A 41,425-nucleotide genomic window follows, 5' to 3' on the forward strand; every position below is an offset into this window, starting at 1 on the left:
GATCGCACCGGGCCGGCGGCGCCGTGCCGGGGTCAGGTTCTGTCCCGGTCCTCCGGGAGCGCCGTCTCGTCCTCCACGACGTGCATCGCGGCCTCCTCCGCGCCGGCCGCTCCCGCGTCGATGCCGACGTCCTCGGCGACGGACTCCTTGGTGGTGTCCGGGTGGGCGCCCTCGTCCGGGGCGACCAGGCGTCCGGCGCGGCCGGTGCCCGCCTCCGGGTCGACCGGCTCGCCCTCGCCGCCGGGGAGGTCGCCCACCGCGTCCCCGGCGGGCGCGGACGCGTCCGGCACCTCCTGGGCCAGCCGCTGGTCGAGGCTCTCCCCGTCGTGCTGCTCTGCGGCCGTGGTGCCGTACTTGGTCACGCCGAGCGGCTTCTCCGGCGGGGAGTAGCCCTCGTCGAGGGTGTCGTCGTAGGTCCGTTCGTCGAGGGCGTCCTGCATGTCGAGCGGCGCGGCGTCCTCCTGCTCCTCGTTGCTCCCGGTGGGCTGGTAGGCGTCGTCCCCCATCGGCTCGGTGCCCATGGTTTCCTCCCTGTCGCGCTGCGTCGGCTCGTTCGCCTCGGGTGTCAGATCCGCGTTTCCCGTGACGCGACCTCTAACCCCAGTGCGTTCGGCGACAGGAAGGATCAGAGGGGCGCGTTCGGGCCGTCCGGGCGGGAGTGGCGCCGGCCGACCACGTCGAGGCTCAGCCGCCGGATCTCGGTCTCGTCGAGCCGTTCGTAGCCGTCCTCGGTGATGACCGACACGACCGGGAAGATGCGGCGGGAGAGATCGGGGCCGCCGGTCGCCGAGTCGTCCTCGGCGGCGTCGTAGAGGGCCTCCAGGGCGGCCAGGGCGGCCTCGTCGCGGGACATGCCGGGCCGGTGGAGCTTCTTGAGGGCGCCTCTGGCGTACGGGGATCCGGAGCCCTCCGTGTGGAAGCCGTGCTTCTCGTAGCGGCCGCCGGCGGCGTCGTAGGAGAAGATCCGGCCCCGTCCTCCCCCGGGCGCGGTGGTGTCGTAGCCGGCGAGCAGCGGGACGACGGCGAGGCCCCGCATCGCCTGGGCGAGGTTCTGGCGGATCATGGTGGCGAGCCGGGTCGCCTTGGCGCCGAGGGTCATCGGGATGCCCTCGATCTTCTCGAAGTGGGCGAGTTCGACCTGGTAGAGCCGCACCATGTCGAGGGCGATCCCCACGGAGCCGGCGATCGCGACGGCGGTGTGGTCGTCGGCGGGCAGCACCTTCTCCAGATCGCGCTGGGCGATCAGGTTGCCCATGGTGGCCCTGCGGTCACCGGCGATCAGTACGCCGTCGCCGTAGGTGAGGGCGAGGATCGTGGTGCCGTGCGGGACCTCCGCGGCACGGACGCCCTCGGGGAAGGTGCGCGTGCCCAGCAGTTCGGGGCGGTGGGCCGCCAGGAACTCGGTGAAGGACGAGCTTCCCGCAGTGAAGAACTCATCCCCCAGCCGCCCTTCGTGGTCGCTCTCCGCCATACCGTTTCCCCCTCGTCGCTCCTTCGCGCACCGACAACCGACTCCTACCTGGACCGGGTGCGCGGAAAACCCGTCGCCGTCAGCCGGAGCCGGGCGCCGGGGCGATACGGGCTTCGAGGCCGCCGATCCGGTGGACGGGCCAGGAGCGGGCGTAGCCGGGCGGTGTGCCGCCGGGCCCGGTGAGGGCGGCGACCGGGACGCGGTCCGCGGTGCGCAGGATCTCGGCGGCCGTGGTGTTCTCGTTGTTACCGGCGGTCGCGCCGGAGGAGCAGCCGGTGTAGTAGCCGATGGGGATCGCCTCGTGGCCGGTGATCAGACAGGGCGGGCGGACACCGAGCCGGTGCAGGTCGTCGGCGGTGCGGGCCCAGTCCCGGCGGCTGTCGACGTTGCGGTCCACGGTGTGCACGAGGACGGTCAGCTGCACCGTGAGATGACCGGCCAGGCCGAGTGCGACCAGGGTTCCGGCCGCGGGCCGCCACTTTCCGCGCGGTGCCGTGACCAGGTACCACAGCGCGTCGGCGACCGGGATCGCGAGCAGGGCGTAGGCGGGCTGGAGGAAGCGGGGCGCCGCGTACTCGATCATGAACAGGTAGGGCAGGGCGACGGTCGTGGCGCAGGCCAGCGGCACCACGGTGCGCAGGGTGCGGCGGGCCCGCACGGCGACGATCAGTCCGAGGACGGCGAGCAGCGGCAGGACGAACCACCACAGGGTGATCACCGGGTGGGGCATCTGGCCCGTGCACGGACGGCACAGGGCGCGCCCGCCCAGGCTGCGCAGCTGGTCGTCGACGGCGAGGTTCAGGCCGAGTCCGCCCTGGATGCGGGAGGCCTCGGCGAGCCGCTCCCGCAGGCCGCCGAACGCGGTGTACGCCTCGACCACCCAGGGGACCGCTCCCGCCAGCAGACCGCCGACGAGGGCGAGCAGGGACCGCCCGTGCCGGCCGGCCAGGGCGAGGACGAGGAGCGGGAGCGTCGCCCAGACGGCGTCGGTGGGCCGCATCCAGGCCATGAGCGCGGCCCCCGCCGCCACTCCCCACAGGGGGCCGCCGGACGAGGGGTCCGCGCGGTGGCGCAGGAGGCAGCCGGCGGCGGTCAGCGCGCCGACGGCGACCCAGTAGTTGGGCATGGCCTGGGGACCGTAGAAGAGCGTGATCCACAGGGAGGCGAAGAAGGCGCCCGCGGTGACCAGGACCCGGGTGGGGAACAGACCGCGCCAGGCGCGCAGGGCCAGGAAGAGGGCGAGGCCGGAGAGCAGAGCGAGGTGGACGCGCAACAGGGCTGTGGACTCGGACCAGGACGCGACGGGCGCCACCAGCAGGGACACCCCGCGGGAGCGGGGGGCGCTGAAGAAGGCGGCCGGGTGGTGGGAGGTGACCTGGCTGGTGTAGACGATCTCGTCCCAGCCGAGGCCCAGCACGGGGCGGACCAGGGCGAGTTGGGCGAGGACGAAGACAGCGGCGAGCACCGCGAGCGGGCGGGTGCCGCCGCGCGGTGACGGGCCCGGTCCGGCCCGCTGCTCGCGCTTCCGTATGCCGGCGAGAAGGGCACCGGTGCCGTCGGTCATCGTCCGTCCCTCATTCCCGCGCGTCATCGGGTCCCGGGTTCCACGGGCCCTGCGCTCTGAAGGACGGGTACCAGGAGACCGGCGTTCCGGAGATCACCGACAAACTAACCCGCGTGCGACGGGCCCGCAGGACGGGATACGGCCGTCCGCCCCGGGGCCCGCCGCCGGTCAGCGCGGGTGCGGACCCCGGTGCGGGGGCTGCTCGGGCGCCGGGCGGGGCCGGGGCGGCGGGACGGGACGCTCGGCGGGGGCGCCCTCGCGCACGGTCAGCTCGGTGCCGTGGTGACGGATGGTCAGCGGCGCTCCGGAGCGGAGCGTGTACGTCGCCCGGTCCCCGGTGACCTCCACGCGCAGGCACCGGCCGAGGAACCGCAGGGTGAAGGCCAGGCGGCGCAGCCTCGACGGCAGCCGGGGGGTGAAGCGGAGGCTGCCGTCGTCCCAGCGCATGCCGCCGAACCCGGCGACCAGGGCCGTCCAGGTGCCGGCCAGGGAGGCGATGTGCAGTCCGTCGCGGGTGTTGTGCTCCAGGTCCGCGAGGTCCATGAGGGCGGCCTCGGCGGTGTAGGCGTGGGCCAGGTCCAGGTGGCCGGTGCGGGCGGCGAGGACGGCCTGGACGCAGGCCGACAGCGAGGAGTCCCGTACGGTCAGCGGCTCGTAGTAGGCGAAGTTGCGGGCGATCTGCTCCTCGCCGAAGACCTCCTCGAAGTAGCCGGCACAGGTGTGCATCGCCAGCACCAGGTCCGCCTGCTTGATCACCTGTTTGCGGTAGAGGTCGAAGTAGGGGAAGTGCAGCATCAGCGGGTACTGGTCGGCGCGGGTGCCGGCGAAGTCCCAGCGCTGGTAGCGGGTGAAGCCCGCGTGCTGTTCGTGCACGCCGAGTTCGTCGTTGTAGGGGAGGTTCACGGCTTCGGCGGCGTCCCGCCAGCCGGCGCTCTCCTCCTCGTCGACGCCGAGGTCCGCCGCCCGGTCCGGGTGCCGTTTGCAGGCGTCGGCGGCGGCCAGCAGGTTCGCCCGGGCCATGAGGTTGGTGTACGTGTTGTCGTCGGCGACGGCACTGTACTCGTCCGGCCCGGTGACCCCGTCGATGTGGAAGACGCCCCGGTCGTCGTGGTGGCCGAGGGAGCGCCAGAGGCGGGCGGTCTCCACCAGGAGCTCCACGCCGGTGTCGCGTTCGAAGCGCTCGTCGCCGGTGGCCTGGACGTAGCGCACCACGGCGTCGGCGATGTCGGCGTTGACGTGGAAGGCGGCGGTACCGGCCGGCCAGTACGCGGAGCCCTCCGATCCCTCGATGGTGCGCCAGGGGAACGCGGCCCCGCGCAGGCCTAGTTGGGTGGCGCGCTCGCGGGCGACGGGCAGGGTGGTCTGCCGCCAGCGCAGCGCCTCGGCGGCGGCGTCCGGCACGGTGCAGATCAGCAGGGGCAGCACGAACACCTCGGTGTCCCAGAAGGCGTGGCCGTCGTAGCCGGAGCCGGTCAGCCCCTTGGCGGGTATCGCGCGCCGCTCGGCGCGGGCCCCGGCCTGCAGGACGTGGAAGAGGGCGAAGCGTACGGCCTGCTGGATCTCCTCGTCGCCGTCGACCTCGACGTCGGCGCGGGCCCAGAAGTCGTCGAGGTAGGCCCGCTGTTCGTCGAGGAGTCCCTGCCAGCCGCTGTGCGCGGCGGCGGCCAGCGCCGCCTCCACCTGGTCGCTCATCGCGGGCCGGGAACGGGCGCCGGACCAGCCGTGGGCGACGAGTTTCTCCACCCGCAGCCGCTGTCCCGGCTCCAGGACGGAGGTGACGGTCAGCCGGGCCATGTCCACGTTGCTCTCGCAGCCGGTGGTGGTGCGTTCGGGGCCGTCGACGACGTGGTCGGCGGCCACGGCGACCCTGATACCGCTGCGCCGGGTGCGGTGCACCAGGCGCAGCCGGTGGTCCTCGGCGAAGTCCTCCTCGGGTTCCAGCGGGGACTTCAGGGCGCGGGCGGCGCGCGGGTCGCCGTCCGGTCCGGGCAGGCTCTCGTTGGTGACGAGTTCGGACTGCAGCACCACGCGGGTGCGGCTGTCGACGGGCTCGACCTCGTAGGCGACGGCGGCGACGGCCCGCTGGGTGAGGGAGACCAGCCGGGTGGAGCGCACCCGGACCGTGGACCCGGCCGGGGAGGTCCACTCGCAGACCCGCTCGAGGACGCCCCGGCGCAGGTCCAGGGTCCGTTCGTGGCTGACGAGGCGCCCGTAGCGCAGGTCGAACGGCTCGTCGTCGACCAGCAGCCGGATCACCTTGCCGTTGGTGACGTCGATGACCGTCTGGCCCGACTCCGGGTAGCCGTAGCCGGCCTCGGCGTAGGGCAGGGGGTGAAGTTCGTGGACGCCGTTGAGGTAGGAGCCGGGCAGGCCGTGCGGTTCACCCTCGTCGAGGTTGCCGCGCCAGCCGACGTGGCCGTTGGACAGTGCGAACACGGACTCGCTCTGCGCCAGGACGTCGAGGTCCAGGCTGCGTTCGCGCACGGTCCACGGTTCGACGGCGTACGCCCGCTGTGTGATCACTTGTCGTCTCCGAGTTCGGCGAGGTCCGTCACGACCCGGTCGGCGCCGTGCGCGTACAGCGCGTCGGTCTGGCCCACCCGGTCCACGCCGACGACGTATCCGAAGTGCCCGGCGCGGCCCGCGTCCATGCCGGCCAGCGCGTCCTCGAACACGGCGGCCCGGGACGGCTCGACACCGAGGTCCCGGGCGGCGGCGAGGAAGGTGTCGGGTTGCGGCTTCCCCGGCAGGCCGCGCTCGGCGGCGACCACGCCGTCGATCCGGACGTCGAAGAGGTCCTCGGCACCGATCGACCGCAGTACGTCACGGCAGTTGGCGCTGGAGGAGACGATCGCGGTGCGCAGTCCGCGGGCGCGGACCGCGGCGAGGTAGCGCAGCGTGCCGTCGTAGGCCTCCACGCCGTCGGCGCGGATCCTCTCCAGCAGCAGTTCGTTCTTGCGGTTGCCGAGGCCGTGCACGGTGCGGGCGTCGGGCGGGTCGTCGCGTTCGCCCTCGGGCAGTTCGATGTCGCGGGAGGCGAGGAAGGTGCGGACGCCGTCGGCGCGCGGGCGGCCGTCGACGTACTCGTCGTAGTCGGTGTCGGTGAAGGGCCGGAGGGCGTCGCCGTCCCGTTCGCGGAGGAAGGCGTCGAACATCTCCCTCCAGGCGGCCTTGTGGACGACGGCCGTCCTGGTGACGACGCCGTCGAGGTCGAAGAGGCAGGCGAGGATGTCATCGGGCAGACCCAGATCCGTCATACGGGACACCGTTCCCCGTACGGCGCCGAACAGTGAGTGGCGCGGGCCACATGGCGGCAGGACGCCCGCTTCCCAAGTGACACACTCTCCCGTGTGGCGCTGACCTTCGACGACCTCCTCCGCCGTGCCCGTGCCCTTCCGCAGGGCGGCCGGCGCGCGATCCTCGGCATCGCCGGCAGTCCGGGCGCGGGCAAGTCCACGCTCGCGGAGCGGCTGGTGCGGGAGCTGAACGGCACCGGGGAGCCATGGGTCGCGCAGGTGCCGATGGACGGCTTCCATCTCGCCGACGCCGAACTCGACCGTCTCGGCCGCCGCGGCCGCAAGGGCGCCCCGGACACCTTCGACGCGGCCGGATACGCGGCACTGCTGCGGCGGCTGCGCGAGGAGACGTACGACGACGTCGTGTACGCCCCCGGCTTCGAGCGGACACTGGAGCAGCCGCTCGCGGGCGCGCTGCCGGTACCGCCGGCGGCCCGGCTGGTGGTGACGGAGGGCAACTACCTGCTGCTGGACACCGGCGCCTGGGCGCGGGTCCGGCCGCTCCTCGACGAGGTGTGGTTCTGCGTCCTGGACGAGGAGGAGCGGCTGCGGCGGCTGATCGCCCGGCACGAGGAGTTCGGCAAGAGCCACGAGGAGGCGGTGGCGTGGGTCGGGCGCAGCGACCGGCGCAACGCCGAGCTGGTCGCGTCGACGCGGGACAGGGCCGACCTGGTGGTCCGGCCACCGGAACCGGCTGGACGGGGTGCGGCCCGGTGACGCAGGCTCTCGTCTCATGATCAGAGAAGCCACCGTGCACGACGTCCCCGAGATCCGCGCGATGATCCGCGAACTCGCCGCCTACGAGAAGGCCGCCGAGCAGGCCCGCGCCACCGACGAGCAGCTCCGCGCGGCCCTGTTCGGCGAGCACCCCGCCGCGTCCGTCCTGATCGCCGAGGACGACGACACCGGCGGTGTCGCGGGGTTCGCGCTGTGGTTCCCGCGCTTCTCGACCTGGACCGGTACGCGCGGGATGCACCTGGAGGACCTCTACGTCCGCCCGGACACCCGCGGTGCCGGACACGGCAAGGCGTTGCTGGCCGCCCTCGCGGCGATCTGCCGGGAGGACGGTTTCGAACGCTTCGAGTGGGTGGTGCTCGACTGGAACGAACCGGCGATCGCCTTCTACGAGTCGCTCGGCGCGGAGCTGCTGGAGGAGTGGACGGTGTGCCGGCTGACCGGTGCCCCGCTGGAGGAACTCGCCGCGCGGGCGGTTCCCCCCGTGGGCGGGGGGCCGGTGCGACAGTAGGGGCCCGTGAGGGGCCTTGCGGCGGGTGATCGCCGTCAAGGTGGCGGTCGCCGATCCGCACCTCGATGCGGGATTCGACGGCGCCCGGGGCGAGTCGGGGCGGCATCTGCTGTACGGGTGGGGCAACGGCCCCTGGCGGCTGATGTTCCGGGCGCGCCTGCCGGTGATCGTCCTGACGCTGCTGTCCGGGCTCGTCGTGTTCGCCTTCGCCCGTGAACCGGCCGGTGCGGCGGGCGCCCCGGCCGCGCTCGCGCTGTACCACCTCTCCCCCGACGTGATCGCCCGCGGTTCGCCGGCCACGCTCGATGTGCCGGCCACCGGGTCCGTCCTGACCCGGGTGTGGCTGCCGTGGCGGGCACGCCGACGGCCGCGGCTCCGTCTGCCGCTCGCGGGCGTGGCGTTCGGGGCGGCGACGAGGAAGAGCGTGCTGCCCGCGCCGCCGGTGACGGGCCGTACTCCGACGAGGCGTTCGGCGGCCCGTCGAAGACCCGGTTCCGGCCGCACGACTCGAACGTCGACCGGGGCCAGGACCTCGGCCGGCTCGCCGACCGGCTGCGCGAGCGGTACCGCGGGGAGCGGATCCGGCTGGTCCACAAGGGCGGTGGGGCGCCCTCGCACTACGGCATCCGTGCCGCCGATCCGCTCCGGGTGCCGCCCGCCGAGGCGCACGGGGTGCCGGTGTCGGACTTCGCGGCGGCCAAGGCGACCGGCCGGCCGGGTCGATCGACAGCAGCCGCCCGGCCGACGACGTCGGCCACTCGATCACGGTCCACCGGCGCCGACCCGCACCGTCAGCCGGGCGTCGCCTGCCCCGCGCGCAGGAAGGCGTCGGCGCTCACGTGCGGCATCACGCTGCTCGCCACGCGGAAGCGGCCGTTGGGGACCTCGGCGGACCGGCGGACGTGCACGGCGAGCGGGCCCGCCCATTCGTAGCCGTGGCGCGCGGCGTGCCGGGCCAGCCGGTCGGTGAGCGCCTGCCCCACGCGGCTGCCGCGACGGGTCAGTTCCTCGTGCACGGGTTCGGCCAGTTCCACGTCGTAGGCGTTGGGGACCATCACCCGGCCCGCCCGGCACACCACGGCGTGGCTGTCGCACTCGCGCCGCAGGGCGTCGACGAGTTCGACCGGCTCCCGGCCGAACAGCCGCGCCCACAGCGCTTCCCATCGGTTCTCCAGGGCGTCTTCCAGCGCGCTCAGGGCGCTCATGCTTTCACCTGCTGTTGTAGTCGAGGGCGGGGAACGGTGGGTGTGGTCTAGCGTTCCTGGAAGTCGTCGGGCTTGATCTCGGCCTCCTCCAGCGCCTCGCGCATCGTGCGGCCGGTACCGCCCCGGGTGCGCGCCTCGTTGTCGTCCTGCCGCTCGACGATGTCGTCGGTGTCCCGGGTCTTCGGCCGGTTCTCCTCGGGGACGGTCATGTCCGGTGGCTCCTGGTGTGTCATGGGGTTTCTGCCTCGCTGTGCCGTCGGGTTCCCCCGGGAGGCGCGGATATCCCCGGTGGAGCGGTCCGGTGTGCTCCGGTGAGCAGCCTGGTCGTCACGGCGGGTGGGCTATGTTGAACCCTCGTGGGAGACGAAGGAGGCGCACCGGTGCGATCGCCGCAGCAGGCACGCGCACAGGCATCCGCGATCACCTCGGGGAAGGCGGGCCAGGACCCGGAGGTGTCCCCGACGGCCCAGCTCCGCACGCTGTTCGACCGGCCCCGGCTCTCCCCCGGCCAGCGGCGCATCGCCCAGTACCTGATCGAGCACATCGCCGAGGCGGCGTTCCTGTCGATCACGGATCTCGCGGACCGGGCCGGGGTGAGCCAGCCCTCGGTGACCCGGTTCGCCTCGGCGGTCGGCTTCAGCGGTTACCCCGCGCTGCGGGAGAGGCTCCAGTCGATCACGCTCGGCACCCGCTCCGGCGGTCCCGCCGAGGAGATCCGGGGCAACGAGCTGCAGGCGGCGGTGGACGCCGAGATCGAGAACCTGGAGAACCTGCGGCGGGACTTCGCCGACGCCGACCGGTTCATCGAGGTCGGCCGCCGGCTGTCCGCGTCCACTCCGCTCACCGTGCTCGGGCTGCGCATCTCCGTCTCCCTGGCCGAGTACTTCGCCTACGCCGCCCGCCGTGTCCACCCGGACGTCCGGCTCGTGACGCTGGGCGGCAGCGTCGCCTACGACGCGCTGCTGCAGTCTCGGGAAGCGGGCGGCAGCTGGGTGCTGGCGTTCTCCATGCCGCGGCACGCCCAGGAGACCCTGACCGCGGTGCGGGTCGCCCGCAGCGCCGGGCTGAAGGTCGCGCTGATCACCGATCTGGCGCTGGGCCCGATCGTGGACGAGGCCGACGTCACCTTCGCCACCGGCACCGGATCCCGGCTGGTGTTCGACTCCTACGCCGCTCCGGTCGTGATGTGCGCGGCGCTGCTGCAGGCCATGACGGACGCGGATCCGGAACGGACGCAGGCCCGGCTCGACGAGTACGAGCACGTCGCCGACGAGCACCAGTTCTTCCTCAGGGACTGACCCCGCCGGAGGTCACCTCATGGGAAACTCCCGTATCGAAGCACGCATGAATGTTTTCATACGTCTTGCAAACCAGATGGCATATATAAATACTGCTCACGGATCACGGCCCGGCCGCTCAGCACCGGGCGCCTGCACGGACACCCGAAGCCGCCGGCACCTACCCGCTCCGGCGGCCGGGGTGTCGGCCGGGCATCCCCTGCCCGGCCACTCGCGGCGGCCCCGGTCATCCCCTGGGTCGGGGCCGCCCCACTCCGTCGTCCATCCACGCGACGCCGTACACCCGGAAGCGATGACCATGCCCTTGACGACCACGCGACTCGGTCCCGACTGGCCCTGCCAGGTCAAGACCCCCGGCAGCTACGACTGGGAACGCTCGGCGGCCAAGTGGCTGCGTGAGCTGGTGCCCGCGCGCTACGCGAGCTACCCGGCGTTCGTCCGGCACCCCGTCCTGCTGGCCCGGCACGCCCAGATCCAGGTCGAGCACGAGATCCGGGTGGCCCGCACCGCCCTGCAGACCGCCCGGTCCGACCTGCCCCGGGCCGGACTGCGCGAAGGGGTCATCGAGCACACGATCAAGCTCTACGCGGCCGAGGTCACGCAGCTCCAGCACATCGCCCGCAGCGTACGGGCGGTCACCCAGGCCCTGGCCGAGTCCGGCCGCTGACCACGGCCCCCACCCGGTGCGCACGCCACAACCCCCAGGTCAGGACCGTCCGCGGATTCCGGACGAACAAGCCGGTCAACGAACCGGAAGACGTGTGCGATGCTCATGGCGTGATGAGGGAGCCCATTGTCCCGGCAGGGCCCGGAGCCGCGCCGGACCTGGTGGAACTGGCCAAGGTCGTCGCCCGGCAGCGTGCCGAGATGGACCGGCTGCGCGAGCAGGCCGCGACATCGGCCGTCGTGGAGCGGGCCAAGGGGGTCGTGATGGCGCTGAGCGGATGCTCCGCCGACGCCGCCGGGGAGACCCTGCTCCAGCGGGCCAAGGCGGCCCGCCGCACCCTGCTGGAGGAGTGCTGGATCACCCTGGGGGAACTGGCACCCGCCCGGTCCGGTGAGCCGTCCGCACGGCCGGCCGAGGAGACCGGGGACGCCACGGCCGGCCTCCCCGAGTCCGACCCTCCGGGAACACCCTCGGCCCCCGACGACGTCGCCGCCGCCCTGAGCCGCCTCGCCCGGGTCCTCGTGCGCACCGGCACCCCTCAGGAGCTGGCCCGGTGCCTGCTGGAACACCTCGGGCCGGACCTGGCCGCGGACTCGGTCATGATCTACGGCCGTCGTACCGGCGGCGGTCTCGAACTGCTCGGGCACGCCGGGATCGACGAACGGCTGGCCACCCGGTGGCGTCAGGTGCCCCCCTTCAGCGGGGTCGCCGCGCTGAACGCCCTCGAATCCGGCGAACCCCTCTGGCTGGAGGACTTCGCCGGGGACAGCACGCGGTACCTGCTGATCGGCGACCCGCCCGGGCGGTGGCGCTCGCGCGTCTGGCTGCCGCTGCCCGGCGGGGAGGGCCCCGAGATCTGCGTCGGTGTGCTGCGCGAGCGCTCCGGCCCCTTCACCCCGCGCGACCGCGCCCATCTGCGCGGAGTGGTCCGGCTCTGCGCCGGCCGGCTGCGTACGTTCACCGCCCCGTCCGAACCCGCGGCCGACCCGCTCCCGGACTCCGTACGGGCGCTGTTCGCGGCGCTGCCGGTCCCGGCGATGCTGCTGACCCCGCTGCGCGGTCCGTCCGGCGGGGCCGAGGACTTCCGGGTGGACGCCCTGACGGCGCAGGCGGCCGACGTCCTGGGCGGCACCGGGGGCGATCCGGCCGGGCGGCGGCTGCGGGAGGTGCGGCCCGACCTGGTCGACACACCGGTGTGGCGGGGCTGCCTGGACGCCCTGGCCGGCGGGGGGACGTACGAGAGCGAGCCGTTCGCCCACCAGGAGGCCGTGAACGGCGCCACCGAGCTGGCCACATACTCCGTACGGGTGACTCCGCTGGAGGGCGCGCTGGTCGTCACCTGGGTCCGGCACGCCTCCTCCGACCGGCAGGAGCAGCGGCTCGCCGACCTGCAGCGGCTGGGCAAACTCGGCTGGGCCAACTGGAACCTGACCACGTCCGAGGCGTCCTGGTCGTCGCAGGTCTTCGTGCTCCTCGGCCGGGACCCCGCGGACGGGCCCGTCCGGCTCGTCGACCTCCCCGCGCTCGCGGTGCCCGAGGACCGGTCCGCGCTGGGCCACGCCGTCGACGCCCTGATCCACGAGGGGCTGCCGCTGGACACCCCGTTCCGGGTCCGCGGCACGCGCGGTGTCCGGCATCTGCGGCTCGCCGCCGAGGCGGTGGCCGACCTGCACGGCACGCCCGTCGAGGTGCACGGCTTCGTGCAGGACCTGACCGCGCGGCGGCGGGCCGAGCTCGCCCTGGTGGAGACCGAGCGGGCCATCGTCACCCAGCACGACGTGCTCCAGGCCGAGCGGTCCCTGGTCGCCCGGCTGCAGAACGCCCTGCTGCCGCTGCCCGAGCGGGTGGTCGACCTGGCCGGACTGCGCGTCGAGGTCGCCTACCTTCCCGCCCAGGCCGGCATACACGTCGGCGGCGACTGGTTCAGCGCCATCGAACTGCCCGACGGCGACGCCCTGTTCGTCGTCGGCGATGTCGCCGGGCACGGGATCGGCGCCGTGGCCACCATGGCCCAGCTGCGGTTCACCGCCAAGGGCATGGTCATCACCGGCTCCTCGCTGACCGGCGCGCTCGCCCGGCTCAACACCCTGCTGCTGCACTCCCGCGACAGCCACGGCACCGCGACCATGGTGCTCGCCCGCTACCGGCCGGCGGAGCGGCGCCTGGTCTGGGCGCAGGCGGGACACACCCCGCCCCTGCTGCTGCGCGACGGCGAGGTGACGTATCTGCGCCGGCCCAGCGGCATACTGCTCGGCGGCACCACCACGCCCCACTTCGAGGAGGCCGAGTGCCGTCTCGAACCGGGCGACCGGGTGCTGCTGTACACCGACGGTCTGGTGGAGCGGCCCCCGGAGAACATCGACGTGGGCCTCGGGCGTCTCGCCGAGGCCGTGGCGGCCCACCCCGGTGACGAGGCCGGGTCCCTGGGCACGCTGCTGGAGGCGATGCTGGAGGACGAACGCCGCGACGACGTGTGCGTGCTGGACATCCGGGTGCCGAAGGAGCGGTAGCCACCGGGTCAGCCGGTGCGGGACTCCAGCGCGAGGCGGGTGTCGTCGCCGTAGACGCCGGTCTCGTCGCCCCGGACGCCGTACCAGAGCTGGAAGCGGGCGACGGCGGCGGAGAGGGTGGCGTCGTAGCGGCCGTCGGTGGCGCCGGACCGGTAGACGTCCGGGACGCGCAGCAGCCGCTCCTGGAGTTCGGTCACCTCGGGGCCCGAGTCGCCCTCGCTGAGGAACCCCCGCTCGGCGGGGGCGGGCGGGGCCGGGGTGACGGGGGCGGTCGTGGACGGACGCGGGGCGGGTGCCGCGCGGTCGCCGGCGCCGCGTTCCATGAGCAGGAGCGCGCCGCCGAAGCCCGCCACCGCGGCGGCGGCCACGGCGAGCGCCGGTGCGGTGCGGCGGATCCCGGAGGTGTGCCGGGCCGCGGGTACGGGCGGGAGTTCCCGCGTCCGGTCCTCGGACCCGTGCGGCGGCCGGGGCGGCGGCACCGACTCGTACCCGCCCCGCCCCTCCTCCTCGAACTCCCGGAACAGCTCCGCGAGTGCGTCGGTGCGGCGCGGGCGCAGGACGCGGACGGGTTCGAGGGGCGGCCCGTCGTGCGGCCGCCCCGGTCCGGACGGTGTCGTCACGTCGCTCTCCTTCCGTGCCGCGCGGGGAGTCGGCCCGCTTGCGCACAGAGGTACGTGACGGAGGCCCTCGGGGTTCAGGCGTCGCGGAGGAAGCGGCGCAGGGACGCCGTCATGGCGGACACGAACGCCTCCCGGCCGGTGTCGTCGAGGGCGTCGAGGGACAGGTAGGGGTTGAGGTCCTCCAGTTCGACCAGCAGCAGTTCGCCGCCCGGCGCGCGGCAGGCGTCGACGCGCTGGATGCCGTGGTCGAGGGTGTTCCAGTCGATGAAGCCCCGGGCGAAGTCCAGGTCGTCCCGGCCTGGTTCGTACGGCTCCAGCTCCCAGCGGCGCTCGGGGCGCGGGGCGTAGAGGGCGTACTGGAAGTCGTGGTCGACGAAGTAGAAGGAGACCTCGTGGGCGAAGTCGACGTACGGCTGCACCAGGACGTCCCCGTCGACGAGTCCGCGCACCTCGTCCGCGGGGACGACGCGCAGCCCTATGGAGTCGGCGCCGAGCCTGGGCTTGACCACGTACCGCTCCGTGCCGGGCAGCCGGTGCAGGTCCTCCGGCCGGTCGACGGTGGGGATCACCGGACGGCCGGCGGCGGTCAGGTCGAGCAGGTACTGCTTGCCGGCCATGTCGCCCCTGCCGGTGAGCGGGTTGTAGACCGGTGTGCCGGTCGCGGCGGCGCGCTCGCGGAAGGCGTCGTAGGCGTCCCGGTAGGCCAGTACGGGACCGCTGTTGCGGACCACGACGGCGTCGAAGCCGTCCATCAGGGCGGCGGCGTCCCGCGGATGGCACAGGGCGAGGTCGATGTGCTCGCGCAGCCGGGAGGTGAGGAAGACGTCCTCGTCGCAGTAGCGGCGCCCGCGGGCCGGGTAGGCCAGGTCGGTGACGTACAGGACGCGGGGGCGGGCGGGCGGCATACGTGCTCCTCGGGGACGGCGGTGGCTCGATCATAGGAACGACCTGCGGGAAGGGGACACGGCGGTACTGAGTTCCGTGTGTGGCGTGCACCGAGTGCCACCAGTGGCTTCCCGGTGCTACGTTCCGTGCATGAGCTCCAGCAGTGCGGCTCCCGGCCGCGGGGACAGGGCCGAGAAGCCGCCGATGCGGGACGCCCTGGTCGCGGCGGCGTTCCGGCTGTTCCTGGAGCGGGGCTACGAACAGACCACGGTCGACGATATCGTGGCGCTCGCCGGAGTGGGCCGGCGGTCCTTCTTCCGCTACTTCCCGTCCAAGGAGGACGTGGTCTTCCCCGACCACGAACGCTGCCTCGCCGACATGACGGCCTTCCTGGCGGCGGGCTCCGACGACGATCCGGTGCGCAGGGTCTGCGACGCGGCCCGGCTGGTGCTGCTGATGTACGCCGAGAACCCCGCGTTCTCCGTGCAGCGCTACCGCCTCACCAAGAGCGTGCCCGGACTGCGGGCGTACGAGTCGTCCGTGGTCTGGCGGTACGAGCGGGCGCTGGCCGGATTTCTGCGGGACCGTTTCGCCGGTCTGCCCGACGGCGTCCTCCGCGCCGATGTGATCGCCGCGGCGGTGGTCGCGGCGCACAACAACGCGCTGCGCTCCTGGCTGCGTTCGGACGGGAAGGGGGACGCGGAGGCCGCGGTGGACCACGCGCTGGGGCATGTGCGGGCCACGTTCGGCGCCGGGCCCGTCGCCGCGGCGGGCGAGGGGCCCGGGGACGTGGTGGTGGTCGTCTCGCGGCGCGGGGTACCGCTGTGGAGGGTGGTGCAGGAGCTGGAGACCGCGCTCGGGCGCGGGTGACCCTGCACGGATGTCCACCCCATTTTGGGGGTACGGAGTGCCTTTACGAGTGGCACTGAGTGCCATACTCTGTGGCTGTGCACGGTGGCAGGGCGCACCGGCACGCGCGTGCCGGGTGACCGCACGCGGGATTCCGGCCGAGTGCAGGGAGTTGACCAGCGTGTACCACCACTCAGGAAGCGTCGCTCAGCAGGCAGCCGGCTCCGCGACGGGTGTCCTCGATCCCCGGGGCGAGGACCATGCGGAGGCCATGCTCTTCCAGCGCTGCACCTGGTGCGGCACCGCCATGTACCACCGGCTGCTCTGCCCGGTCTGCCAGGGCAGTGACCTGCGCACGGAGCGCAGTGAGGGCGTCGGGACGGTCCGCCATTCCACGGTGCTGCACCGCAACACCCCGGCGGCCCGCAATGTGTCCCTGATCGAGATGGCCGAGGGGTTCGTGGTGCGCGGCCGGGTCATGGGGCCGCCCATCGGCATCCACGGCGGCGACCGGGTGCGGCTGTCGACGGCCAAGGACCCGGTGCGCAGCGAGCCGGTCTTCCAGCTGGTGGACGAGCCGTTCCGGGCCTGGACCTGACGGTCCGCCGGCCCGCGTCTCAGAGGGTGATGCGGATGCCGACCGTACCGCTCGGGCCCCGGCGAAGGCGGCTGCCCAGCAGGGTCAGCCGGCCGATGAGGCCGTACTTGCGGCCGATCAGCTTCCGGTAGCGGGCGGTGGTGACCGGATCGCAGATCTCCGCGGTGGCGGGCACCTGGTCACCGGTCGGGTTGCCGCGTACGTCGCAGGGGCCGACGAGGACGTCGGCGCGGGCGCGGATCCGCTTCACCTTCCACGAGTCGGCGACGGTCCACACCCCGAGCGCGTCACCGTCCCGCACCACCCACACCGGCGTGGCGACGGGCGTGCCGTTCTTCCGGTAGCTGGTGACCAACAGGTACTTCCCCGCCCCGAGCAGGTCCCGCAACGCGTCGTCCATGCGGGGAAGTCTAAGCAGGTCCGGCGAAGTCCGCTGCGGTTCGGCAGCGTTCTGGAGGTACGCGGGACCGTACCGACGTGCGGCCACCGCCGCGCGGGCGCGACCGGCCACGACGGCGCCGCGGACGATCGAGGGCACATCGCCGTACCGCCGGCGGAGCGCTCAGGCCCCCGGGCGCCGCGCGACGAAGACGAACTCCCGGCCCGGGCGGTCGGGGGCGTCCCGTACCTCCTCCACCACGTAGCCGTGCCCTTCGAGGTCCGCCTCGACCTCCTCCCGCTCGCGGAAACGCAGCGTCGAGTCCGAGGTCAGTACCGCCCCGTCCGCGGCGAACACGTAGGTGGTGCGGAACGTCACCAGCGGGCCGTCCACCTCGGTCACCCGGTGCCAGCTCTCGACCGTGCCGACACCGGGTACGTCCGCCCTGCCGTACGACTCCTCCCGGGTCCACCGCTCCCAGGCCCGCCGGGCCGGATCGCGGGTCTCGAACACCAGGCGTCCCCCGGGTCGCAGTGCCGCGTGGGCTCCGCGCAGGGTGCCGTGCCAGGCGCCGGGGTCGGCGACGGCCTGGGCGACGTTCGCCGTCATGGTCGCCAGATCGACCCGCAGCGGCGGCAGCGCCGTCGCGTCGCCCTCGATCCAGCGGACCCGTGCGCCGCCCGGCTTGCCCCGCGCCACGTCGAGGGACGCCCCGGCGGGTTCGACCCCGACGACCTCGATCCCCCGGCCGGCCAGGAGCAGCGCGAACACCCCTGTTCCGCAGCCGATGTCCAGCACCCGCCGGGCACCGAACTCCTCCGCCATGCCGAGGTACGCGTCGAGATCGCTCCGGTCGGGGTCGAGCGGGTCGTAGACCGCGGCGAGCCGCGGGTGGCCGTAGCACTCGTCAGCCACGGGCACCGCCCGCGCGCTCCACGGCGTCCGCCATCCGCCGCACCGCCTCTCCGAGCACCTCGGGCGAGGCGGCGAGGTTCAGCCGGGCGTGGCCGGCTCCTCCGGTGCCGAAGGGCAGGCCCGAGTTGAGCGCCACGCGGCCGTGCCGGAGGAAGGTGCCGGCGGGGTCGTCGCCGAGACCGAGGGCGCGGCAGTCCAGCCAGGCGAGGTAGGTGGCGTCGCCCGGCCGGTAGCGGACCGCCGGCAGCCGCTCGGCCAGGAGGTCCGCGAGCAGCCGGCGGTTGGTGTCGAGGCCGGCGAGCAGGGCGTCCAGCCACGCGGTGCCGTCGCGCAGGGCGGCGGTGTGGGCGAGGACGCCGACGTGGCTCGGGCCGTGGCCGACCTCCTCGGGCATCCGCGCCAGGTCGCCCGCGGCCTCGGGCCCCGCGACGGCGAGGGCCGCCTTGAGCCCGGCCAGGTTCCACGCCTTCGACGCCGACATCAGCGACAGGCCGCGCTCGCCGCCCGGCACGCTCAGGTACGGCACGAACCGCGTGTCGCCGACGGCCAGCGGGGCGTGGATCTCGTCGGCGACGACGCGTACGCCGTACCGCTCGGCGAGGGCGGCGACGGCGGACAGTTCGTCGGCGGTGTGCACGGTGCCGGTGGGGTTGTGCGGGCTGCACAGCAGGTGGGCGGCCCGCCGCCGGCCGGCCGTCACCCGCCGGAAGGTGTCCTCCAGGACGTCGAGGTCGATCCGCGCGTCGGCGCCGAGCGGGGCCTCGGCCACCTCCCGGTCCAGGTGCCGGACGAAGTCGTGGAAGGGCGGGTACACCGGCGAGTTCACCACCACCGCGTCCCCGTACCCGGTGACCAGTTTCAGCATCTCGACCACGCCCAGCATGACGTCGGGCACGATCGCGGTGCGCTCCACGGCGAGCCCGCCCCAGTCCCACCGCTTGTCCGCGAAGGCGGCCAGCGCCTGGGCGTAGGCGGTGCCCGCGGGGTAGCCGGTGTCGCCGAGCTCCATCGCCTCGGTGACGGCGCGGACGACCGGTCCGGCCAGGGGCACGTCCATCTCGGCCACCCACAGGGGCAGCACGTCCTCCGGGTAGGTCCGCCATTTCATGCTGGTGCGGCGGCGCAGGCGGTCCAGGTCGAGGGCGTGCAGCGGATTCGGTTCACCGGACGTCTCGTGCGGAACCCTGGTCATGAACACACGATAAGGGCCGTGGTGTGAACGGACATCGGGACGACGGCCCGCGCCCGGTCTGAACGCGCCGGGTTCCGGACCCGTATGGGAAGAGGGCCTCCGACTCAGGGAGGCCCTCGCGGTGCGCGCGCACCGCGCTGCCGAGGTTCGGGAGCCACGCATGAGGCACGCACGACGACGGGTCGTCCGGCGAGTGACACGGCTGGCGGCCGTCGGCGGACTCCTCCTGGGGGCCACGATGGTCACCCACGCCGTCGCCAGCGAGCCCCGCGCGCCCGACGCGGTCCCGTTCGCCACCGCCGAGGAGACGGCGGCCGGGCCGGGCGCCGGCCTGGTGTCGAAGCTCGGCACGTCCCGTACGGCGGGCAGCTGGATCGCCGCCGACGGCAGGACGGTGGTCGCGGTCACCGACGAGGAGGCGGCGGCCGAGGTGCGTGAGGCCGGCGCCGAGCCGAGGATGGTGCGGCACAGCATGGACGACTTCAGGTCCGCGACCGGGACACTGCGTTCGGCGCCGCGCGTGCCCGGGACGGCGTGGGCCATGGACTACCGGACCAACGAGGTGGTGGTCCGGGGCGACAGCACGGTGTCGGCGGAGGACTGGTCCGAGCTGACCGAAGTGGCGGAGGGCATCGGCGGTTTCGTCCGCATGGAGCGGAGCGAGGGCACCTTCACCACCCGGCTCAACGGGGCGCTGCCCATCCTGTCGACGGCCGGCCGCTGTTCGGCGGGCTTCAACGTGACCGACGGGGAGCGGGACTTCATCCTCACGGCCGGGCACTGCGGGCCCGACGGGTCGGTGTGGTTCGCCGACAACCAGGGCAGGCAGGAGGTCGGGACGACGGTCGGCAACAGCTTCCCCGGGGACGACTACTCGCTGATCGAGTACGCCGGCGGCCGGGCCGGCGAGGGCGCCGGTGTGGTGGCGGTCGGCGACGGCAAGGGCGTACGGATCACGGGGGTGGCGGATCCGACGGTGGGCCAGCGGGTGTTCCGCAGCGGCAGCACCAGCGGGCTGCGGGACGGTGAGGTGACCGCGCTCAACGCGACGGTGAACTATCCCGAGGGCACGGTCAGCGGTCTCATCGAGTCGGATGTGTGCGCCGAACCCGGGGACAGTGGTGGTCCGATGTTCTCCGAGGGCGTCGCGCTCGGTGTCACGTCGGGCGGCAGCGGTGACTGCCGGACGGGCGGTACGACGTACTTCCAGCCGGTGACGAAGGCGCTGGCGCGGCTCGGCGTACGGCTCATCGTGGCGCCCGGGGCCGACGGGGGTGCGGCGACGCCCTCCCCCGCCCCGTCGGACGCGCGGGGCGCGGCGGCTCCGGATGCCGCCTCGCCGGGGTCGTCGACCCCGGTGCGGGGCATCCTCCCGGATCCGTCGACCCTGTTGTCCCGGCTGGCCGACCCCCGCAACGTCGGCCCAGGGCTGCTGGTGATCGCGGGCAGCCTGGTCGCCCTGGTGGCGTCGCGCTGGATACGGGCGGAGCAGGACCGCAAGGAGTACCGGCGCCACTACTCGGCGTCGTGGGGCTGAGCGGACGGCGGGCGCGGACCTTCAGCCGATGGTGAGCAGCACGGTCGCCGGGGCGGCCCCGGCAGCCCGGCGGCCTGCCGTCGGGAGACGTGTTCGCGCAGGACGGCGGCGGTCCGGCCCGCGACGACCGGCCGCAGCCCGCTCACGGGGCCGGCCTGGCCGAGGGCGACGTACTGCACGGCGACACCGGCGCCGGACAGGGCGCCCCAGAGGAGGTCGGAGCCGACGAGGGCGTCGGCGGGAAGGAGGAGGGCGGCCCCTGCGGCGAGCAGGAGGCCGCCGAGCCGGCCGAGGAAGGTGACGGCGGCATGAGGCACGCGGCGGGACAGCAGTCCGCCGGCGAAGTCGACGATGCCGTGGCAGAGGGCCGAGGTCGGTGCGAGAAGGGCACCCGTTCGCTCACGGGTGCCCTGTCGACGGGATCACGATCCGAGGGGATCGGCCGGCAGCCGGTCAGGCGGCCCTGGCCGGCTGCGGGAGGGCCGAGGCCCACTCCTGGACCAGGCGCTGGTACTCCTCGCGCTGTTCGACGCTCAGTGTCCCGCCCGACCGGAGCCACAGGGCCCGGATCTCCTCGTTGACCTCGGCAGCCGATCGCTCGGAGGAGGGTTCAACAGTGGTGGACATGCCGTGAAGCATACGGCGCCGGACGTGAAGGCGCTGTGAGTAATCGCACGCACATCGGGCATTTCGGGCAGTGTTACTGATCACGTCCATCTGCCAAGGAACGTGGGCGAGTTCACATCCGGGCCCCGGGGAAGCTCCCGGACGCGAGGCGCCCGGCGGACCGGGCGCCCGTGGCGATCAGGTGCCCGGCTTGCGGCCGTACACGTAGACGTCGTCGCCGTTCTTCAGCAGCGACCAGTACTTCTTGGCGGCGGTCTTCGTCATGTTGACGCAGCCGTGGGAGCCCGGCGGGTTCCACATGCTGACGCCGACCGAGTGGAAGGCCTGGCCGCCGTCGAAGAACTGGCTGTAGGGCATCGGCACGTCGTAGATGGTCGAGACGTGGTCGATGTTGCGCCAGTAGATCTTCTTCAGGCCGGTGCGGGTCTCGTACCCGTTGCGTCCCGTGCGGACCGGGACGGGGCCGTAGACGAGCTTCTTGCCGTCCTGGATCCAGCTGAGCTGGAGCGTGAGGTCCACGCAGGCGATACGACCCTTGTTGGTGGGGCACTTGCCCGACTTGTTCGGGTTCTTCCCGACGGCCTTCTGCTTGTTCATCAGGTCCATCACGCCCCAGGTCACGGGACCGGCGTACCCGATGTTCGGCGTGATGCCGTGCTTGGTCTGGAAGGAGCGGATGGCCTTGCAGTCGGCGGAGGACTGCTTTCCGTCGACCGGGCGGCCGAGGAACTTCTCCACCTTCTTCTGGTACGGGCCCGCCGAGGTGGTGCAGCTCGCGGCCTGTGCCGGTGTCGCGCCCAGCGCGAGTGTGAGCGGAGCCACCAGCGAGGTGACCCCGAGGATGACGGCACTCCGTCTACTTATATCCCCCATGGTCCGTTTTGCCTTTCCGCAGAAGTGGGCGCATGGCCTGCGCACTCTGCCAGGTAGACGACCCAACTGGAAAATCGGTTGTGCGGACGAACCGGGGTGCGACCGAACGGTGACATCCGGTCAACAGGGCCGAGAATGATCGACTATCGCGGTGGGATCCCGCCCAGCGCCTGCCGGAATCCCGCGTTGACCGCCGTGATGCCGCCGTCGACGGCGAGGGTGGTGCCGGTGATCCACGCCGCGTCGCGGGAGGCGAGGAAGGCGACGGCCGCCGCGATGTCCTCGGGCTCGCCGACCCGGCCCAGCGGGTAGAGGCGCCGGGCCGCTTCGAGGTCGTCGTCCCGGCCCGCCCAGGCGCGGGTGCGGACGGTCCCCGGTGCGACGAGGTTGACCCGGACCCCGCGGGGCGCCGCGTGCCCGGCGAGGGTGCGGGTGAGGGAGATCAGGCCCGCCTTGGCCGCGCTGTAGGCGTGGTTGCCGAAGTCCTGGAGGCCGTTGACGGAGCCGACGCTCACGATCGCGCCCCGGCCGGAGGCGGCGAGGTGCGGGAGTGCGGCGCGGCAGCAGCGGTACGCGCCGGTGAGGGTGACGTCGAGGTCCGTGGCCCACTCGTCGTCCGGCTCGTCCTCGAAGCGGGGCGCGTCCGGGGTGCAGTGGGCGGCGTTGTTCACCAGGACGTCGAGCGAGCCGAAGGCGCTCACGGCGTGCGCCACGGCCGCCTCGACCGTGGCGCGGTCGGTCACGTCACAGGCGAAGGACTCGGCCGTGAGCCCCCGCTCCCGCAGCTCCGACGCCGTCCGCTCCGCCGCGTCGGGGTCCGCGTCGGCCACCAGGACCCGCGCTCCCTCCTCGGCGAAGCGCAGGGCGGTGGCCGCGCCGATGCCGCGTGCCGCCCCGGTGATGAGAACCCCGTACCCCGCGAAGCGCCTCGTGTCCGTCGTCATGGTGTGACGGTAGCCGCCGGGGCGATCACCGCGGCAGGGGTCGGAGGCGATCAGCGGTAGCCGGTGACGTCCGCCGGCTTGCCCGCGTCCTGCACCTCGACGAGGTAGCGCCAGGCGTCCGGGCGGCTGCCGTCGAGGTCGGTGAAGCCGTACTCCCGGGCGAGGCCGCCGCTGGAGAGGGAGGTGCCGTTGAAGCGGGCCACGTCCGGGTCGGTGGCGAGGGCGGTGACGGCCCGTCCGACGTAGCGCGGGGTCTCGGAGACGGCGAAGTGGGGGACGTCGTCGAGGGCGTCGCGCCAGTTGTCCTCCCGTACGCCGAAGTGGTCGAGCATGATCTCCGAGCGGAGCCAGCCCGGGGTGAGGGCGACGGCCGTGGCGCCGCGCGGGCCGAGTTCGTGGCCGAGGGCGAACGCCATGCGCAGGACGGAGGACTTGGCGAGGTCGTAGAAGAAGGAGACGCGGTAGTGGTCGCGGTTGTAGTCGGCGGTGCCGTCGGTGACCTCGACGACCAGTCCGCCGGGGTGGCGCAGCAGCAGCGGCAGCGCGTGGTGGCTGGTGATCGCGTGGGTCTCGACGGCGAGGCGGAGCAGGCGCAGGCCCTTGTCCAGGTCGTGCTCCCACACGGGTGCGTCCCAGTCGAAGAGGGTCTCGCCGCCCCAGATGTCGTTGACGAGGACGTCCAGCCGGCCCTGTTCGCCGGCGATCCGGTCGACGAGTGCCTTCACCTGCCCCGGTTCGAGGTGGTCGGCCGGCACCGCGATGCCCCGGCCGCCCGCCTCGGTGACCAGGTCGGCGGTGTCCTCGATGGTCTCGGGGCGGTCGTACTCGGAGCGGCGTTCGCGGGTGGTGCGGCCCGTGACATACACGGTGGCGCCCGCCGCCCCCAGTTCCACGGCGATGCCCCGTCCTGCGCCCCGGGTCGCCCCGGCCACCAGCGCGACCTTACCCTTCAACTGCTCCGACATGTACGGCCTCCCGTCAGCGGCTCTCTGCTGTCGCTTCGAGCGTGACGGGTAAGCCGGACATCTTCTGTCACCTTTTCGCGCCGGTCACCCGGGCGGGCCCTTCAGTGGCCGCGCGCGATCCATTCCTCCAGGTGCGGGGCCTCCGCACCGATGGTGGTCGGGTCGCCGTGGCCGGTGAGGACCTTGGTCTCGGGCGGGAGGGTCAGCAGCCGGTCCCGGATCGAGTCGATGATCGTCGGGAAGTGGGAGAAGGAGCGGCCGGTGGCGCCCGGACCGCCCTGGAAGAGGGTGTCGCCGGTGAACACGGCCCCCAGCCCCGGGTCGTACAGGCAGACCGCGCCGGGCGCGTGCCCCGGGGTGTGCAGCACGGTGAGGTCGGCGCCGGCGGCCTCGATCACCTGGCCGTCGACGAGCCAGGAGTCGGGGTCGCGGTCGGGGTGGGTCTGCTGCCACAGGTGCAGGTCGTCGGGGTGCAGCCAGATGGTGGCGCCGGTGCGCTCGGCGAGGGCGGGCGCGGCGTCGATGTGGTCGTTGTGGGCGTGGGTGCACACGATGGCGGTGAGGCGGCGGTCCCCCACCGCCTCGGCGATGGCGTCGGCGTCGTGGGCGGCGTCGATGACGATCGCCTCGTGGTCGTCGCCGACGATCCACACGTTGTTGTCGACGTCCCAGGTGCCGCCGTCGAGGCTGAACTGCCCGGAGGTGACGAGTCGTTCGACGCGGGCGGCCATCACAGCACCACCACCGAACGCAGCACGTCGCCCCGGTGCATCCGCTCGAACGCCTTCTCCACCTCGTCCAGCCGGACGGTCTCGGTGACGAACGCGCCCAGGTCCAGGCGGCCCTGGAGATGCAGGTCGATCAGCATCGGGAAGTCACGGGAGGGCAGGCAGTCGCCGTACCAGGAGGACTTCAGGGAGCCACCGCGGCCGAAGACGTCGAGGAGCGGCAGTTCGAGCTTCATCTCCGGGGTGGGCACGCCGACCAGGACGACCGTGCCGGCCAGGTCACGGGCGTAGAAGGCCTGCCGGTAGGTCTCGGGGCGGCCGACGGCCTCGATGACGACGTCGGCGCCGAAGCCGCCGGTGAGTTCGCGGATCGCCTCGACGGGATCGGTCTCGCGGGAGTTGACGGTGTGGGTGGCGCCCATGGAGCGCGCGGTCTCGAGCTTGCGGTCGTCGATGTCGACGGCGATGATCTTCGCCGCTCCGGCGAGCCGGGACCCGGCGACCGCCGCGTCACCGACGCCGCCGCAGCCGATGACGGCTACGGAGTCGCCCCGGCCGACGTTCCCGGTGTTGATCGCGGCGCCGATGCCGGCCATCACGCCGCAGCCGAGCAGCCCGGCGACCTGCGCGGAGACGGCGGGGTCGACCTTGGTGCACTGTCCGGCGGCGACCAGGGTCTTCTCGGCGAAGGCACCGATGCCCAGGGCCGGGGAGAGCTCGGTGCCGTCGGTGAGGGTCATCCTCTGCTTCGCGTTGTGGGTGTCGAAGCAGTACCAGGGGCGTCCGCGCAGACAGGCGCGGCACTTCCCGCACACCGCACGCCAGTTGAGGATCACGAAGTCACCGGGCTCGACGTCGGTGACGCCGTCGCCGACCGACTCGACCACGCCCGCGGCCTCGTGGCCGAGCAGGAAGGGGAAGTCGTCGCTGATCCCGCCCTGCTTGTAGTGCAGATCGGTGTGGCACACCCCGCAGGCCTGGACCCGGACGACCGCCTCACCGGGGCCGGGGTCGGGCACGACGATCGTCTCGATCCGCACCGGCTCGTCCTTGCCGGGTGCGATCACGCCGCGTACTTCCTGCGCCATGCTGCTGACTCCTTCATCTGCCGTGTCCGTACCCCCGACCCTACGCGGGAATGATCGCTTCCGCCGCCCGCCGTGCGGTGGGTGCGCCCCCGCGACGTAGCCTGAACCTCCGACCGACGCCGAGGGGGGCGACGTGAGCATCGCGGCAGAGGAATCCGGCCCGCCCGCCTGGCGGCTGCTCCTCGGATACGTACGACCGCACCGGTGGGCCCTGCTGGGCGGCGCCGTGCTGTCCCTGATGACCGGGGCGACGGGGCTGATGCTGCCGCTGGTGGCCCGGGACCTGATCGACGACCTCTCGGACGACCGGGCGATCACCGGCGCGCTGCTGCTGATGTCGGCGCTCGTGGTCGCCAACGCCGTGCTGGGGGCGCTGGGTTCGTATGTGCTGCGGCGCACCGCCGAGTCGGTGGTGCTCGGGGCGCGGCGCTCGCTGTCGTCGTATCTGCTGCGGCTGAGGATCACCGCCGTGGACCGCAGTGAGCCGGGCGATCTGATGGCCCGCATCACCTCCGACACCACCCTGCTGCGCGAGGTGACCACGGACTCGCTGGTCGGTCTCGGCACGGGCGGGCTGACGCTGATCGCGACCGTGGTGCTGATGGGTTTCGTGGACCCGGTGCTGCTGGGCGTCACACTGGGGGTGATCGCGCTCGCGGGCACGGTGCTGGGGGTGATCGTGCCGCACATCAACCGGGCCTCCCGGCAGGCGCAGGACGCCGTCGGTGTGATGGGTGCCTCGCTGGAGCGGGTGCTCGGCGCGCTGCGCACGGTCAAGGCGTCCGGTGCCGAGCCGCGGGAGGAGCGCGCGCTGCACGAGGCCGCGCAGGAGTCGTGGCGGCAGAGCGTGCGCGCCGCCAAGTGGTCGGCCGCGGCGGGCAACACGGCCGGCCTCGCGATGCAGATCGCGTTCATCACGGTGCTCGCGGTGGGCGGCGCGCGGGTGGCGACCGACGCCATCGACATCGGGACGCTGGTGGCGTTCCTGCTGTTCGTGTTCTATCTGATGTCGCCGATCCAGCAGGTCGTCGGCGCGCTCACGCAGTACCAGACGGGCAGCGCCGCCCTCGCCCGGATCCAGGAGGCGCTGCGGCTGCCCGCGGAACCGGCCGCCGGACCCGCGCGGTTGCCCGACACCGGAACGGCGCCCGCCGCGCTGGCCTTCGAGGACGTCCGCTTCCGGTACGCCGACGACCTGCCGTACGTCCACCACGGGGTGACGTTCACCGTGCCCGCCCAGGGCATGACCGCGTTCGTCGGTCCGTCCGGCGCGGGCAAGACCACCGTCTTCTCCCTCATCGAGCGGTTCTACGACCCCGGCTCCGGCGTGATCACGCTCGACGGCCGTGCTCTGGCCGACTGGGAGCTGCCGCGGCTGCGGGCCGCGATCGGGTACGTCGAGCAGGACGCGCCGGTGCTGTCGGGCTCCCTGCGGGACAACCTGCTGCTGGGCAACCCCGAGGCGGACGACGGCACCCTGACGCGGGTGCTGAAGACGACCCGGCTCGACGGTCTGGTGTCCCGGCTGCCGGACGGGCTGGACACCCTCGTCGGGCACCGCGGCACCAAGCTGTCGGGCGGGGAGCGCCAGCGGGTCGCCATAGCCCGCGCCCTGCTGCGCCGCCCCCGGCTGCTGCTGCTCGACGAGGCCACCTCGCAGCTCGACGCGGTGAACGAGGCGGCGCTGCGCGACACCGTCGCCGACGTGGCGCGTACGACGACGGTCCTGGTCGTCGCACACCGGCTGTCCACGGTCACGATGGCCGACCGGATCGTGGTGATGGACGCGGGCCGGGTACGGGCCGTCGGCACGCACCGGGAACTGGTGACCGCCGATCCGCTGTACGCGGAGCTGGCGGCCACGCAGTTCCTGGCGACGGCCGAGTGAGCGGCGCGGGACGGCAGGGGCCTGGCTTGCCGTGCCCGGCGGGCCGGAGGACGCTCGTAGGAGAGGCCGTCCCGGCCCGCCGGAGGTCCGGACCGCGGCCCCACGAAGGAGGTGGGTCGTCATGACGACCGCGTCACAACCCGTCTTCGGCACCGACACGCTGCGCCGGGGCATCGAGGCGGAGACGTCGGCGAACCTGGTGTCGCTCTACGCGGACGACGCGGAACTGCGCGTCGTGGACCGCAACACCCAGCCCAGCCACCCCAAGGTCCTGCACGGCCGGGACGAGATCGCCACCGTGCTGGACGACGTCTACAGCCGCGACATGACACACACGCTGGAGGCGTGCGTCGTCCAGGGCGATCACGCCGCCTACTGCGAGAGCTGCCAGTACCCGGACGGGGTGCGGGTGCTGTCGGAGTCGATGCTCACGCTGCGGGACGGCAAGATCACCGGACAGGTGATGATCCAGGCCTGGGACGAGTAGGAACGCCGGTACGGAGGTGATCAGCGCATCCGCGCGCTGTACCGCATGACATCGCCCGCCCGCACACCGTACTCGGGCCGGCCGGTGGTGAACGTCCGCTCCAGGCCGAGGACGGCGCCCGTGGCCGGGTCCGGGCTCTTCGGCTGTTGGCGGTTCCACCGCGCTTTCCTGCGTGAATCGGGCGTGTCTTTGTGGGGGGGGCGGTCGTCAGGTCGATCGGATGCGGGGGTGTGCCGGGTCCGGGGCTGAGGCGGGGGCAGTGGTGAGCAGGTGGGTCGGCGGCTTCTGTGTCAGCGGGTGTCCTTCCTGGCCTCCTTGTGCCAGAAGCCGACCGAGCACCTGGTGGCTTCCCGGCGGGACGAGGACTCGCTGGATGTGCCGGCCGCCGCTCCCGCCGAGGGGGTGCACGTCTCGGACCGGGTACGCCGGGCGGCCGAGGAGTACGCGGCGCGCACCCTGCGCCTTGCGCTGCACCGGCGCACCTCGGTGGCCGCGGTCCCGGCGACCCGGCCGGGCGGTCCTGGCAGACGCAGCGGGGCGGAGTGGCCGCGGTGCGGGTCCTGCCGCCGGCCGGGGTGAGCGGTGCGGAGATCAGCAACCGGACCCGGCGGGTGAGCGCGTGTCCGGGCAGGCACGGAAGCCGCCCGCCGGGTCGTGCGAGCTGGAGGACCCGCCCGAGGCCGCCGCGCGGGTACTCCTGGCCGCGATGGACCGCCGGCAGGTACCCGGGCGGTCGACGGCACCCAATTTTGTCGTGTACGCGGTCTTGTCGCGGGCGGCTCCCTTCCTTACTTTTCAGTAAGTTGCTTTTCAGAGCACGTGATTCCGGATTCTGGAGAGAGCCGTCATGCCGGTCCGCAGAACCAGGTACCTGTGCGCCATCGCCGCCGCGCTCGTCCTCGCCGCCACGGCGCCCACCGCCGCGACCGCCGATTCCTCCCCCGCCCTGCGGGAGGTGCTGTTCGTCGGCAACAACTGGGACGGCACCGCCGATGTCATCGAGTCCACCGGTGACTTCGCACGGATCGGCCGGATCGACGTCATCCCGGACAAGGACGAGCGGATGGCCGAGATCAACGCCGACCCGATCCGCTGGATCTACTTCATGGCGATCCGGAGCGGCGTCGGCGAGGGCCACGACCAGTTCGTCGACGACATGTACTCCACCCCGGACGGCACCTCGGTGGTGGTCTCCCGGCCGAGCTTCGCCGACGTGGTCTCCCTCGACCTCGCCACCGGGCGGGTCAACTGGCGCTTCCCGGTGTCGGGTTACCGCTCCGACCACATGGCGGTCTCCCCCGACGGCAAGCGCGTCGCCGTCTCGGCCTCGACCTCCAACACGGTGCACGTCCTGGACATCGGGACCGGTGAGCAGCTCGGCTCGTTCAAGACCGGCGACAAGCCGCACGAGAACGTCTTCAGCAACGACGGCAAGTACATCTGGAACATGTCCATCGGTGAGGTGAACACCGCGCTCGACGCGACCTGGCTGGACTGGACGAAGGGCGACCGCCGGATCACGGTCGTCGACGCGACCACCTTCAAGCAGGTGAAAGTGCTCGACATGCGTGAGCGGCTCGACGCCATCGGTCTGAAGGACCACTCGGACGCGGTGCGCCCGGCCGCGTTCTCCCCGGACGAGTCGAAGCTGTACTTCCAGGTGTCGTTCTTCAACGGCTTCTTCGAGTACGACGTCGCCACCGACCGCATCACCCGCACCAAGACCCTGCCGAAGAACCCGGCCACCAGCGACGACCGCACCACCTGGGTCAACGACTCACGCCACCACGGCATCACCATGAAACCCGACGGCACCAAGCTGTGCGTGGCGGGCACCATGGACGACTACGCGACCGTCGTCGACCGCGCGACCCTCCAGCAGGGGCCGCTCGTCACCGCGTCCAAGCCGTACTGGGCGACCGTCAGCGGTGACGGCAGGTCCTGCGTGGTCTCCGAGAGCGGCGCCGACCGGGTCACCGCCATCGACTTCGCGACCGGCGAGAAGACCGTGTCCGTACCCGTCGGCGACCACCCGCAGCGGGTGCGCCTCGGCCATGTGGAGGCCGGCTGGTCCGGCGCGTAGTGCGCGAAGGCGCTCTCCGGCCCGCCCTCGCCCCGGGTCAGCCCCGGCAGCCGCCGCTCCAGCTCGTGCACCCGGCCCGCCGGCACCGTGCCGTCCAGCACGCCGAGCACGCGTTCCACCTCGGCGACGAGGTCCGGGTGGCCGGGCGTCTCCAGGAGGCCGACCGTGATGTCGTCGAGCGGGAACGGGACGACGGCGGACTTGACGGTGATGCCCCGCCAGATCGCCGGGGCGGTGAAGTCCATCCGGTGGTCGTGGTACCAGAGCAGCGCGGCACGCTGGTCGAGCGGATCCGTGTACTCCCGTGTCGCCCTGCTCGTCACCGCGCGCGGGTCGTGCGCCCTGTGCGCCCCGCCGTGGCGGCGGGAGGCGGGGGCGGGCCAGCCGTCCGGGAGGACGAGGCCGGTGGGGTGACCGTCGGACTCGGCCGGGGTGTGTCCGCCGTGCGGGTGCACCACGGTCGGCACGGGAAGCTCGTTGCGGTGCAGCACGGTGACCGGCCGGCCGCGACGGGACTCGATCGTGGGGCCGGGACAGGTGCCGTTGCAGGTCCACAGCGTCGTCGGCACCCCCGGCAGGATCCGAGCGGTCACCTGACGCTGGGTGATCTCGTACCGGTCGGTGCCCCCGGAGGTGCCGGCCGGCGCCAGAACGGACGGGATCGGCAGGGGCACGGTGTACGGCTCGGGCAGCGGTACGGCGCTGCGCAGCTGCTTACCGGTACCGCCCGGGCGGCGCACCGGCGCGGCGGCGGCCGTACCGCCCCCGGCGACCAGCCCCAGCGCGGCGCCGAGCCCGAGGACCCCGCGTCGCGTCGACTCCGTGCCGGGCACGGTGTCCCGGAGAAGGCTCCGAGGGGGCTCGGTGCCGTACGGGTGGGCGTTCAGCCCGCGTGGGGCCGACCGGTCGGACATGGGTGCACTCCCGGCGCGACGTGTTCGCGCGTGCGTGGTGGATGGTCGCGGCGTGCTGCACGCCGAAGGGATGTGCGGCAACGGACCGTCCGACAACTCGCCACATACTGCACTTATTCGAACACGGCAACCAGTACCGACACCACTGCCGTCCGCCTGTTCACGTGAGGCCGGAGCGGTCCGTCCGGCCCCTCCAGCGCTCCTGATTCACCTGACTCACCCGACTCACTCGTTTCCCGCCGGTCACGAAGGAACGGCGACCGGATGATCCGGAGGAAAACCTGACAATCAGGTGTGTGACTCCCCGGAAGGGGGGTAGTCGCCCGGTATCACCTCCGATCGTGGGAAGGAGGTCCGTGAGAGCGCACCTACTCGCAGCGTCCGGGCCGCTTCCACCGACACGAAGCGGCCCGGCCCATCAGCGCGGGGGCAACCGGTGGAGTTCCACCTCCGTGAGCCGGCCCCTGGTGACCGTGGCGGTCATATAAGTGCAGTGGGGCTGCCGGCGGCGGTCCGTCGGTGATCCCGGGTTGAGCAGGCGAAGTCCCGTGGGAGCGGTGGTGTCCCACGGGATGTGACTGTGCCCGAACACCAGCACGTCAACCTCGGGGAAGCGTGCGGCGCACCGATTTTCCCGTCCCCGCGCCGGACCCGTCTCGTGGACCACGCCGAAGCGCAACCCGTCGAGATCCGCGTACGCGATCTCGGGCAGCCGGGCCCGCAAACCGGGTCCGTCGTTGTTGCCGTACACGCCGACGAGTCTGCGGCTGCGACTCTCCAGGAGATCGAGAGTGGCGGTGTCGACCCAGTCCCCCGCGTGCAACACGACGTCCACATACGGGAGTTGATCCAGCAGCGGCTCGGGAAGCCGCTTGGCGCGCTTCGGCAGATGGGTGTCGGAGGTCAGGAGCAGTCGCACGAACGGCAGCCTAGGCGGCGCCGTGCCCCGGGTGGGACGCCACGCCTCGAGTGATCCGGCGGGCACGCCGATCGGCGGGTGCGGGAGGCCGTCACGGCGGGCTCTCGGCGGCGAGGCGCAGCGGGGAACGCGGTGGCCGCGGCACTACGATCGGGCGACGCATACCAAGCCCGTACGTTCGAGGGCAAAAGACCCGAAGGGCCCCACATCCAGATGCCGGTCAAGGTCAGCGTCATCATTCCCGTGTACAACCCGGGGACCTACATCGAGGACTGCGTCTCCTCGCTGCGGCGGCAGTCGCTGCCGCCCGACGAGTACGAGGCGATCTTCGTCGACGACGGCTCGACCGACGGGACACCGGCCCGGCTCGACCGGCTCGCCGCCGAGGACCCCCGGATGCGGGTGATCCACCAGGAGAACTCCGGCTGGTCGGGCAAGCCCCGCAATGTGGGGATCGACGCCGCGCGGGGCGAGTTCGTAATGTTCGTCGACAACGACGACTACCTCGGCGACGAGGCCCTGGAGCGGATGTACGCGTACGGCGTGACCCACGGCGCCGATGTCGTCGTGGGGAAGATGGCCGGCAAGAACCGCGGGGTGCCGGTGGAGTTGTTCCGCCGCAACCATCCGCGGGCGACGGTCGAGAACGCCCCGCTGATCGACAGCCTCACCCCGCACAAGATGTTCCGCCGGGAGTTCCTCGACCGTATCGGGCTGCGGTTCCCGGAGGGGCGGCGGCGCCTGGAGGACCACGTCTTCGTCACCGAGGCGTATCTGCGCGCGGACAACGTGTCCGTGCTCAGCGACTACGTCTGCTACTACCACATCAGACGCGACGACGCCTCCAACGCCGGTTTCCAGCGCTTCGACCCCGTGGGGTACTTCGGCAATCTGCGGGAGGCGCTCGACGTCGTCGAGCGGTACACCGAGCCGGGCGCGGTACGGGACCGGCTGTTCCGGCGCTGGCTGCGGGTGGAGATGGTGGAGCGGCTGCGGGCCCGGCGGCTGCTGGGGCTCCCGGACGACTACCGCAGGGAGCTGTTCGCGGAGATCCACAAGGTCGTCGTCGAGCGGTTCGGCCCGGGTGTCGCGGCCGGGTTGCAGCCGACGCAGCAGGTCGTCGCCGCTCTGGCCGAGGCCGGCCGGTACGACGACGTGGTGGCCTTCGCCGAGTGGGAGGCCGGGATCGCGCCGACGGCGGCGCCCGTGGGCGCGGAGTGGCGAGACGGCTCGCTGCACATCGGTTTCACCGCCGAATACACCTCCGCCCGCGAGCCGATGACCTTCCCCGCGGACGCCGCCCTCACCCCGCTGGCCGACACCCCGAAGAACGTGGAGGAGGCGGTGGCGTGGGCCGGCGCTCAGACCGCGGCCCGGTTCGGGCAGGCCACCGCGGATCTGCTGCTGCGTGAACGGTCCAGCTCCGCCCAGTACTTCCAGCCCGTGGAGTTCACCCGGGAGACGGTTCCCGTCGACGGCGGTGAGCGGGCGCGGCTGGTGCTGCGGGCGACCGCGACCGTCGATCCCGCGAAGCTGCCGGGCGACGGGGTCTGGGACGCCGTCGTACGGGTGAAGCTGGGCGGCTGGACCAAGGAGTGCCGGCTGGGCCCCGCCCCGCGCGCCACGCGCCCCGAGCCGTGCGCGGCTGTGACCGGCCGCCGCGCGGTCCTGCCGTACTGGACCGAGCCGCACGGAAATCTCTCGCTGGACACGGGTGTCCAGGGCAAACGGCTCGGTCTGGGCGGTGTGCGGCGGCCGGACGTCACCGTCTCCGGGGCCCGGCTGAGCGCCCGGATCCCGTTGCACGCGGCCGAGGGCACCCGGGTGGGGCTCAGGTTCACCGCTTCCGGCAGGGCGCTGCACGCGTCCGGCACGCTCACCGGTGAGGCGGACGGGCCGGGCTCCCTGCTGGAGGCCACGCTGCCCGCCCGGCTTCCCCGGGGGATCTGGCAGGTCGCCCTGAGCCCGGACCCCGATGCCGCGCAACCCGCCTGGAGCGGGCTGCCGTTCGCGCTCCGCTCCGGCGGCGGCCGGATGCTGGTGGTGCCCGTACCGAGCCCCGGAACGGCGCGGAGACTGGCGCGCGGAGTGCGGCGCGTGCTCGGCGCCGTCCGTACGAAGGCGGCTCCCGTGATCAGCGGAAGACGGTGACGGAGGGCGGGCGCCGGAGACCGGCCTGCGGGTGGGCCCGCCCGGCCGGAGGAGATCGCCCCGGTGCCGCCCTCGACGGTCCGTGAACCCGGTTCGGACGGCGACGTCGTGAGGGACCGCGCCCGCACACGGATCCGGTGGATCCGGCGTACGGCGGCCACGGGGTGGGCCTCGTCGTGAGGCCCACCCCGTGCTGCCGACCGCTTCGGAGTCAGGACTTGGCGTAACGCTGCTTCAGGACACTGCGCTTGTTGGAGCCCTCGGCGTTCTTGCCCTTCTCGATGATCACCAGGTTGTGGTAGAAGTGCACGCCGACCACGTTGCGGTCCGTGTAGGTCGGCTCGTAGCTCTCGTCCACGAACTCCTCGTAGTTCAGCCCGTCCGTCAGACGCTTCAGCAACCCCATGCTGGTGTCCTTCGCGTCGAGGTCCTCGCTGCCCATCCATTCGGGCCAGTACGACGACTGCGTGTCCTCGACGGCGTAGATGCCACCGTCCTTGAGCAGGGGGAAGAGCGTCTCGAACGTCGTGATCACGTGCGGGCTGCGGTGGCTGCCGTCGTCGATGACGACGTCGATCCCGCCGATCTTGTCGGCGACCGCGTTCAGGGAAGCGGGGTCGGACTGGTCACCGATGAAGGTCGTGATGCGGTCCTCGTCGACAAAGGACTTGTCCTGGATGTCCATTCCGAAGATCTGCGCGTCCGGGAAGAATGCCTTCCACATACGCAGCGACGCCCCGCCCTGGCCGGCCCGACTGTATCCGCCGATCCCGATTTCCAGAAGGTTGAACTTCTCGTTCTTCAAGTGCTGGAGATGGCGCTGGTAGTGCCGCGTGTAACGGTGCGTCCCCCATTTGTCCGTCTTGAAGTGCACAGCCAGTTTGCTGAGGTCGTGGGAGATGGCATCCAGTCCGGTCGGCTTGACCGGCGCGGCCGGCTTGACCGTGATCTGTCGCTTCAACCGGCGCAGAACCCGCACGTTCTTCTCACCCAACGCGGACTTCACCATTGGCCTGATCGACATCGCGAGACGTTCCTTTCACTGGGACAGCTCTTTACGGACGAGGGGAAGTGCTTCGCGTCCGGCGACGTCCGCGCTCGCACCGGGCATTTCCTCCGGCGCGGCCCGCTCGCCGGTGGGTTCGGTGCCGCCGATGTCGCAGGCCTCGTCGGGGCGGGGCGGGCAGACCGGCGTCGCGGCCGTCGCCGTGCGCCGGCTCCGGCCGGGACGACCGAGTTCGAGGTTGCCGAGGGTTTCGGCGCAGGTGAGCGCGCCCGGCGCGGTGCCCGTCGGCGCGTCGGACGCGAGCAGCGTACGGACGCAACGGCCGGCCCCCAGCAGGTGGACGGCGCTGCCGGTGTCCTTCCGGCAGCCCTGGACGACCGTGCGGCGCACGTCGGCGCGGGGGTCGACCGGATACCGGACGGCGGGGGCGGTCAGCGCCGCGTGGGCCGGTCCCGGAGAATTCCCCTGGGGAATGCAGGCGGCCTGCGGACAGAATTTCGATTCGTCACCGACCGCGTCCTCGATCTCCGCGGCCGTGTCACCGACGGCGGTCCCGACGTCGCTGATGCCCGCGTCCGTCAGGGACTCCGGCTCGTGGAAGAGCGCGGGTCTGTCGGCCACGGGCACCAATTGTTCGAGCGAGGTGCGGGTGATCGGCCTCAGCCGGGTTCCGGCACCGCCGGACAGCACGAGAGCCTTCATTCGGCTCACCATAGTCGTGTTCCGGCTTGTGGAACGTCACTTGCTTTGTTCGTGCGTCACGAAATCCCGCGAAAGAGCGGGACGGTCGCCCGGACGCGGGCTAATCATCGCCTCTTACGATGTTTCCCTCCACACTCGTGTTCGGGGTGGTGGAGGTGGTACCGCGGTCCACGGCGGGGAGGCAGGTCCGCAGCGGGTCCTTGCCGCGCAGTCGCCGGGCTCGCGCCCAGCCGGTCTCCGCCCGGCGGGGTCGGGGCTGGTCAGTGGTCTCCGAGGTCACGACTCATCATCTTCCTTCTGTCCGCTGCCCTCCGGGTCCCCGGCGCCGTGCCGGACAAACACCCGCCCGCCGTACAGGCCTCCGCCTCCCGACGCCCCGGCCCGGACGGGAAGTTCCCGTCCGGGCCGGCGTCCTCGTCAGATGTTGGGCCGGGCCACGCTGATGTCGCCCAGGGCGGACTCCGGGTCGCGCTCCATGGCGGTGTCGCCCAGCGAGACGACGCCGACGGGGCGGCCTTCCTCGGCGACCGGAACGCGGCGCACGGCGTGTTCGCGCATCAGCCGCACCGCGTGGTCCAGGTCGTCGTCCGGTGCCACGGTCACCAGGTCGTCGCTGCACGCGCCGGCCACGGTGGTGTCCTCGGGATCGCCGCCCCGGGAGACCGACCGCACCACCAGGTCGCGGTCGGTGACCAGTCCGCGCAGCCGGTCGCCGTCGGTCACCAGGACGGACCCGAGGCCGCGGTCGCGCATGATGCGGGCGACCTCCGCGACGGAGGTCTGCGGCCCGACGGTCACCGGCGCGCCGGTCATGATGTCGCGCACGTGCTGTGCCATGACGTTTCCTCTCTCCTGTCTCTCGGTGGCGTCCCGGGTACCCGGCGGAGCGGTACGGTCACCGGGCGCGGGCGTTCCCGGCCGGCGGACCCGGCGGCCGTCAGGGCCGCAGCACGAACTCCGCCCACACCTGCTTGCCCCCGCTGACCGGAAGGGTTCCCCAGCCGGCCGACACGGCCTCGACGAGGAGGATGCCGCGGCCTCCGGTGGCCTCCCAGCCGATGCTGGTGGGCTTCACGGGGGTGCGGGGCGAGGCGTCGGCGACCGCGAGGCGCAGCCGGTCGTTGACCAGGGAGATGTCGAGACGGACCGGCCCTTCGGTGTGCACGAGGGCGTTGGTGACCAGTTCGGAGACGACGAGCAGGGCTCCGTCGACGTCCGCGGTCACCCCCCAGGAGCGCAGGGTACGCCGGGTGAAGCGGCGGGCGTGCCCGACCGCCTGGGGCACCCGCCACACCGTCCAGCTCTCCCGCAGCGGGCGGGAGGTCATGCCGTCGTAGCGCATCAGCAGCAGGGCGACGTCGTCGCTGCGCGGGGCCTTGCCGAGCAGGGCGTCCGCGACGGGCCCGAGGTGGGCGGGGTCGGCGGCGGACAGCTGCCGGGCGAAGCGGTTCATGCCCTCGTCGATGTCGGAGTCCGGGGACTCGACCAGGCCGTCCGTGGTGAGCGCGAGCATCGTGCCGGGTCGCAGCCTGAGCGGGCTCATGGGGAAGTCGCTCTGCCGCACCACGCCGAGCGGCGGGCCGCCCTCGGCCTCCGCGATCTCGGTGCGGCCGTCCGGGTGGCGCAGCACCGGCGGCAGATGGCCTGCGCGGACGCACCAGGCGAAGCCCTCCTCCATGTCGACGTCGACATAGCAGCAGGTGGCGAAGAGGTCGGTCTCCATGTCCATGAGGAGCCGGTTGGCGTGGGAGACCACCACGTCCGGGGGGTGTCCCTCGACGGCGTAGGCGCGCAGCGCGGTGCGCATCTGGCCCATGAGGGTGGCGGCGCCGGCGCTGTGACCCTGGACGTCGCCGATGACGAGGGCGACGTGGTTGTCCGGCAGCGGGATCACGTCGTACCAGTCGCCGCCGAGCTCCAGACCTGCGGTGCTGGGCAGATAGCGGGCGACGGCGACCGCGCCGGGCAGCCGGGGCAGGCGGCGCGGCAGCAGCTGGCGCTGGAGCATGCCGACCAGTTCGTGCTCCGCGTCGAAGGCGCGGGCCCGCATCAGGGCCTGTCCGGCGAGGCCGGCGGCGGCGGTGAGCAGGGCACGTTCGTCGGGGCCGAAGTCGTGCGGGGTGTCCCAGCCGATCAGACAGGCGCCGGCTATCCGGTTCCCGGCGGGCAGCGGCAGCATGGCCAGGCCGCCGGGGCCGACCTCGGCGAGGGCGGTCTCCAGCGGGGAGCCCGCCGGCCAGATCCGGGCGCGGCCCTCGCGCAGGGCGGCGGCGAGGGTGGGCATGGTGCGCACGGGCGCGTCGGGCCACTCGGTGCGCCACTCCGCGCGCCACAGATCCGGCCAGGCCTCCGGTTCCGGCGGGTCGAGAACGGTGACGACGAGCCGTTCGCTCTCCAGCTCGGCGAGCGCGATGCGGTCGGCCCGCAGCGGCCGGCGCAGCGCGGCGACCACGGCCCTGCCGACGTCGCGGACGGTGACCGCGGTGGCGAGCGCGGCGGCGAGGCGCTGGATCCGGGCCACGTCCGTGATGTCGGAGCGCAGCGTGGAGGCGTCGGCGACGGAGCCCACCAGCCGGGCGGGGCGCCCCTCCCCGCCGTGCACCAGCCGGCCGCGCAGCCGCAGCCACTTGGGCGGGCCGGTGGGCTGGAGCACCCGGAACTCCAGTTCGCGGTCGCCGATCGTCATGTGGTCGGCCTCGACGACGGACATCAGCGAGGGCAGGTCCTCCGGCACCGTCAGGCCCAGCAGGGTCTCGACCCGCCCGTCGAAGTCGTCCGGGTCGAGGCCGAACAGTTCCAGGATGTCCTCGCCGACCCGGACCCGCCCGGTGTCCATGGCGAGGCTGAAGCCGCCGGGCCGCAGGTCGGCGCCCTCGGCGGTGGCGGCCGGCGCGGGGAGGGCGAGGGCGTCGGCGACGAGGCCGAGGCAGAAGCGGTCGTCGGCGTCGAAACCGTCGGCGCGCTCGCTGACCGCGAGCAGGCAGCCGCCGCCGCGCAGGGGCAGCGCCGCCAGGAAGAAGTCACGGCTGGGCACGCGCCGTGACTGCGCCTGTGCGGCGAGGTCGGCCGGGCCCAGCCACACCGGCCGCCCGCGGTGGGCCTCGGCCACCGGGGCGTGCCCGGCGACGGGGTAGCTGTCCCGCACCCCGCACAGGGTTCGCGGCACCCCGACGGACTCCGCCAGGTACAGCAGCTCTCCGTCCGCGCCGGCCGTGTACACGGCGGCGAACGCGGCACCGGCGAAGACGAGGGCCTGCTCCAGGATCCTGCGCACCCGTTCGGGTGACTCGGGGTCGACCGCGATCGCCGTCAGGGCGCCTTCCGCACTCAGCGTTCTCGTGCTGCGTCCCGCAGCGCCCTCACTGACCACGTTGGCCATTACAGCGCTTATGGGGCACCCGCGCAGCCCCTGTGCGCGTTCGGCGGCTCCCGGGGTGCGCGGGGCGCGGAACACCCCGGTCGGCCCTACGGGCCGGGGTCCGGGGCATACGGAGGGTGCGTGGCCCCGCGGGGCGTACGGTCCCCTTCCCCGTAGCTCGTCGTGCGCGACGGCCCGGCAGGGGGGAGATTGGGTCCCGGGACCGGGTGGCGCGGCCGTGCGAGGAGGTGGTCGGCGTGTCCGAGGGGCAGTCGTCCGCGCGGACGCCGCCGGGCGGGCGGGCACCGGTCGGCCGTCCGCTGCTGTCCCTGACGCTGGCCTCGATGATGGACGAGGTGCACGCCCACTCCGGGGCCGTGTACCTGCTCTCGCCGGACCGTCCGGTACTGGAGATGGCGGTGATGGCGGGGCTGCCCCGCGCCTTCGCGGCCCCGTGGGAACGGGTGGGGCTGAGCGCGCCGATCCCGGTCTCCGACGCGGTGCGCGAACGACGGCTGGTGTGGGTGGGCGGCGAGGAGGAGATGGCCCGCCGCTATCCCCGGATCGCCATGGTGCTGCCGTACCCCTTCTCGCTGGCCGCGCTGCCGGTGGCGACGGGGACGAAGGCGTACGGCGCGGTCTTCGTGACCTGGCCCGGCACGCATCCGCAGGAGCTGTCCGACTGGGAGCGCGATCATCTGACCGCCGCCTGCGACCGGCTCGCGGTGCGGCTGGAGCGGGCCGCCGAGCAGAGCCTGCCGCTGGCACCGGAGCCGGATCTGCTGGCGGCGCCGCTGGTGGGCGGCATGGCCGGCACGCTCGGCACGGTGGAGGCGGCACGGATGGTGTCCCGGCTGCCGTACGGCCTGTGCTCGCTCGATCTGCACGGGCGGGTCGGCTTCGCCAACGCCGCCGCCGCGGAGCTGCTGGGCGTTCCGGCGAACCGGCTGCTCGGGGCCCAGATGTGGGCGTCGGTGCCGTGGCTGAACGATCCCGTGTACGAGGACCGGTACCGGGCCGCGCTGTTCAGCCAGCACGTCACCTCGTTCGTCGCGCTGCGCCCCCCGGACGAGTGGCTGTCGTTCCGGCTGTATCCGAGTACCACCGGACTCAGTGTGCGGATCAGCCGGGCGCGCGCGGTGACGGAGATGAACCGCGCGGCACCGCGGTCCGGGCAGGGGCAGCCGCGGCTGGTCACCATCACCCAGGTGCTGAGCCTGGCGGGTGCGCTGACCGAGACGGTCGGGGTGGAGGACGTGGTGCAGCTGGTCGCGGCCGAGGTCCTCCCGGCCGTGGGCGGCCAGGGGCTGGTGATCCTCGGGTCCCGGGCGGGCCGGCTGCGCGTGCTGGGGCACCAGGGGTACGCGGACGCGCGGGTGGTGGAGCGGTTCGACGGGATGCCGCTGTCGGAGCCGACCCCCGGCAGCCAGGTGCTGCGGTCCGGTGTGCCCGCCTTCTTCGAGAGCCGGGAGGAGGTCGAGCGTCTGTATCCGGCGCTGCTGGTGAACCCGTCCGAGTTCGCGGCGTGGGCGTATCTGCCGCTGATCGCCTCGGGGCGCCCGGTGGGGACGTGCGTGCTGTCGTACGCGGCGCCGCACCACTTCACGACGGAGGAGCGGGCGGTGCTGACCAATCTGGCGGGGCTGATCGCCCAGGCGCTGGAGCGGGCCATGCTCTACGACGCCAAGCACCGGCTCGCGCACGGGCTGCAGGAGGCGCTGCTGCCGCACACGCTGCCGTCGCTGGCGGGGATCGAGGCGGCGGCCCGCTATCTGCCGGCCACCCAGGGCATGGAGATCGGGGGCGACTTCTACGACCTGGTGCCGACGCAGGGGATGGCGGCGGCGGTGATCGGGGACGTGCAGGGGCACAACGTGACGGCGGCCGGGCTGATGGGACAGGTCCGTACGGCGGTACGCGCGTACACGGCCGTCGGGCAGGCGCCCGAGGAGGTGATGCGCAGCACCAACCGGCTGCTGCTGGACCTGGGTTCGGAGCTGTTCGCCAGCTGTCTGTACCTGCGGCTCGACCCCGCGCACGAGCGGGCCGTGATGTCCCGCGCGGGTCATCCGCCGCCGCTGCTGCGCAGACCGGACGGGCGGGTGCGGGTGCTGGACCTGGCCGGGGGCCCGCTGCTGGGCATCGACGGCTCGGCGGCGTACCCGTCGACCGAGGTCGGCCTCTCCCCCGGTTCGCTGCTCGTCCTCTACACCGACGGTCTGGTGGAATCCCCCGGCACCGACTTCGAGGACGCCGTCGCCGACCTGTGCCGCCGTCTCACCGACCTCGGCGACCTGCCCCTGGACGATCTCGCCGACGCCCTGGTCCAGCACGGCGCGGACGCGGAGAACCGGCTGGACGACATCGCCCTGCTCCTCCTACGGGCCCTGCCGGCCGGCTGACCCGGCCCCGCTCCAGGGGCGCGGGGAACCGCGCGAACGGGGGTCCGGGGGCGGAGCC

The 41,425-nt window shown here is 73.0% G+C and carries 38 protein-coding genes and 4 pseudogenes; 15 read left to right on the forward strand and 27 right to left on the reverse strand.

From position 1 onward, the window contains the following. Positions 1-32: 32 nt before the first annotated feature. The 5 genes from ACFV5H_RS33215 to ACFV5H_RS33235 all read right to left on the reverse strand — a co-directional run bounded on the left by ACFV5H_RS33215 (position 33) and on the right by ACFV5H_RS33235 (position 6,292). On the reverse strand, positions 33-521 hold the full coding sequence (locus ACFV5H_RS33215) for a DUF5709 domain-containing protein (RefSeq protein ID WP_385055548.1): 489 nt from the start codon (positions 519-521) through the stop codon (positions 33-35). A gap of 104 nt (positions 522-625) precedes the next feature. Beyond that, positions 626-1,471, reverse strand: coding sequence for a proteasome subunit beta (gene prcB, locus ACFV5H_RS33220; RefSeq protein ID WP_385055545.1), 846 nt, complete (start codon positions 1,469-1,471; stop codon positions 626-628). A gap of 79 nt (positions 1,472-1,550) precedes the next feature. Then, positions 1,551-3,035, reverse strand: a complete 1,485-nt coding sequence (locus ACFV5H_RS33225; protein WP_385198552.1) for a hypothetical protein — start codon at positions 3,033-3,035, stop codon at positions 1,551-1,553. A 168-nt stretch (positions 3,036-3,203) separates the two neighbouring features. After that, positions 3,204-5,558 (reverse strand): glycoside hydrolase family 65 protein, encoded by a 2,355-nt coding sequence (locus tag ACFV5H_RS33230; RefSeq protein ID WP_385198553.1) that lies wholly within the window; start codon positions 5,556-5,558, stop codon positions 3,204-3,206. Then, positions 5,555-6,292: an HAD family hydrolase gene (locus tag ACFV5H_RS33235; RefSeq protein WP_385055538.1), complete on the reverse strand. Its 738-nt coding sequence runs from the start codon at positions 6,290-6,292 to the stop codon at positions 5,555-5,557. Before ACFV5H_RS33235 ends, ACFV5H_RS33230 begins: the two co-directional genes overlap by 4 nt. Before the next feature lie 93 nt (positions 6,293-6,385). On the opposite strand from ACFV5H_RS33235, the gene ACFV5H_RS33240 reads away from it, so the two are divergent. The 3 genes and pseudogenes from ACFV5H_RS33240 to ACFV5H_RS33250 all read left to right on the forward strand — a co-directional run. Further along, the gene (locus tag ACFV5H_RS33240; RefSeq protein ID WP_385198554.1) at positions 6,386-7,048 is read left to right on the forward strand and encodes a nucleoside/nucleotide kinase family protein; all 663 of its coding nucleotides are present in this window, start codon (positions 6,386-6,388) and stop codon (positions 7,046-7,048) included. 16 nt (positions 7,049-7,064) lie between these two features. Continuing rightward, positions 7,065-7,577, forward strand: coding sequence for a GNAT family N-acetyltransferase (locus tag ACFV5H_RS33245; protein ID WP_385055533.1), 513 nt, complete (start codon positions 7,065-7,067; stop codon positions 7,575-7,577). 25 nt (positions 7,578-7,602) lie between these two features. Then, positions 7,603-8,356: pseudogene (locus ACFV5H_RS33250) on the forward strand (glycosyltransferase family 39 protein); the annotation flags it as partial. A gap of 12 nt (positions 8,357-8,368) precedes the next feature. Here the strand turns inward: ACFV5H_RS33250 and ACFV5H_RS33255 are convergent. Both ACFV5H_RS33255 and ACFV5H_RS33260 read right to left on the reverse strand, forming a co-directional pair. Further along, a complete protein-coding gene (locus ACFV5H_RS33255; RefSeq protein ID WP_385055554.1) occupies positions 8,369-8,782 on the reverse strand; it encodes a DUF3662 domain-containing protein in 414 nt (137 codons plus the stop codon). 47 nt (positions 8,783-8,829) lie between these two features. Further along, positions 8,830-8,991 carry a hypothetical protein gene (locus ACFV5H_RS33260; protein ID WP_385055531.1) on the reverse strand — a complete coding sequence of 54 codons (162 nt, stop codon included), beginning with the start codon at positions 8,989-8,991 and terminating at the stop codon, positions 8,830-8,832. 171 nt (positions 8,992-9,162) lie between these two features. Here ACFV5H_RS33260 and ACFV5H_RS33265 point away from each other — a divergent pair, with 171 nt between their 5' ends. The 3 genes from ACFV5H_RS33265 to ACFV5H_RS33275 all read left to right on the forward strand — a co-directional run bounded on the left by ACFV5H_RS33265 (position 9,163) and on the right by ACFV5H_RS33275 (position 13,257). After that, on the forward strand, positions 9,163-10,080 hold the full coding sequence (locus tag ACFV5H_RS33265) for a MurR/RpiR family transcriptional regulator (RefSeq protein WP_385055528.1): 918 nt from the start codon (positions 9,163-9,165) through the stop codon (positions 10,078-10,080). 292 nt (positions 10,081-10,372) lie between these two features. Further along, complete coding sequence (locus ACFV5H_RS33270) at positions 10,373-10,747, forward strand: hypothetical protein (protein ID WP_385055525.1); 375 nt, start codon at positions 10,373-10,375, stop codon at positions 10,745-10,747. Positions 10,748-10,860: 113 nt separating this feature from the next. Then, entirely contained in the window at positions 10,861-13,257 is a 2,397-nt protein-coding gene (locus ACFV5H_RS33275; protein ID WP_385055522.1) for a SpoIIE family protein phosphatase, read from the forward strand. Between the two features lie 8 nt (positions 13,258-13,265). Here ACFV5H_RS33275 and ACFV5H_RS33280 read toward each other — a convergent pair whose 3' ends face one another. After that, positions 13,266-13,877: a peptidoglycan-binding protein gene (locus ACFV5H_RS33280; protein ID WP_385055520.1), complete on the reverse strand. Its 612-nt coding sequence runs from the start codon at positions 13,875-13,877 to the stop codon at positions 13,266-13,268. Between the two features lie 74 nt (positions 13,878-13,951). Next, on the reverse strand, positions 13,952-14,782 hold the full coding sequence (locus ACFV5H_RS33285) for a hypothetical protein (protein ID WP_385055518.1): 831 nt from the start codon (positions 14,780-14,782) through the stop codon (positions 13,952-13,954). Between the two features lie 130 nt (positions 14,783-14,912). Between ACFV5H_RS33285 and ACFV5H_RS33290 the strand changes: the two genes are divergently transcribed. Continuing rightward, positions 14,913-15,632, forward strand: coding sequence for a TetR family transcriptional regulator (locus ACFV5H_RS33290; RefSeq protein WP_385055515.1), 720 nt, complete (start codon positions 14,913-14,915; stop codon positions 15,630-15,632). Between the two features lie 160 nt (positions 15,633-15,792). Continuing rightward, positions 15,793-16,209, forward strand: a complete 417-nt coding sequence (locus ACFV5H_RS33295) for a Zn-ribbon domain-containing OB-fold protein (protein WP_385055513.1) — start codon at positions 15,793-15,795, stop codon at positions 16,207-16,209. A gap of 19 nt (positions 16,210-16,228) precedes the next feature. Here the strand turns inward: ACFV5H_RS33295 and ACFV5H_RS33300 are convergent, their stop codons facing one another. The 3 genes from ACFV5H_RS33300 to ACFV5H_RS33310 form a co-directional block, all read right to left on the reverse strand. Then, positions 16,229-16,609 carry a PPOX class F420-dependent oxidoreductase gene (locus ACFV5H_RS33300; protein WP_385055510.1) on the reverse strand — a complete coding sequence of 127 codons (381 nt, stop codon included), beginning with the start codon at positions 16,607-16,609 and terminating at the stop codon, positions 16,229-16,231. A gap of 162 nt (positions 16,610-16,771) precedes the next feature. After that, positions 16,772-17,503: a class I SAM-dependent methyltransferase gene (locus tag ACFV5H_RS33305; protein ID WP_385055551.1), complete on the reverse strand. Its 732-nt coding sequence runs from the start codon at positions 17,501-17,503 to the stop codon at positions 16,772-16,774. Further along, the gene (locus ACFV5H_RS33310; RefSeq protein WP_385055507.1) at positions 17,496-18,695 is read right to left on the reverse strand and encodes a MalY/PatB family protein; all 1,200 of its coding nucleotides are present in this window, start codon (positions 18,693-18,695) and stop codon (positions 17,496-17,498) included. The genes ACFV5H_RS33305 and ACFV5H_RS33310 overlap by 8 nt, the downstream gene beginning before the upstream one ends. 160 nt (positions 18,696-18,855) lie before the next feature. Between ACFV5H_RS33310 and ACFV5H_RS33315 the strand changes: the two genes are divergently transcribed. Beyond that, a complete protein-coding gene (locus tag ACFV5H_RS33315) occupies positions 18,856-20,232 on the forward strand; it encodes a S1 family peptidase (protein ID WP_385055504.1) in 1,377 nt (458 codons plus the stop codon). Here ACFV5H_RS33315 and ACFV5H_RS33320 read toward each other — a convergent pair. From ACFV5H_RS33320 to ACFV5H_RS33350, 7 genes are all read right to left on the reverse strand, one after another. Then, a complete protein-coding gene (locus tag ACFV5H_RS33320) occupies positions 20,211-20,549 on the reverse strand; it encodes a hypothetical protein (RefSeq protein WP_385055502.1) in 339 nt (112 codons plus the stop codon). The genes ACFV5H_RS33315 and ACFV5H_RS33320 overlap by 22 nt on opposite strands. 136 nt (positions 20,550-20,685) lie before the next feature. Then, positions 20,686-20,871, reverse strand: a complete 186-nt coding sequence (locus ACFV5H_RS33325; protein ID WP_030863721.1) for a hypothetical protein — start codon at positions 20,869-20,871, stop codon at positions 20,686-20,688. Between the two features lie 165 nt (positions 20,872-21,036). Further along, positions 21,037-21,732 carry a L,D-transpeptidase family protein gene (locus tag ACFV5H_RS33330; protein ID WP_385055498.1) on the reverse strand — a complete coding sequence of 232 codons (696 nt, stop codon included), beginning with the start codon at positions 21,730-21,732 and terminating at the stop codon, positions 21,037-21,039. A gap of 143 nt (positions 21,733-21,875) precedes the next feature. Then, on the reverse strand, positions 21,876-22,676 hold the full coding sequence (locus ACFV5H_RS33335; RefSeq protein ID WP_385198556.1) for an SDR family NAD(P)-dependent oxidoreductase: 801 nt from the start codon (positions 22,674-22,676) through the stop codon (positions 21,876-21,878). 50 nt (positions 22,677-22,726) lie between these two features. Continuing rightward, entirely contained in the window at positions 22,727-23,641 is a 915-nt protein-coding gene (locus ACFV5H_RS33340) for an SDR family oxidoreductase (protein WP_385198558.1), read from the reverse strand. A 101-nt stretch (positions 23,642-23,742) separates the two neighbouring features. Further along, a complete protein-coding gene (locus ACFV5H_RS33345) occupies positions 23,743-24,372 on the reverse strand; it encodes an MBL fold metallo-hydrolase (protein ID WP_385055491.1) in 630 nt (209 codons plus the stop codon). Then, positions 24,372-25,457: an S-(hydroxymethyl)mycothiol dehydrogenase gene (locus tag ACFV5H_RS33350; RefSeq protein ID WP_385055488.1), complete on the reverse strand. Its 1,086-nt coding sequence runs from the start codon at positions 25,455-25,457 to the stop codon at positions 24,372-24,374. Before ACFV5H_RS33350 ends, ACFV5H_RS33345 begins: the two co-directional genes overlap by 1 nt. A gap of 133 nt (positions 25,458-25,590) precedes the next feature. Here ACFV5H_RS33350 and ACFV5H_RS33355 point away from each other — a divergent pair, with 133 nt between their 5' ends. The 4 genes from ACFV5H_RS33355 (at position 25,591) to ACFV5H_RS33370 (ending at position 29,915) form a co-directional block, all read left to right on the forward strand. Continuing rightward, a complete protein-coding gene (locus tag ACFV5H_RS33355; RefSeq protein WP_385055486.1) occupies positions 25,591-27,345 on the forward strand; it encodes an ABC transporter ATP-binding protein in 1,755 nt (584 codons plus the stop codon). A 121-nt stretch (positions 27,346-27,466) separates the two neighbouring features. Continuing rightward, positions 27,467-27,832: a nuclear transport factor 2 family protein gene (locus ACFV5H_RS33360; protein ID WP_385055484.1), complete on the forward strand. Its 366-nt coding sequence runs from the start codon at positions 27,467-27,469 to the stop codon at positions 27,830-27,832. Between the two features lie 315 nt (positions 27,833-28,147). Further along, positions 28,148-28,411: a hypothetical protein gene (locus tag ACFV5H_RS33365; RefSeq protein ID WP_385198560.1), complete on the forward strand. Its 264-nt coding sequence runs from the start codon at positions 28,148-28,150 to the stop codon at positions 28,409-28,411. 268 nt (positions 28,412-28,679) lie between these two features. Continuing rightward, positions 28,680-29,915 carry a YncE family protein gene (locus ACFV5H_RS33370; protein WP_385198561.1) on the forward strand — a complete coding sequence of 412 codons (1,236 nt, stop codon included), beginning with the start codon at positions 28,680-28,682 and terminating at the stop codon, positions 29,913-29,915. Between the two features lie 83 nt (positions 29,916-29,998). Here the strand turns inward: ACFV5H_RS33370 and ACFV5H_RS33375 are convergent. The 3 genes and pseudogenes from ACFV5H_RS33375 to ACFV5H_RS33385 all read right to left on the reverse strand — a co-directional run. Beyond that, a pseudogene (locus ACFV5H_RS33375) lies at positions 29,999-30,163 on the reverse strand (GTP-binding protein); the annotation flags it as partial. A 168-nt stretch (positions 30,164-30,331) separates the two neighbouring features. After that, a pseudogene (locus tag ACFV5H_RS33380) lies at positions 30,332-30,829 on the reverse strand (multicopper oxidase domain-containing protein); the annotation flags it as partial. Between the two features lie 418 nt (positions 30,830-31,247). Further along, positions 31,248-31,748 (reverse strand): metallophosphoesterase family protein, encoded by a 501-nt coding sequence (locus tag ACFV5H_RS33385; protein ID WP_385055476.1) that lies wholly within the window; start codon positions 31,746-31,748, stop codon positions 31,248-31,250. Between the two features lie 213 nt (positions 31,749-31,961). Here ACFV5H_RS33385 and ACFV5H_RS33390 point away from each other — a divergent pair, with 213 nt between their 5' ends. Beyond that, complete coding sequence (locus tag ACFV5H_RS33390; protein ID WP_385198562.1) at positions 31,962-33,899, forward strand: glycosyltransferase family 2 protein; 1,938 nt, start codon at positions 31,962-31,964, stop codon at positions 33,897-33,899. Positions 33,900-34,110: 211 nt separating this feature from the next. Here the strand turns inward: ACFV5H_RS33390 and ACFV5H_RS33395 are convergent, their stop codons facing one another. From ACFV5H_RS33395 to ACFV5H_RS33415, 5 genes and pseudogenes are all read right to left on the reverse strand, one after another. Then, positions 34,111-34,923 (reverse strand): hypothetical protein, encoded by an 813-nt coding sequence (locus ACFV5H_RS33395; RefSeq protein WP_385055472.1) that lies wholly within the window; start codon positions 34,921-34,923, stop codon positions 34,111-34,113. A gap of 408 nt (positions 34,924-35,331) precedes the next feature. After that, positions 35,332-35,607 (reverse strand): annotated as a pseudogene (locus ACFV5H_RS33400) (sugar phosphate nucleotidyltransferase); the annotation flags it as partial. Between the two features lie 100 nt (positions 35,608-35,707). Next, on the reverse strand, positions 35,708-35,887 hold the full coding sequence (locus ACFV5H_RS33405) for a hypothetical protein (RefSeq protein WP_073935341.1): 180 nt from the start codon (positions 35,885-35,887) through the stop codon (positions 35,708-35,710). A gap of 137 nt (positions 35,888-36,024) precedes the next feature. Then, positions 36,025-36,444, reverse strand: a complete 420-nt coding sequence (locus ACFV5H_RS33410; protein WP_385198563.1) for a CBS domain-containing protein — start codon at positions 36,442-36,444, stop codon at positions 36,025-36,027. A gap of 100 nt (positions 36,445-36,544) precedes the next feature. Then, a complete protein-coding gene (locus ACFV5H_RS33415) occupies positions 36,545-38,986 on the reverse strand; it encodes a SpoIIE family protein phosphatase (RefSeq protein WP_385055466.1) in 2,442 nt (813 codons plus the stop codon). Between the two features lie 236 nt (positions 38,987-39,222). On the opposite strand from ACFV5H_RS33415, the gene ACFV5H_RS33420 reads away from it, so the two are divergent. Then, on the forward strand, positions 39,223-41,367 hold the full coding sequence (locus ACFV5H_RS33420; protein WP_385055463.1) for a SpoIIE family protein phosphatase: 2,145 nt from the start codon (positions 39,223-39,225) through the stop codon (positions 41,365-41,367). The last annotated feature ends 58 nt before the right edge of the window (positions 41,368-41,425 follow it).

It is taken from the genome of Streptomyces sp. NPDC059787 (assembly GCF_042732315.1).
In the GTDB taxonomy this organism is placed as follows: domain Bacteria; phylum Actinomycetota; class Actinomycetes; order Streptomycetales; family Streptomycetaceae; genus Streptomyces; species Streptomyces atrovirens.

Bases quoted from the DNA above. Each gene is read 5' to 3' on its own strand.
- ACFV5H_RS33345 (WP_385055491.1), bottom strand. From the start codon at position 24,372: ATGGCCGCCCGCGTCGAACGACTCGTCACCTCCGGGCAGTTCAGCCTC.
- ACFV5H_RS33335 (WP_385198556.1), bottom strand. From the start codon at position 22,676: ATGACGACGGACACGAGGCGCTTCGCGGGGTACGGGGTTCTCATCACC.
- ACFV5H_RS33255 (WP_385055554.1), bottom strand. From the start codon at position 8,782: ATGAGCGCCCTGAGCGCGCTGGAAGACGCCCTGGAGAACCGATGGGAA.
- ACFV5H_RS33300 (WP_385055510.1), bottom strand. From the start codon at position 16,609: ATGGACGACGCGTTGCGGGACCTGCTCGGGGCGGGGAAGTACCTGTTG.
- ACFV5H_RS33260 (WP_385055531.1), bottom strand. From the start codon at position 8,991: ATGACCGTCCCCGAGGAGAACCGGCCGAAGACCCGGGACACCGACGAC.
- ACFV5H_RS33390 (WP_385198562.1), top strand. From the start codon at position 31,962: ATGCCGGTCAAGGTCAGCGTCATCATTCCCGTGTACAACCCGGGGACC.
- ACFV5H_RS33275 (WP_385055522.1), top strand. From the start codon at position 10,861: ATGAGGGAGCCCATTGTCCCGGCAGGGCCCGGAGCCGCGCCGGACCTG.
- ACFV5H_RS33215 (WP_385055548.1), bottom strand. From the start codon at position 521: ATGGGCACCGAGCCGATGGGGGACGACGCCTACCAGCCCACCGGGAGC.
- ACFV5H_RS33410 (WP_385198563.1), bottom strand. From the start codon at position 36,444: ATGGCACAGCACGTGCGCGACATCATGACCGGCGCGCCGGTGACCGTC.
- ACFV5H_RS33360 (WP_385055484.1), top strand. From the start codon at position 27,467: ATGACGACCGCGTCACAACCCGTCTTCGGCACCGACACGCTGCGCCGG.
- prcB (WP_385055545.1), bottom strand. From the start codon at position 1,471: ATGGCGGAGAGCGACCACGAAGGGCGGCTGGGGGATGAGTTCTTCACT.
- ACFV5H_RS33350 (WP_385055488.1), bottom strand. From the start codon at position 25,457: ATGGCGCAGGAAGTACGCGGCGTGATCGCACCCGGCAAGGACGAGCCG.
- ACFV5H_RS33310 (WP_385055507.1), bottom strand. From the start codon at position 18,695: ATGACCAGGGTTCCGCACGAGACGTCCGGTGAACCGAATCCGCTGCAC.
- ACFV5H_RS33415 (WP_385055466.1), bottom strand. From the start codon at position 38,986: ATGGCCAACGTGGTCAGTGAGGGCGCTGCGGGACGCAGCACGAGAACG.
- ACFV5H_RS33245 (WP_385055533.1), top strand. From the start codon at position 7,065: ATGATCAGAGAAGCCACCGTGCACGACGTCCCCGAGATCCGCGCGATG.
- ACFV5H_RS33330 (WP_385055498.1), bottom strand. From the start codon at position 21,732: ATGGGGGATATAAGTAGACGGAGTGCCGTCATCCTCGGGGTCACCTCG.
- ACFV5H_RS33225 (WP_385198552.1), bottom strand. From the start codon at position 3,035: ATGACCGACGGCACCGGTGCCCTTCTCGCCGGCATACGGAAGCGCGAG.
- ACFV5H_RS33340 (WP_385198558.1), bottom strand. From the start codon at position 23,641: ATGTCGGAGCAGTTGAAGGGTAAGGTCGCGCTGGTGGCCGGGGCGACC.
- ACFV5H_RS33395 (WP_385055472.1), bottom strand. From the start codon at position 34,923: ATGTCGATCAGGCCAATGGTGAAGTCCGCGTTGGGTGAGAAGAACGTG.
- ACFV5H_RS33290 (WP_385055515.1), top strand. From the start codon at position 14,913: ATGAGCTCCAGCAGTGCGGCTCCCGGCCGCGGGGACAGGGCCGAGAAG.
- ACFV5H_RS33235 (WP_385055538.1), bottom strand. From the start codon at position 6,292: ATGACGGATCTGGGTCTGCCCGATGACATCCTCGCCTGCCTCTTCGAC.
- ACFV5H_RS33315 (WP_385055504.1), top strand. From the start codon at position 18,856: ATGAGGCACGCACGACGACGGGTCGTCCGGCGAGTGACACGGCTGGCG.
- ACFV5H_RS33370 (WP_385198561.1), top strand. From the start codon at position 28,680: ATGCCGGTCCGCAGAACCAGGTACCTGTGCGCCATCGCCGCCGCGCTC.
- ACFV5H_RS33325 (WP_030863721.1), bottom strand. From the start codon at position 20,871: ATGCTTCACGGCATGTCCACCACTGTTGAACCCTCCTCCGAGCGATCG.
- ACFV5H_RS33285 (WP_385055518.1), bottom strand. From the start codon at position 14,782: ATGCCGCCCGCCCGCCCCCGCGTCCTGTACGTCACCGACCTGGCCTAC.
- ACFV5H_RS33270 (WP_385055525.1), top strand. From the start codon at position 10,373: ATGACCATGCCCTTGACGACCACGCGACTCGGTCCCGACTGGCCCTGC.